The 57410-nt window shown below is 52.4% G+C and carries 51 protein-coding genes, 5 tRNA genes, 8 pseudogenes and 1 riboswitch (2 of these 65 running past the window's edge); of the genes and pseudogenes, 40 read left to right on the top strand and 24 right to left on the bottom strand.

Annotated elements, in window-relative coordinates:
• The 8 genes in view from cbiG to EH207_RS06450 are tightly spaced (at most 28 nt apart) and all read right to left on the bottom strand, a layout consistent with a single transcriptional unit that may run on beyond the window.
• On the bottom strand, nucleotides 1–1044 hold the 5' portion of the coding sequence (cbiG, locus tag EH207_RS06485) for a cobalt-precorrin 5A hydrolase (protein ID WP_137713234.1). It extends 18 nt beyond the left edge of the window; only the first 1044 of its 1062 coding nucleotides appear in the window; its start codon is at nucleotides 1042–1044; its stop codon lies beyond the left edge, outside the window.
• Nucleotides 1025–1834, bottom strand: a complete 810-nt coding sequence (locus tag EH207_RS06480) for a cobalt-precorrin-4 methyltransferase (RefSeq protein WP_137713233.1) — start codon at nucleotides 1832–1834, stop codon at nucleotides 1025–1027. The genes cbiG and EH207_RS06480 overlap by 20 nt, the downstream gene beginning before the upstream one ends.
• Nucleotides 1827–2396, bottom strand: coding sequence for a decarboxylating cobalt-precorrin-6B (C(15))-methyltransferase (locus EH207_RS06475; protein ID WP_137713232.1), 570 nt, complete (start codon nucleotides 2394–2396; stop codon nucleotides 1827–1829). Before EH207_RS06475 ends, EH207_RS06480 begins: the two co-directional genes overlap by 8 nt.
• Nucleotides 2386–2988, bottom strand: coding sequence for a cobalt-precorrin-7 (C(5))-methyltransferase (locus EH207_RS06470; protein WP_137713231.1), 603 nt, complete (start codon nucleotides 2986–2988; stop codon nucleotides 2386–2388). Before EH207_RS06470 ends, EH207_RS06475 begins: the two co-directional genes overlap by 11 nt.
• The gene (gene cbiD, locus EH207_RS06465; protein ID WP_137715284.1) at nucleotides 2985–4103 is read right to left on the bottom strand and encodes a cobalt-precorrin-5B (C(1))-methyltransferase CbiD; all 1119 of its coding nucleotides are present in this window, start codon (nucleotides 4101–4103) and stop codon (nucleotides 2985–2987) included. Before cbiD ends, EH207_RS06470 begins: the two co-directional genes overlap by 4 nt.
• A 14-nt stretch (nucleotides 4104–4117) precedes the next feature.
• Complete coding sequence (locus EH207_RS06460) at nucleotides 4118–4750, bottom strand: cobalt-precorrin-8 methylmutase (protein ID WP_137713230.1); 633 nt, start codon at nucleotides 4748–4750, stop codon at nucleotides 4118–4120.
• Nucleotides 4751–4778: 28 nt separating this feature from the next.
• On the bottom strand, nucleotides 4779–5744 hold the full coding sequence (gene cbiB / locus EH207_RS06455; protein WP_137713229.1) for an adenosylcobinamide-phosphate synthase CbiB: 966 nt from the start codon (nucleotides 5742–5744) through the stop codon (nucleotides 4779–4781).
• Nucleotides 5741–7180 carry a cobyrinic acid a,c-diamide synthase CobB gene (locus EH207_RS06450; RefSeq protein WP_137713228.1) on the bottom strand — a complete coding sequence of 480 codons (1440 nt, stop codon included), beginning with the start codon at nucleotides 7178–7180 and terminating at the stop codon, nucleotides 5741–5743. The genes cbiB and EH207_RS06450 overlap by 4 nt, the downstream gene beginning before the upstream one ends.
• Before the next feature lie 107 nt (nucleotides 7181–7287).
• A riboswitch (cobalamin riboswitch) is annotated at nucleotides 7288–7469 on the bottom strand.
• A gap of 173 nt (nucleotides 7470–7642) precedes the next feature.
• Here EH207_RS06450 and EH207_RS06445 point away from each other — a divergent pair.
• From EH207_RS06445 to EH207_RS06435, 3 genes are all read left to right on the top strand, one after another.
• The gene (locus EH207_RS06445) at nucleotides 7643–8707 is read left to right on the top strand and encodes an NAD(P)-dependent alcohol dehydrogenase (RefSeq protein ID WP_137713227.1); all 1065 of its coding nucleotides are present in this window, start codon (nucleotides 7643–7645) and stop codon (nucleotides 8705–8707) included.
• A gap of 90 nt (nucleotides 8708–8797) precedes the next feature.
• Complete coding sequence (cobD, locus tag EH207_RS06440; RefSeq protein ID WP_137713226.1) at nucleotides 8798–9871, top strand: threonine-phosphate decarboxylase CobD; 1074 nt, start codon at nucleotides 8798–8800, stop codon at nucleotides 9869–9871.
• Nucleotides 9864–10724 carry a GHMP family kinase ATP-binding protein gene (locus EH207_RS06435; RefSeq protein ID WP_137713225.1) on the top strand — a complete coding sequence of 287 codons (861 nt, stop codon included), beginning with the start codon at nucleotides 9864–9866 and terminating at the stop codon, nucleotides 10722–10724. Before cobD ends, EH207_RS06435 begins: the two co-directional genes overlap by 8 nt.
• A gap of 280 nt (nucleotides 10725–11004) precedes the next feature.
• Here EH207_RS06435 and EH207_RS06430 read toward each other — a convergent pair.
• The 7 genes and pseudogenes from EH207_RS06430 to uvrY all read right to left on the bottom strand — a co-directional run bounded on the left by EH207_RS06430 (nucleotide 11005) and on the right by uvrY (nucleotide 16029).
• Nucleotides 11005–12244 (bottom strand): annotated as a pseudogene (locus tag EH207_RS06430) (tyrosine-type recombinase/integrase).
• Nucleotides 12245–12447: 203 nt separating this feature from the next.
• A tRNA-Leu gene (locus tag EH207_RS06425) sits at nucleotides 12448–12534 on the bottom strand.
• Between the two features lie 8 nt (nucleotides 12535–12542).
• Nucleotides 12543–12616, bottom strand: a tRNA-Cys gene (locus EH207_RS06420).
• Nucleotides 12617–12650: 34 nt separating this feature from the next.
• Nucleotides 12651–12726 (bottom strand) — tRNA-Gly (locus tag EH207_RS06415).
• Nucleotides 12727–12940: 214 nt separating this feature from the next.
• Complete coding sequence (gene pgsA, locus EH207_RS06410) at nucleotides 12941–13489, bottom strand: CDP-diacylglycerol--glycerol-3-phosphate 3-phosphatidyltransferase (RefSeq protein WP_137713224.1); 549 nt, start codon at nucleotides 13487–13489, stop codon at nucleotides 12941–12943.
• 58 nt (nucleotides 13490–13547) lie between these two features.
• Nucleotides 13548–15380: an excinuclease ABC subunit UvrC gene (gene uvrC, locus EH207_RS06405; protein WP_137713223.1), complete on the bottom strand. Its 1833-nt coding sequence runs from the start codon at nucleotides 15378–15380 to the stop codon at nucleotides 13548–13550.
• Nucleotides 15373–16029 (bottom strand): annotated as a pseudogene (gene uvrY / locus EH207_RS06400) (UvrY/SirA/GacA family response regulator transcription factor). Before uvrY ends, uvrC begins: the two are co-directional and overlap by 8 nt.
• 665 nt (nucleotides 16030–16694) lie before the next feature.
• Between uvrY and EH207_RS06395 the strand changes: the two are divergent.
• Entirely contained in the window at nucleotides 16695–16919 is a 225-nt protein-coding gene (locus EH207_RS06395; RefSeq protein ID WP_137713222.1) for a DUF2594 family protein, read from the top strand.
• Nucleotides 16920–17103: 184 nt separating this feature from the next.
• Nucleotides 17104–17877 (top strand): annotated as a pseudogene (locus tag EH207_RS06390) (IS5 family transposase).
• A gap of 616 nt (nucleotides 17878–18493) precedes the next feature.
• Here the strand turns inward: EH207_RS06390 and EH207_RS06385 are convergent.
• A tRNA-Lys gene (locus EH207_RS06385) sits at nucleotides 18494–18569 on the bottom strand.
• A gap of 108 nt (nucleotides 18570–18677) precedes the next feature.
• Between EH207_RS06385 and EH207_RS06380 the strand changes: the two are divergent.
• From EH207_RS06380 to cycA, 3 genes and pseudogenes are all read left to right on the top strand, one after another.
• A pseudogene (locus tag EH207_RS06380) lies at nucleotides 18678–19394 on the top strand (IS1 family transposase).
• Nucleotides 19395–19514: 120 nt separating this feature from the next.
• A pseudogene (locus EH207_RS06375) lies at nucleotides 19515–20189 on the top strand (winged helix-turn-helix domain-containing protein); the annotation flags it as partial.
• Nucleotides 20190–20384: 195 nt separating this feature from the next.
• The gene (gene cycA, locus EH207_RS06370) at nucleotides 20385–21791 is read left to right on the top strand and encodes a D-serine/D-alanine/glycine transporter (protein ID WP_137713221.1); all 1407 of its coding nucleotides are present in this window, start codon (nucleotides 20385–20387) and stop codon (nucleotides 21789–21791) included.
• 186 nt (nucleotides 21792–21977) lie between these two features.
• On the opposite strand, the gene EH207_RS06365 is transcribed toward cycA, so the two are convergent.
• Together EH207_RS06365 and EH207_RS06360 are read right to left on the bottom strand one after the other, a co-directional pair.
• On the bottom strand, nucleotides 21978–22244 hold the full coding sequence (locus EH207_RS06365) for a sigma-S stabilization anti-adapter protein IraP (protein WP_137713220.1): 267 nt from the start codon (nucleotides 22242–22244) through the stop codon (nucleotides 21978–21980).
• Nucleotides 22245–22523: 279 nt separating this feature from the next.
• Nucleotides 22524–22790 (bottom strand): annotated as a pseudogene (locus EH207_RS06360) (LysR family transcriptional regulator); the annotation flags it as partial.
• A 384-nt stretch (nucleotides 22791–23174) separates the two neighbouring features.
• On the opposite strand from EH207_RS06360, the gene EH207_RS06355 reads away from it, so the two are divergent.
• Both EH207_RS06355 and EH207_RS06350 read left to right on the top strand, forming a co-directional pair.
• Nucleotides 23175–23250 (top strand) — tRNA-Asn (locus EH207_RS06355).
• A 162-nt stretch (nucleotides 23251–23412) separates the two neighbouring features.
• A complete protein-coding gene (locus tag EH207_RS06350; RefSeq protein WP_137713173.1) occupies nucleotides 23413–24681 on the top strand; it encodes a tyrosine-type recombinase/integrase in 1269 nt (422 codons plus the stop codon).
• 203 nt (nucleotides 24682–24884) lie between these two features.
• Here the strand turns inward: EH207_RS06350 and EH207_RS06345 are convergent, their stop codons facing one another.
• Nucleotides 24885–25487 carry a TetR/AcrR family transcriptional regulator gene (locus EH207_RS06345; protein WP_137713172.1) on the bottom strand — a complete coding sequence of 201 codons (603 nt, stop codon included), beginning with the start codon at nucleotides 25485–25487 and terminating at the stop codon, nucleotides 24885–24887.
• Nucleotides 25488–26464: 977 nt separating this feature from the next.
• Here EH207_RS06345 and EH207_RS06340 point away from each other — a divergent pair.
• The 25 genes and pseudogenes from EH207_RS06340 to EH207_RS06225 all read left to right on the top strand — a co-directional run bounded on the left by EH207_RS06340 (nucleotide 26465) and on the right by EH207_RS06225 (nucleotide 46425).
• Nucleotides 26465–26992, top strand: coding sequence for a GNAT family N-acetyltransferase (locus tag EH207_RS06340; protein WP_175413649.1), 528 nt, complete (start codon nucleotides 26465–26467; stop codon nucleotides 26990–26992).
• A complete protein-coding gene (locus tag EH207_RS06335; protein WP_137713170.1) occupies nucleotides 26989–28443 on the top strand; it encodes an FAD-binding oxidoreductase in 1455 nt (484 codons plus the stop codon). The genes EH207_RS06340 and EH207_RS06335 overlap by 4 nt, the downstream gene beginning before the upstream one ends.
• A gap of 58 nt (nucleotides 28444–28501) precedes the next feature.
• Nucleotides 28502–29698 (top strand): acyl-CoA dehydrogenase family protein, encoded by a 1197-nt coding sequence (locus tag EH207_RS06330; RefSeq protein ID WP_137713219.1) that lies wholly within the window; start codon nucleotides 28502–28504, stop codon nucleotides 29696–29698.
• A gap of 10 nt (nucleotides 29699–29708) precedes the next feature.
• Nucleotides 29709–30215: a cupin domain-containing protein gene (locus EH207_RS06325; RefSeq protein WP_137713218.1), complete on the top strand. Its 507-nt coding sequence runs from the start codon at nucleotides 29709–29711 to the stop codon at nucleotides 30213–30215.
• A gap of 70 nt (nucleotides 30216–30285) precedes the next feature.
• Nucleotides 30286–31065, top strand: coding sequence for an SDR family NAD(P)-dependent oxidoreductase (locus tag EH207_RS06320; protein ID WP_137713217.1), 780 nt, complete (start codon nucleotides 30286–30288; stop codon nucleotides 31063–31065).
• Between the two features lie 130 nt (nucleotides 31066–31195).
• Nucleotides 31196–31309: a BBE domain-containing protein gene (locus EH207_RS18590; protein ID WP_425456718.1), complete on the top strand. Its 114-nt coding sequence runs from the start codon at nucleotides 31196–31198 to the stop codon at nucleotides 31307–31309.
• 97 nt (nucleotides 31310–31406) lie between these two features.
• Nucleotides 31407–32615: an MFS transporter gene (locus EH207_RS06310; protein ID WP_137713216.1), complete on the top strand. Its 1209-nt coding sequence runs from the start codon at nucleotides 31407–31409 to the stop codon at nucleotides 32613–32615.
• A gap of 416 nt (nucleotides 32616–33031) precedes the next feature.
• Nucleotides 33032–33959: pseudogene (locus EH207_RS06305) on the top strand (hypothetical protein).
• Nucleotides 33960–34092: 133 nt separating this feature from the next.
• The gene (locus EH207_RS06300; RefSeq protein WP_009113423.1) at nucleotides 34093–34287 is read left to right on the top strand and encodes an AlpA family transcriptional regulator; all 195 of its coding nucleotides are present in this window, start codon (nucleotides 34093–34095) and stop codon (nucleotides 34285–34287) included.
• A 16-nt stretch (nucleotides 34288–34303) separates the two neighbouring features.
• Nucleotides 34304–34888, top strand: coding sequence for a DUF2857 domain-containing protein (locus EH207_RS06295; protein WP_175413652.1), 585 nt, complete (start codon nucleotides 34304–34306; stop codon nucleotides 34886–34888).
• Nucleotides 34878–35087 carry a TraR/DksA family transcriptional regulator gene (locus EH207_RS06290; protein ID WP_121554687.1) on the top strand — a complete coding sequence of 70 codons (210 nt, stop codon included), beginning with the start codon at nucleotides 34878–34880 and terminating at the stop codon, nucleotides 35085–35087. The genes EH207_RS06295 and EH207_RS06290 overlap by 11 nt, the downstream gene beginning before the upstream one ends.
• Nucleotides 35088–35527: 440 nt before the next feature.
• Nucleotides 35528–35749 (top strand): hypothetical protein, encoded by a 222-nt coding sequence (locus EH207_RS06285; protein ID WP_137713214.1) that lies wholly within the window; start codon nucleotides 35528–35530, stop codon nucleotides 35747–35749.
• Nucleotides 35750–35806: 57 nt separating this feature from the next.
• Entirely contained in the window at nucleotides 35807–36472 is a 666-nt protein-coding gene (locus EH207_RS06280; protein WP_137713213.1) for a lytic transglycosylase domain-containing protein, read from the top strand.
• A complete protein-coding gene (locus tag EH207_RS06275; RefSeq protein WP_137713212.1) occupies nucleotides 36469–36750 on the top strand; it encodes a TrbC/VirB2 family protein in 282 nt (93 codons plus the stop codon). The genes EH207_RS06280 and EH207_RS06275 overlap by 4 nt, the downstream gene beginning before the upstream one ends.
• A 9-nt stretch (nucleotides 36751–36759) precedes the next feature.
• The gene (locus tag EH207_RS06270; RefSeq protein ID WP_137713211.1) at nucleotides 36760–39507 is read left to right on the top strand and encodes a VirB4 family type IV secretion/conjugal transfer ATPase; all 2748 of its coding nucleotides are present in this window, start codon (nucleotides 36760–36762) and stop codon (nucleotides 39505–39507) included.
• Nucleotides 39508–39519: 12 nt separating this feature from the next.
• The gene (locus EH207_RS06265) at nucleotides 39520–40239 is read left to right on the top strand and encodes a TrbJ/VirB5 family protein (RefSeq protein ID WP_137713210.1); all 720 of its coding nucleotides are present in this window, start codon (nucleotides 39520–39522) and stop codon (nucleotides 40237–40239) included.
• Nucleotides 40240–40249: 10 nt separating this feature from the next.
• Nucleotides 40250–40525 (top strand): EexN family lipoprotein, encoded by a 276-nt coding sequence (locus EH207_RS06260; RefSeq protein ID WP_009113430.1) that lies wholly within the window; start codon nucleotides 40250–40252, stop codon nucleotides 40523–40525.
• 69 nt (nucleotides 40526–40594) lie between these two features.
• A complete protein-coding gene (locus EH207_RS06255; RefSeq protein WP_137713209.1) occupies nucleotides 40595–41623 on the top strand; it encodes a TrbL/VirB6 family protein in 1029 nt (342 codons plus the stop codon).
• Nucleotides 41624–41709: 86 nt separating this feature from the next.
• Nucleotides 41710–41856 (top strand): hypothetical protein, encoded by a 147-nt coding sequence (locus EH207_RS18115; RefSeq protein ID WP_009113432.1) that lies wholly within the window; start codon nucleotides 41710–41712, stop codon nucleotides 41854–41856.
• Nucleotides 41843–42526 (top strand): VirB8 family type IV secretion system protein, encoded by a 684-nt coding sequence (locus tag EH207_RS06250; protein WP_009113433.1) that lies wholly within the window; start codon nucleotides 41843–41845, stop codon nucleotides 42524–42526. The genes EH207_RS18115 and EH207_RS06250 overlap by 14 nt, the downstream gene beginning before the upstream one ends.
• Nucleotides 42523–43416, top strand: coding sequence for a P-type conjugative transfer protein VirB9 (virB9, locus tag EH207_RS06245; RefSeq protein WP_246048877.1), 894 nt, complete (start codon nucleotides 42523–42525; stop codon nucleotides 43414–43416). The genes EH207_RS06250 and virB9 overlap by 4 nt, the downstream gene beginning before the upstream one ends.
• Nucleotides 43413–44648 carry a VirB10/TraB/TrbI family type IV secretion system protein gene (virB10, locus tag EH207_RS06240; RefSeq protein WP_137713208.1) on the top strand — a complete coding sequence of 412 codons (1236 nt, stop codon included), beginning with the start codon at nucleotides 43413–43415 and terminating at the stop codon, nucleotides 44646–44648. Before virB9 ends, virB10 begins: the two co-directional genes overlap by 4 nt.
• Entirely contained in the window at nucleotides 44638–45666 is a 1029-nt protein-coding gene (gene virB11, locus EH207_RS06235) for a P-type DNA transfer ATPase VirB11 (protein WP_137713207.1), read from the top strand. The genes virB10 and virB11 overlap by 11 nt, the downstream gene beginning before the upstream one ends.
• Nucleotides 45650–46054, top strand: a complete 405-nt coding sequence (locus EH207_RS06230) for a cag pathogenicity island Cag12 family protein (RefSeq protein WP_137713206.1) — start codon at nucleotides 45650–45652, stop codon at nucleotides 46052–46054. Before virB11 ends, EH207_RS06230 begins: the two co-directional genes overlap by 17 nt.
• A 65-nt stretch (nucleotides 46055–46119) precedes the next feature.
• Complete coding sequence (locus EH207_RS06225) at nucleotides 46120–46425, top strand: TrbM/KikA/MpfK family conjugal transfer protein (RefSeq protein ID WP_137713205.1); 306 nt, start codon at nucleotides 46120–46122, stop codon at nucleotides 46423–46425.
• Nucleotides 46426–46489: 64 nt separating this feature from the next.
• Here EH207_RS06225 and EH207_RS06220 read toward each other — a convergent pair whose 3' ends face one another.
• Nucleotides 46490–46861, bottom strand: coding sequence for an EthD domain-containing protein (locus EH207_RS06220; protein ID WP_137713204.1), 372 nt, complete (start codon nucleotides 46859–46861; stop codon nucleotides 46490–46492).
• Between the two features lie 76 nt (nucleotides 46862–46937).
• Between EH207_RS06220 and EH207_RS06215 the strand changes: the two genes are divergently transcribed.
• Nucleotides 46938–47276: a MerR family transcriptional regulator gene (locus EH207_RS06215; RefSeq protein ID WP_137713203.1), complete on the top strand. Its 339-nt coding sequence runs from the start codon at nucleotides 46938–46940 to the stop codon at nucleotides 47274–47276.
• 130 nt (nucleotides 47277–47406) lie between these two features.
• Here EH207_RS06215 and EH207_RS06210 read toward each other — a convergent pair whose 3' ends face one another.
• Together EH207_RS06210 and EH207_RS06205 are read right to left on the bottom strand one after the other, a co-directional pair.
• Nucleotides 47407–48033 (bottom strand): LysE family translocator, encoded by a 627-nt coding sequence (locus EH207_RS06210; protein WP_137713202.1) that lies wholly within the window; start codon nucleotides 48031–48033, stop codon nucleotides 47407–47409.
• Nucleotides 48034–48035: 2 nt separating this feature from the next.
• Nucleotides 48036–48641 (bottom strand): LysE family translocator, encoded by a 606-nt coding sequence (locus tag EH207_RS06205; RefSeq protein WP_137713201.1) that lies wholly within the window; start codon nucleotides 48639–48641, stop codon nucleotides 48036–48038.
• Between the two features lie 977 nt (nucleotides 48642–49618).
• Here EH207_RS06205 and EH207_RS06195 point away from each other — a divergent pair.
• Both EH207_RS06195 and mobC read left to right on the top strand, forming a co-directional pair.
• Nucleotides 49619–51481 carry a type IV secretory system conjugative DNA transfer family protein gene (locus EH207_RS06195; protein ID WP_137713200.1) on the top strand — a complete coding sequence of 621 codons (1863 nt, stop codon included), beginning with the start codon at nucleotides 49619–49621 and terminating at the stop codon, nucleotides 51479–51481.
• A gap of 8 nt (nucleotides 51482–51489) precedes the next feature.
• A complete protein-coding gene (gene mobC, locus EH207_RS06190) occupies nucleotides 51490–52236 on the top strand; it encodes a MobC family replication-relaxation protein (RefSeq protein ID WP_137713199.1) in 747 nt (248 codons plus the stop codon).
• 194 nt (nucleotides 52237–52430) lie between these two features.
• On the opposite strand, the gene EH207_RS06185 is transcribed toward mobC, so the two are convergent.
• Nucleotides 52431–53378 (bottom strand): ArdC family protein, encoded by a 948-nt coding sequence (locus EH207_RS06185; protein ID WP_137713198.1) that lies wholly within the window; start codon nucleotides 53376–53378, stop codon nucleotides 52431–52433.
• Between the two features lie 748 nt (nucleotides 53379–54126).
• Here EH207_RS06185 and EH207_RS06180 point away from each other — a divergent pair.
• Both EH207_RS06180 and EH207_RS06175 read left to right on the top strand, forming a co-directional pair.
• Complete coding sequence (locus EH207_RS06180; protein WP_137713197.1) at nucleotides 54127–56364, top strand: ATP-binding protein; 2238 nt, start codon at nucleotides 54127–54129, stop codon at nucleotides 56362–56364.
• 4 nt (nucleotides 56365–56368) lie between these two features.
• Nucleotides 56369–57211: a hypothetical protein gene (locus EH207_RS06175; protein WP_137713196.1), complete on the top strand. Its 843-nt coding sequence runs from the start codon at nucleotides 56369–56371 to the stop codon at nucleotides 57209–57211.
• Nucleotides 57212–57349: 138 nt separating this feature from the next.
• On the opposite strand, the pseudogene EH207_RS06170 reads toward EH207_RS06175, so the two are convergent.
• Nucleotides 57350–57410: pseudogene (locus tag EH207_RS06170) on the bottom strand (integrase core domain-containing protein); its annotated part runs 311 nt beyond the window's last position; the annotation flags it as partial.

Below are 57410 nucleotides of genomic sequence, written 5' to 3'. Positions count from 1 at the left end.
TCCCAGAGTCAGGGTGACCCCCTGCTGACGCAAGGTATCGCCAACCAGTTGGCCTTCACTCATCAGCCAGGCGACAGGCTGCGACACGCTGCCGACGCCGAGGGTTTGACGGACAAAATCAGAAACGGGAAACCGCGCCTCATGGCGGCGAAGCGCCTCGACGCTGAACAATTCAAAGGGGACGCGCCAGCGTTGCGCCAGTTGATGCAACGCGGGTTCATCTTTCTTGATGGCGACGCTGCCAATCGCCCGCAGCGCCAGCAGATCGAAATGATTTTCCGCCAGTTGCCGCGACAACAGCGCGTCCAGCGTTTGCAGTGGCGTCGCCCGACGGCAGCCGATCCCGGCCACCACACGGCGTGGCACCAGTTTGTACACCGGCAACGGTAAATCAGGCAGGCTATCGCGCAGGCTGACGCACACCAGCGCATCCAGTTCAGGCAACGTTTCCAGACGCGCTACCGGAATGAAACCGCGCACATCGCAGCGCTCGCGCTCGCGGTGTAATGACGCATCCCACCACAGGCCGACGTTGCGATCGCTGACCAGCATCTGATTGACGGTCTTTACCGCATGGCGAAAATCCCGCATCCCGGCATCCAGTTGTGTCGCCAGCGTATCCAGCGCCGTCAGTTGATTGACGTCTGTGGCGGTGGTAATGACCGGAACGGCGCCCAGCAACCCGGCCAGGTGGCGCGCCAGCGCATTGGCGCCGCCAACGTGCCCGGACAGCAGGCTGATAACGTGTTGCCCCCGCTCATCAATCACCACGACCGCCGGGTCGGTCAGTTTGTCATTCAACAACGGCGCGATCGTCCGTACCGTGATGCCTGCCGCGCCGATCACCACCAGCGCGGCATAATGGTTGAACGCATCCCGCATGGTGTCGCCAAAGCTGCCGTTGAACGCGACGAATCCCGGCGCCAGCAATTTTTCACTGGTAAAACAGATGAGCGATAAATGAGGCTGCAAACGCCGGGCAAGGCGAACGCCGCCGGGCGTCAGACAAAACAGCGCTATCGGCTCAGGCCTGACGATATTCATGGCTAAACTCCGCGTCATAAAGCCGGGAATAGTGGTATTCCTCGCCAAGAAAGGCGCCGACCAGAATCAGCGCCGTTTTGCGGATTGCCGCCGCCTGGACCTGTCCGGCAATGTCCGCCAGCGTACCGCGCACCGTGCGGCTTTCCGGCCAGGTCGCCTTGTACACCACCGCGACAGGCGTCGAGAGCGGATAGCCTCCCGCGGCCAGCCGTTCGACCACGCCTTGAATGTCCTGCGCCGACAGGAAGATCGCCATCGAGGTTTGATGCGCGGCGAAGGCTTCCAGTTGTTCCCGCGGCGGCATCGGCGTGCGGCCTGCAATACGGGTAATGATCAAACTCTGCGCCACTTCAGGCACGGTGTACTCCACGCCAAGCTGCGCCGCGGCCCCCAGAAACGCGCTCACCCCCGGCACCGACACAAAGCCGATCCCCTGCTCCGCCAGCACTTCTCCCTGCTCGCGTATCGATCCGTACAGCGAGAGATCGCCGGTTTGCAGCCGCACCACCAGCTTGCCCGCCCTCACGCCGTTGACCATCAGCGCGGTGATTTGCGCCAGCGTCAGACCGGCGCTGTCGTGGCAGACCGCGTCCGGGCGACAGTAGCCGAGCAGTTCGGTATTGATCAGCGAACCGGCGTAAATCACCACGTCCGCCTGTTGCAGTAAGCGGTAGCCCCTCAGGGTAATCAACTCGCGATCCCCCGGCCCCGCCCCGACAAACCAGACCTTTCGGGTATTGAAATCCGTTCGGGCGGCAGGCGCGCGCCGTACCCCGCGCTGTTCAGGCATGTTCTTCCTCCTTGCAACAGGAAATGAGATAGGTGGGATTGCCGGGTTTAAAATAATGGCCGTTGCCAAGCTTCGTCAGCGCGGCGGCCTGGAGTTGCGTGCATTCCAACGAAGCCAAGTTCAGCGAGCGTAAATGCGTCAACGCCGTTTGCAGGTTATCCAGCAGAATAAATGTCAGCACCAGGCGGCCGCCGGGATGCAAATGGGCCAGCGCCCAGTCGATCAGGGCCGTCAGTCGCCCGCCGCTGCCGCCGATAAATACCGCGTCGGCAAGGATCTCCAGCGGAACCGGCGCGTCGGCGGCGATGATCTCCATGTTCTGACATCCCAGACGCTGTCGATTCTCAGCAATCAGCGCCAGCGCCGCCGGATTGCGTTCAATGGCCGTCACCTGCAACCGGGGAAATCGCAGCGCCGCTTCCAGCGCCACGCTGCCCGTACCGGCGCCCACATCAATCAGACGCCGCGCCCCGGCCAGCCCCAGCCGCTCCAGCGCCAGCAGGCGAACCGGCTCTTTGGTCATCGGCACCCGTTGGCCCCGTAAAAATTCGTCATCTCTCATTGAGGATCACCACCACGTTCATGTCATAGCGTTGCGCCACGTCAGCCGGTTGCAAGCGATGGATACGCTCATCCGGCAGGGAAAGATTTTCGCCGATAATCAGCGTGCGGGTGAGCCGGCGTTGCAGGATGACATCGGCGATCGCCCGTGGGCCGAGACGTCCATCCGTCACCATCGCCACTTTGTCATGTTGCAGGAGCCAGTCGAAATCCGGCTCCCGCCCGTGGCTGCTGGCAAGGTAGAGATCGTTCATATCCAGCAGGATGCGGGCGCACAAATACTGTACGGCGCTGATGCCGGGAATAATCCGCAGCGACTGAGCAGCGAAATGGGCCGACAGCAATTTGCCGATGCCATACAGCAGCGGATCGCCCGATGCCAGCACTACGATATTGCGCCGTTGCCGCTCGGCCAGCCAGGTTATCAACGCCGGCAGATCGGCATCCAACTGGCGGGTTGGTCCGCGAAAATCAGCAAACATCGCCAGATGGCGCTCGCTCCCGACCAAAACGTCGGCGGCATTAATCGCGTGTCGCGCTTCCGGCGTCAGATGCGCCAACGCGCCGGGGCCAATACCTGCCACGGTGATCATCGCAGCGCCTCCACAATCTCTTCAACCGCCCGGTTGCTGCCCAGCACCTGGTTGTCAAACGAGAACAAAATGGCATCGACGGTCGGCGGCGCGACGGAGAAGCGCAGCATCTGGTTTATCCGCTCGCAAATACGCCGGGCAATATGCGTATACACCGCCTGAAAACCGTGCTGCTCAATCAGTTCCATTGCGGCTTCCGTGGTTTCGCATTGATTGACCGCCAGCAGTAAAGGGTGCGGCGCGCCCAATAACGCCAAATGCGCAATCAGGGTTTCCATACGCCCATCGGCGATATGGCTGTGGGTATGGAAGATCCCGGCGGCGACTTTCACCAGCTTGCCGGGGTGACCGATCAGCACCACGCGGCGAAATTCAAGCCGCACCGTCTCCTGCAACATATAGCCGACAAAGTTGCTCATGATGACCACCCGTTGACCATCCAGCCCGAACTGTTCACGGACAAAGCGCTCGCCGTGATTACCGGGCACCAGAATCACCTTGTCCTGCCCCGCCGCACGCGTCATTTCCAGTTCAAGCGCCAGCGATCGTTTCCAGCTTTCTTCCGACATCGGCGTCACAATGCCGGTGGTGCCGATGATGGAAATCCCGCCGAGAATACCCAGCCGTCCGTTATAGGTTTTTTTGGCCCGCGCCTCGCCCTCCGGGGCGAAAATGGTGATGTCGGCCCCGCGCAACGGGCCAATCACCTCACGTACCGCCGCTTCAATGGTTTGCCGCGGGGTACGGTTAATCGCCGCACTGCCGACCGCCAAGCCGATGCCGTTACGCGTGACCGTGCCGACGCCTTCGCCGCCCGAAATATGAATGTCAGTGCGATCGCGCAAGGCGACACGGGCAAAAATCAGCATACCGTGTGTGGCATCGACGTCATCCCCGCCGTCCTTGCGGATCGCGGCCGTCGCCTGCTCTCCTTCAATCAGCGGCTGTTCCACATTGAGATACAGCGTAACGCCTGACGGAGTAACGATCGAAACCTGTTCGATCACCTGCTGGCGCAGTACCATCAGCGCCGCCACTTTAGCCGCCGCAGTCGCACACGAACCGGTGGTGTAGCCTTTCCGGTATTGCCTGCCGTGATGCCAGACGGTATCCATCTGCGAATTGAGGCTCACAGTTCCTCCCGAATTCGATACAGAATCGCGTTCACGATGGCGGCGGCGACATTACTGCCCCCTTTGCGCCCCGCTGACGCAATACAGGGAATATCGCTGTGAAACAGCGCGTCCTTTGATTCCGCCGCCCCGACAAAGCCAACCGGCACGCCGATCGCCGCCAGCGGCGCTGCCCGCCGCTCCAGCAACCGGAACAAAGCGGTTGGCGCATTGCCAAAAACAAACAGTTTTTCGCCCTGCTGTTCCAGCGCGATATCCACCGCGGCCATCGCGCGTGTGATGTTTTCGGCTTTCGCCCGCGCCACCGCCCGGGGATCGCTGATAAAGCAGCGGCATTCGCATCCTAACTGAGCCAGCAACGTTTTATTGATCCCGGACAGCGCCATGGTGGTATCGGTATAGAGGATGCACCCGGCGCGCAGCCCCGCCTGAATCCGCGCCAGCGCGTCTGACGAGAACCACAAGATATCCAGCCAGTCGAAATCCGCCGTGGTGTGGATCACCCGCTTGATGATCGCTTCCTGCGTCCGGTCGGCAAAGCGGTAACCGGGACGCTCGCGGGCAATGATGTCGCTGATAATCTCAAAGCTTTGCTGCTCGATTTGCCGGGGTTGCCGGAGATAATTCATCGGTTCTCCTTGTGCGCTTTTTTTCGTTCTAGACGGCGTAGACGGCTGACAGCAAGAAATGCGCCAGTGCGAACAGCAGCAGCGCCAGAAGCGACGCCGTCTTCATCAGATTGATGCTGCGCGGAATGTCGCTCAGGGCGATTTCCCGGCGCGCGTCGCCGATCCACGGTTTCTCAACCCGCTCGCCGAAATAGTGATTCGGGCCGCCAAGCCGCACACCGAGCGCCCCGGCAACCGTCGCCTCCGGCCAGGCGCAGTTGGGGCTGGCGTGCTGATGGCGATCGCGCCAGCCAATGCGCAGCGCCTGTCGGTAGTCCGCCTGCCGCAGCCAGGCGGCGGCGCTCAGCAGCAGCCAGCTCAGACGCGCCGGGATCAGGTTCGCCACATCGTCCATCCGGGCGGAGACAGCGCCAATCGCCCGGTATTTGGGGTTCTTGTAACCCACCATCGAATCCAGCGTGTTCACGGCTTTGTAGGCCATCGCCAGCGGCGCGCCGCCGATCAACAGGAAAAACAGCGGCGCGATCACGCCATCCACGCTGTTTTCCGCGACGGTTTCCACCACGGCGCGGGTTATCTGCGGCTTTTCAAGCTGCGCGGTATCACGCCCCACAATCCACGCCAACTGGCGGCGGCTCTCTTCCAGCGAACCATGCTGTAATGCCTGATACACCGTCAGCGCGGCATCACTCAGGCAACGACCCGCCAGCAGGGTGTAAATCATCCAGACTTCGGCCAGCCAGCCCAGCCACGGATGAAGGGTATTTATCAGCGCCAGCGCTCCCCAGCTCAGCAGCCAGGTCAGGCCGACCACCGTCAGCCACAGCAGCGCGCCGCCCACCCGCAGCGAACGCTCGTTGCGACAGCAGGCGCGAATGCGGGTTTGCAACCATGAGATCAGATGGCCCATCCAGCGCACCGGATGCGGCCAGTGCGGGGGATCGCCCAGCCAGTAATCGAGCAGGAACGCGGTAAACCAGGCGGACAGGATCATCGCGCCGCCTTGGTACAACAACGCCTGGCGCTGGCGAACCAGCGATCCAGCAGCCCCGGCCGCTGGGCAAAATGGAGATGAAGGTAGCCGGCGCAGGTCTGTCGATGCTGATATCCCCCCTGCCACCGTTTGATGACCGCGCCATCGCGCGCTTTGGTGCAATCAAACGCGGGGACGAGCGAGGTGGAAAAAACGGAGTAATGAAACTCATGACCGCGCAACACCTCGCCCCGCAGCGCCAGCAGCGTGTCAGTCAGCGCCTGAGCCTGACAGTAACCAAAGCGGGTCAGCCGTTTCCCCATCCGGCTTTCCCCGGGCAGAATACCGCTCATGCGGTGACGCTGACCGTCTGCATCCGTCAGCCCCTCACCCAGATACATCAGCCCGCCGCATTCGGCATACAGCGGGATATTACGACGGTGAGCGTCCAGCAAGGCATGGTGCATGGCGGTGTTGGCGGCGAGCCGGGCGGCGTGAATTTCAGGATAGCCGCCGCCGATGTAGATCATCTGACAGTCGGGAAGCCGGCGATCATACAACGGGCTGAAACGTTGTATCCGCACGCCGGCCTGCTCCAGCAGATCGAGATTATCCTGATAGTAGAAATTAAAGGCTTCATCGTCCGCCAGCGCCAGCGTGAGTCCCTCGGCCCGTTCGGGCGAGGAAAGCGCGGGTAATTCGCCCGCCGGCGGCCGGACGCCCCGGCACAAATACAGCAGACGATCCAGATCGACGGTTTCCTCAATCTGCTGAGCCAGCGTCTGCCAGCGGCGATCGTCATCCGCCTGTTCCTGCGCGGGGATCAGGCCCAGGTGACGGGAAGGCAGCGCGATATCCGCCATAACGGGCAGGCGTCCCAGTACCGGTATGCCGCAGTAGCGCTCAATGGCATGCCGGAGCAATGCGTAGTGTTCCGCCGAATTCACCCGATTGACAATCACGCCGGCGATCGTCAAATCAGGATCAAACTGGTGAAATCCCATCACGATTGCCGCCGCCGATGTGGATACCGCCTTGCCATCCACCAGCAACACCACCGGGCAGCCAAGCTGTTTGGCCATCGCTGCGGTGCTGCAATCGTTCGGGTCCGTGCCGTAGCCGTCGTAAAGCCCCATCACCCCTTCAATCACCGCCACGTCAGCGTGGCGCATGCGCTGGTTGTACAAGCCGTTAAGCGTTGCCGCCGGGAGCATGAACGCATCCAGATTATGCGACGCAACCCCGCATACCGCGCGGTGCCAGCCGCTGTCGAGATAATCCGGCCCCACTTTAAATGGCTGTACGGACAGCCCACGTCGCATCAGCGCCCGCAAGATCCCAAGCGAAACGGTGGTTTTGCCGCAGCCGCTGCCCGTACCGGCGATCACAAACGCGGTTTTATTTCGTCCCTGGCGCGTCGCTGACGCGGCGTTCTGTTGCTCTGTTGCTTGCGGCATAACCTCTCCCGACATCAGCCGGCCGGGAGAGGTTATGTCACGCGGCGCGCAAAAACGGCGTTGCCGCCGCAGGCATCGGATGACAACCCGCTTCCCACCGAAGGAGTTGAATCTGTTATCATCAGGTCGGTCTTCTGGCTTAGCGTCACTCTTCCCCGCGCCTTCCCGATCGCAGCGATCAGTGGTTTTTACGGGGTCGTCGGCATCACAGCAGCGGGGGCTGCGGGGGATTTACACCCCCTTCCCAGTTGTCATGCATCATGACAACACGCAGAGTCGGCATCCTTTTTCGATGCCCGGCGCTAACCTGACAATAAAATGTTTATCAATATTCTGTGCGTTTTGTCTCAATCCGTCCCAAACGTTAGCCATAAATCGTTAATGCAACACGGCTAATCTGAATCATACTGAATTCTGGCTTTGATCTTTTGATGTCGTGCAAAAATGAAGAGGAAAATCGTAATGCAAAATATACGTGGCTTTGCTGCACTCGACTCAAGCAGCCCGCTGGTTCCGCATCAGTTTGTCCGCCGGGACCCGCGTGAAAACGATGTGGTTATCGATATTATCTATTGCGGTGTCTGCCATTCGGACATTCATATGGCACGCAACGAATGGCAGAACAGCCTGTATCCGATGGTGCCGGGACATGAAATCATCGGTAAAGTCGTCAGCGTTGGCAAAGCCGTTGAGCGTTTTAACGCGGGCGATTGGGTCGGCGTAGGCTGTCTGGTGGACTCCTGTCAACGCTGTGACGCCTGCGACGAAGGGCTGGAGCAGTACTGTGAAGAAGGCGCCACGCCCACCTACGGCAGCGTCGATCGTCATGACGGCTTGCCAACCTTCGGCGGCTACTCCGAGCGTATCGTCGTTTCAGAAAACTTTGTGCTCAACATACCGCAGACACTGGACATAAAATCCGCCGCCCCGCTGCTGTGCGCCGGCATCACCACTTATTCGCCGCTGAAATACTGGAATGTTGGTCCCGGTGACAGCGTCGCCATTGTGGGATTGGGCGGGCTGGGGCATATGGGCCTGAAGTTCGCCAAAGCGATGGGGGCAAATGTCACCCTGTTCACCCGTTCTCCGGGCAAAGAGCAGGAAGCGCATCGGCTGGGCGCCGATCGCGTGGTCATCTCGACCGATTCGGCACAGATGAACGCCGTGACCAATCACTTCGATATTATTCTTGATACCGTGCCGACGCAGCACGATCTTAACCCCTATCTGACCACGTTGAAACGCGACGGCACGCTGGTTCTGGTGGGTCTGATTGAGCCGATTGAGCCCACTGTGCATAGCGCGCCGCTGGTGATGGGGCGTAAAGCTATCGCTGGCTCGCTGATTGGCGGCATTGAAGAAACCCAGGAAATGCTGGATTTCTGCGCCGAGCATGGCATTGGCTGTGACGTCGAAATGATCGACATGCAGGATATCAACACCGCGTACGAGCGGATGTTAAAAAGCGACGTGCGCTACCGGTTTGTCATTGACATGGCCTCATTAAAGGCCAGCTTCGCAGAGTAAAGACCTGCCTGCGGTCACATGCCGTTGACGGCCATTTCCTCGCTTATGTTATGCTGCCCTTATCAAAATCAGGGAGATCATCAGGATATCATGGGCGAACATGGCGGTAATGTGCTGGAAATGGCGCTCAACATCGGCGTGAATGCCGATGAGATTATCGATTTCAGCGCCAATATCAATCCACTGGGTATGCCCGCGTCGCTGAAAACGGCGATCGCCAGCCGGCTTGAGCTTGCCGAGCGTTACCCCGACGTGGAATACCGTGAGCTTCATGCCGCCCTCGCCCGTGCTCATGGCTGTCCGCCGGCGCAAATTATGGCCGGCAACGGGGCGACAGGATTGATTTATGCCGTGGTGCAGTATCTTCAACCACGGCGGGCACTGCTGCTGACGCCGGGGTTCGCGGAATACCGCCGGGCCTTGCAGCGTGCGGGCTGCGCCATTGATGAATACATCATGTCGGCGGAAGATGGGTTTCAGCCTGATACCCGACTGCTGGCCGCGCTGGATAAAACGCACTATGACTGTCTGTTTATCGCCACCCCCAATAATCCCACGGGGCTAATGCCTGACAGTTCGCTGCTGCAAGCCATTGTTGAACGCTGCCACCAGCGCAATACCGCGCCGATCGTCGATGAGGCGTTTATCGATTTCCTGCCTGGCGCACCGGGCCTGATCCCGCAGTTGGCCGCGTTTCCCCGCCTGTTTATTCTGCGCTCACTGACCAAGTTTTTCGCGATCCCCGGTTTGCGGCTGGGTTATCTGCTCAGCGCCGATCAGACGGCGATCCAGGCCATGAAACAATCACAGGAGCCGTGGACGATCAACGCCTTTGCTGCGTTGGCCGGGGAAATCATGCTGAACGATACGTCTTATATCGCGGCAACCTACCGCTGGCTGGCAGAGGCGCAACGCTGGCTCTACCGGGAACTGAGCGCGATGCCCGAACTGCACGTGTGGCAACCGTCCGCCAATTATATCTTCCTGCGCTGCCTGCACCCGGAAATTCCCCTTCAGCAAGCGCTGCTGGAACATCGTTTGCTGATCCGCGCCTGTGCCAACTATCCCGGCCTGACGGCCAGCGATTATCGGGTCGCCATCAAAAGTGACGTCGATAATCAGCGGCTGGTCGCCGCGCTGCATCAGGTATTCGGTCATGGCTGACGCTCGCTGCCCTGCGTCCTGCGGTGAATTGATTCAGGGATGGATTCTCGGCGGAGAGAAGCTGATCTCCTGCCCGGTGGACTGGTTCAGCCATGTCTCCGTCACTGACGGTCAGCCAGCCAGTACCGAGCGCCCACGCATGCGGCAAATGCTGAATGTCGTGATTGCCCGCCTCGGTCTCCCTGCGGATACCGGACGCGGTTTGCGCATTGAATTCTCCTCCACCATTCCGGTCGCCAAAGGCATGGCCAGCAGCACTGCCGATATCGCTGCCACCGCACAGGCAACGGCCCGTCATCTTGGCGTCACGCTGGATGATGCAACGCTCGCCATGCTGTGTGTTCAACTGGAGCCCACCGACAGCACGCTGTTTAGCCGGTTAACGCTGTTCGACCATCAAACTGCCCATACGCAAATTGCCTGCGACTGGCAGCCGTCGGTGGATATTCTGTTGCTGGAAAGCCCGCACACGCTGAATACCGCGGACTATCACCGATTCGATCGCCAGTCGTCGTTACTGAGCAATGCCGATGCGCTGGAAAAGGCCTGGCGGCTGTTTTGCGCAGCGGCAAAGACGCAGGATAACGCCCGACTCGGCGAAGCCTGCACGTTGAGCGCGATCGCCAGCCAGCAGATACTGGCCAAGCCCGCTTTCAGCGATTTAATGACGCTGGTTGAAGATGGCGGTCTGTATGGTTTGAACGTCGCCCACAGCGGCAGCGTGGTGGGATTGCTGCTCGACAGGCATAAACACGATGTGGAGAAACTTGGCTGGCAGTTGCATCAGCGCGGCATGACACGCTATTACCCCTGCCACTATCTGTTGCCGATGATTACCGGCGGCGTGCGATAACGGCTCCCGCCGTCACTCCGCGTTGGCGCGAAGTGACGGCGCCGGTAATTAGGTAAGCGTCCTTATCCCCCCCCTCTGATAACAATGTCCGTCACTTTATAAATTCAATATATGCATAATGTTTTAAACAAGCGTTTTGCAGAATGAAAGCTTTTCTTTCAATCTAACTACAGCGAAGAACCATCTATGGAGTTATATGTTCCACGAGTAGTGTTCGTGTCCACATGAGCAAGCTGTAACCCGAGCCAGCCAGAGCAACAACCTGCCCATCAATGGCACATTAACCCACCGTCAACTTACCAAAATTAAACGGACTCACCGACCTCTCCCGATTCGCATCAAGAAAATCAGCCCACCATTGCAGCATCGGCCGCCGTTCGTCCAGGTGTTCAGCCTTGTTGATATGCGCGGCCTGGACACCGTTACGTTCCTAATGGCTCATCTTCCGCATCCCGCGACCATAATCCCAATTCGATCAACGAGCTACGGGCCATGGTGCGAAGGCCGTGGCCGCAAACTTCCGTTTTAGTGTCGTAGCCATGGTTTGCAGTGCATTGTTTGCCGTCCCCTCGCTGACCGGTTTTCGTGACGCGTGATCGCCAATGAAGATCAGTTCACAATGCCCGCTCACCTCTTTAATATTTTTAAGGATCTTCACTGCCTGACGACTAAGCTGAAAAAGTTGCGATGTGCACATTTTCGAACCGCGTTCGGAAAACTTCACGCCGGGAATGGGTTCACGCTCCGAAGGTATCGTCCATAAAGCGCGCTCGAAATCGATTTCCGGCCAGCGGGCAAAAAGGAATTCACTTGAGCGGATAAAAATCAGAGGGAAATGCTTATTAACCATTTGGTAAACTCACGGCCTTTGTAGCCATCGATACGGCCCAGAAGTTCAGGCAAACGTTTGAGCTCCAACGCCGGGCGATGCTCTACCTTGCCGGGCTAATCGCCCCTGCCATATCCTGCGCAGGGTTAGAGTCAATCAGATCGTTTTGTACCGCATGGGTCATGATGGCCGTCACGCGTTGCTTTAGGCGCTTGGCAACTTCTAAACGTCCTGAACGTTCAACGTTTTTGATCGGCGCCAACAGGCCACGCGTTTTCAGAGCCGCGATATGTATGCCGCCGATAGCAGGAAAGATATTGTGGCTTAGGCTTTTTAAGGATGGGATTCCGACCACTTCTTGTTGTCGGCGTGCCAGGCGCGAGCCACAACTTCGAAGGTTTGCTCATCATCCTGCTGTTGGATTTTGACTGCCTTATATGTGCTTGTCAGGATCAACGCCAGCGGCTATCAGTTTTCGCGCATCGTCGCGTTTCTGACGCGCTTCAGAAAGGGAAACGTCGGGGTAGACACCTAATGCCAGCGTCTTTTCTTTGCCATCCTAACGATAGCGTAAGCGCCAATATTTAGACCTATTGGGATCAACCAGAAAAAACATTCCGTTGCCATCAGTTAGTTTACAGGCCTTCTCCTCCGGTTTTACTGAACCTAACTGGATATCCGCGAGTGCCATAATACTTTTCCTTCAATAAAAGCGTTATTGAGGGTACAAGGATGACCATTATCGAAGTATACCCGCATTTGTACCCGCATAAACTAGTTGATGTCGGTTGAACTGTGTTGACGTAGGGAGAGTATGGAATGAAGGGAAAGCCAGTAAAATCGTGGGCTTCAGACAAAAAAATAGACTTCGGTTGACGTCTATTGATTTCAGGATGGTGCCCGGGGCGGGACTTGAACCCGCACAGCGCGTACGCCGAGGGATTTTAAATCCCTTGTGTCTACCGATTCCACCACCCGGGCTTAGATATTGGAGGCGCGTCCCGGAGTCGAACCGAGGTAGGCGGATTTGCAATCCGCTGCATGGCCACTCTGCCAACGCGCCTTGCCTTTAACCTGTTCAGCTATCGCTGCGATATTGGAGCGGGAAACGAGACTCGAACTCGCGACCCCGACCTTGGCAAGGTCGTGCTCTACCAACTGAGCTATTCCCGCTTTAAACAGAACACACTGATTTTTTTGTTAACTTTCAACAAACCAGCGCCACTGTTGATGCGGTGCATTCTACTGACATGAAGCAACGAGTCAATAAAATTATCAATAAAACTCGTTCGTTTGCTGGTTTTTACAGCGCACTATCCTGCCCGTATCCTTCGGGTCGTCGCAAGTGATATTCAAAAAAGTTCTCGCATTTCTCAAGACACATCAATTAAGGTGCAAACAAGTCATGCCGGGCAGCGTTTAGATATTGAAACATTGACCAGAAAGTTAGTATTGCAGCGATATACAAAGCAATAACGCCAGCCCCTTCAACTAAGCGTTCTGGTCGCCACAACAGAGCTACCAGCGCCATCATTTGGGCAGTGGTTTTTACTTTTCCTATCCATGAAACCGCGACGCTACTGCGTTTACCTATTTCAGCCATCCATTCACGTAATGCAGAAATGATGATTTCGCGTGCAATCATCGTTGCCGCTGGCAACGTGATCCACCAGGAATGGTAGTGCTCGGCAACCAAAACCAACGCAACCGCTACCATCACTTTATCCGCTACCGGATCGAGAAAGGCGCCAAATCGTGTGGTTTGTTTCCAACGGCGAGCCAGGAATCCATCAAACCAGTCTGTGACGGCGGCAAAAACAAAAATCAGTGCGCACACTATCGGTGCCCAGACGAATGGAAGGTAAAACGCCAGCACAAAAAACGGGATTAAAGCAACACGAAACAAGGTAAGCAACGTCGGTATATTAAATTGCATAGCGCTTAGGTAACTATTTGGCCGGAGTGGATATTACGAGTATGTTGCTACATTGTCCCTAGTGTTTCAATGCATGGAAGATCTTTTCTGCCAATACGTGTGAAATACCCGGCACATTTGCAATTTCCTCAACGCTGGCGTTCATCAATGGTTGTAGTCCACCCATATATTTCAGCAGAGCCTGCCGCCGTTTGGGCCCAACCCCCTCAACGAACTCTAATGTACTGGTGTTCTTAACTTTAGCTCTTTTCTTGCGGTGCCCGCCAATCGCGTGATCGTGAGAATCATCGCGAATATGCTGGATAACGTGCAAAGCTGGCGAGTCAGACGGTAACACGACACCGTCTCCTGTCGACTCAAAAAAAAGTGTTTCAAGTCCAGCTTTACGATCGCTGCCTTTCGCTACACCGAGCATTAAAGGCTTACGCTTATCCCAAGGCACCTGTAGTGAGTCGAATACAGCCTGCGCCTGTCCCAATTGCCCTTTACCCCCATCGATAACAATCACATCAGGAATTTTTTTGTCATCCAATGCCTTACCGTATCGACGTTTGAGAACCTGAGCCATCGCGGCATAATCATCACCGGGTGTAATGCCACTGATATTATAGCGGCGATACTCTGAGCGTAACGGACCATTTTTATCGAACACGACACAGGATGCCACAGTCTGTTCACCCATAGTATGACTAATATCAAAACACTCCATACGCTTAATTTCAGGCAGTTGTAAAACCTTGGCCAACTCCGTTAGGCGCTGGTGAATTGTAGATTGCTGTGATAACTTCGTCACCAATGCCGTCGCAGCATTGGTACGGGCAAGTTTCAGGTATCGAGCGCGATCGCCACGCGGCCTGGTCTGGATTTGGACTTTTCGGCCAGCGACATCGGTTAACGAATCAGTCAGCAGTTCTTTATCCGGCAGCATAAAATCAAGCAGAATTTCCGAAGGTAAAGTTCGGGCCATACTCCCTTGTAAATAAAACTGCCCGACAAACGTTTGCACTACTTCGCCTAATTCTGTGCCGGCGGGGACTTTCGGAAAATAGCTTCGACTGCCCAACACTTTCCCCTGACGAATAAACAGTACGTGCACGCTCGCAATCCCGGCTTCGAAGGCCACACCGATAACATCAAGGTCTTCACTATTACCGGAGACGAACTGTTTTTCCGTCACGCGTCGGACGGCCTGAATTTGATCGCGAGTACGCGCCGCTTCTTCAAACTTCAGGGCACGACTGGCCGCTTCCATTTTTGTTATCAGTTGGTTAAGAACCTGCTGATCTTTTCCAGACAAAAATAGACGGACATAATCAACTTGTTGCTGATAGTCATCTTCACTCACCAGTCCCGAAACACACGGTCCAAGACAGCGACCAATTTGATATTGCAGGCAAGGACGAGAGCGATTGCGGTACACGCTATTTTCGCATTGCCGCACGGGAAACAGTTTTTGCAGCAGCATCAACGTTTCACGCACAGCATTTCCATTTGGAAATGGCCCAAAATACTCACCTTTGGCGTGTTTGGCTCCACGGTGCACGGCCAGCCGAGGGTGTTGGTCAGCACTGAGAAAAATCATGGGATAAGACTTATCATCACGCAGCAAAACGTTGTAGCGCGGTTGATAACGCTTGATATAGTTATGTTCGAGCAGCAAGGCTTCCGTCTCAGTATGCGTGATCGTCACATCGATCTGCCTGATACTTCTTACCAGTGCCTCCGTTTTACGGCTGGCAACATTGCTGCGAAAATAGCTGGAAAGTCGTTTTTTTAAATCTTTTGCCTTACCGACGTAGATCACCGTTTTCGCGGCATCATACATGCGGTAGACCCCAGGCTGGCTGGTTACCGTTTTTAGAAATGCCGAAGCATCGAAACTGTCACTCACTACTTAACAATGTCTCCGCATTAAAAAGTCCGTGGCGAATCGCAAGGTGCGTCAACTCAACATCGCCACTGATGTTCAGCTTGCTGAACATTCGATATCGATAGCTGTTCACCGTTTTAGGACTCAGGTTCAACTGGTCTGAAATCTCAGTGACCTTTTGCCCTTTGGTGATCATTAGCATAATCTGCAATTCACGCTCAGACAGACACGCCAATGGGGTCTCAGTCTGTGGCTCCAACTGACTTAATGCCATCTGCTGAGCAATATCCGAGGCGATATAGCGTTTACCCGCATGCACAGCGCGAATGGCACAGATAACTTCCTGCGGGGCGGCGGCTTTACTCACGTATCCAGCGGCCCCTGCCTGCATTACTTTAGCAGGTAAAGGATTCTCTGTATAAATAGTTAGCATAATTACTTTTATATCAGGAGAAAATCGCAAAATTTTGCGCGTCGCCTCAAGACCACCGATTCCGGGCATATTCATGTCCATCAAGACAACATCAACAGCGTTGCTACGACACCATTTAACGGCATCTTCACCTCATGACACTTCACCCACAACCTTAAGACCTTTGATATCGTCAAGAATGCACCGTATCCCTGCCCGCACCAGTTCATGGTCATCAACAAGAAAAACGCTAATCAAAGAATAATTCTCCAAAAAAGGAAGTAACACTTACATAAAGATTCGTTTGCAGGTGATACTACGTTGGTTTCTAAAAATAATGAATACTGTTTATAAGAATATGTATTTTTAAATACGTTAAGAAGTAATAAGCATTCAATATCAAAGTCTAACGATAACAATATACTATTATGCTTAACACGTATATTGATCACACTCTTAACATCCAGATTATCACTTGAAGCGCACTGAACTCATGGCTTGCATAGTAATTGATATTAATAAAAAATCAATACCAATCAATGGCATGCAATTGGCATTGATTTCAACATGTCAATAAAAAAACACTATTGTAAGTATCCATTACATCAATACCTTATCATGAAAATCCTCATCCAATATAAATAACACACTCTAAAAAAACATACATGTTGAAGCTTTTATGTATACAGCCAAAAACATTTGAATGCCGATTTAACCTATTAAAGCAGAGAATTAAATATGGCTAAAAATAAGTTAAATGCATAAAAAACAACCATTACATAATGATTATTGATTAATAATCACCGCCATTAATATGCATTATGTTATACTTGCCGCTATCTGATCAGGCTGGCAACAAGGTCATTCAACCTGTAACTGGCTGACTAAAAACACCTTATGCTGTTTATTGTTGAGGAGAAAATATGGGCAATCTAGATTTTTCTACTACGCCTTCCGTAGAAACGTTATCGCACGAAGTAACCTGCCTGAAAGCAACAGTCACACTCTTGCTTAAAGCTATCGGCCAGGCAGATGCCGGCAAAGTGATTATTAATATGGAAAGATATATTGCTCAGTTGGCAGACCCTGAGCAGGCCGCCGTGTTTGAAAACACGATCAAACAAATCAAGCACGCTTACCGTCAATAAGCCCTCGTCCTGAATCCGCTGACGCTTTTTCTTGGTGTCAGCAGCATCTTCTTCTCTCCATGCCATGACGATGTCATAAATGCGCCAAATCTAACTGAGGGCGGCCTTACATCTGCTTATCTAGGTAGTGTCCCGCAATAGATCTTGATTGAATAACGCTTTAATTTTTCATGTAGAGACCGCCATGGCTCGTTACGAACTTCCTGACGTCGCATGGGAACTAATTTCACCTCAGCTTCTCTCTGAACATTCTCAAAAAGCCGGTCATCCTTACGTCGAACACCGCAAGATTATCAACGGCATGTTTGGAGTACTCTGCTTCGGCGCACCGTAGCGCGGTTTGCCTGAGCGCTATGGAGGGTGTGAAACGATTTACATCCGTTTCAATCGCTGGTCGAAATCAGGAATTATCAAACTTATTTTCAACAGGTTGCTTTCAATTGTTGATGAAAATGACTGCCTCGACTGGTCGGCGGTATCACTCGATGGCAGTAACATCCGCGCCAGTCATTGCGCCACAGGCGCTCAAAAAAACATCCCGATATCGCTGACGCTCATGCGCTGGATCGCTCACGAGGCGGTTATCGCACCAAAATCCATCTGGCGACAGACGGACAAGCCCATGAAAGTCAGTACGCACTTCAGCTTCTGGACGGTATCGGCCTAAACCGTAAAGGCGGCTACCCTAAACGTCGGGGAAAAGCCGTTCTTGCTGATAAAGAGTATTCCTCTCAAGTGCTGCGTAACGCCTTGAAAAGACAAGGGATAAAAGTTTTTTTCTTAAAAAACAATGAGAAATCAGCAAATGACAGATGATGTCAAATTGACATGGAGTCATACAAATCCCGCCATGTGGTTGAAAGAAGTTTCGGTTTTTAGAAGAGTGCCGCCGGGTTGCCACCCGTTATGAAAAAACGGTCAGAAACTATCTTTCGATAGTAAATTAGGCTGCATCTGACTTTTCTCAGAGGATTATATAGTTGAGTGATACAGCCTAGACTTCTCAGTTTGAATAAGGGCGCGGCTTCCATCTTTTTATATTGCGTCAACTCTGTCGCCGGCGCCTTATCTATAAACGGTTTTCTGCAATGGCCTTTATTTAACCCACCACAGCCAGCAACTTTTCAAATCCCATGTGACCTCCGGACTGATAGCAGCAATTCACATGGAATCAGCCAGGTAATATCAGCAACCATAATGTTTTGTTAACACCCAATCCTCGGCAAGTACCGTTCATGGAAAGCGCTCTGAGTATAGCACTTCGCTATCAATGTAAAGCGCTGGTGGGGGAAAGTTACCCTTTTCCAGATACCGCCCGCCACCGTAAGCGTTCTCTTCTTTTATTCTGCATCATGAACAGGAGTGCATAGAAATGACTTTTTTATTGCATAATGGCGATGCATAGATAAAGCAAATACGATGGTTAGGAATTTTGCCTAAGATTAAACTGAACTGTTCGAAATAGAAAAAAAAGTCAAAGACGCTGTAAATTTAATACTGAGGATAAAGAAGGAGGAAAAACAGAAATAATATTGAAAAGATTTGGGAAAAATACAGTAATGCATTGAGATTGTTGGTGGGTCGTCGGGGGCTCGAACCCCGGACCAATTGATTAAGAGTCAACTGCTCTACCGACTGAGCTAACGACCCAACGACGTGGATTATTCCCGTCTAGCTGGCAACTGTCAATATGCCGTTCATTCGGTAATGACTTAAAAGCGTTCCTTTGATAAAGTATCCACTTTAAGGATACGTTTTATGACAGTCACTATTGAAGTTGCCTGCCGATATTGTCAGCAAACAGAAACCGTTAGTAAGCATGGCACGGGAAAGGCTGGATTTTCCCGATATTACTGTCAACATTGTCGCCGTACTTTCCAGATTCACTACCGTTACAACGCACATAAGCCCGGAACAAAAGAAAAAATTGTCGATATGGCGATTAATGGCTCCGGGGTCAGGGATACAGGACGAGTTCTGAAAATCAGTATGAACACCGTGATGAGCACATTAAAAAACTCGCGCCGCCACAAGTAACAAGCAAACCCATCGTCTATGACGATCTCACCCGGATTTGTGAACTGGATAAGCAATGGTCATTCGTGGAGAATAAAAAACAGCAGCATTGGCTTTGGTATGCATGTGATACGAGAAGAAAACAGATTGTTGCCCATATAATTAGTCCGCGCACGGATGAGACCTGCCGAAAACGTCTCGATTTGTTAAAACCTTTTCATATGGTTTTTTTCACCACCGATGAATGGGGCAGCCACACACGAGAACACGAGAAAAAGCGTCAGCCCCCCTAACAGGTAAGATATTCATGCAGCGAATTAGCGGCACAACCTTAATTTACGCATTCAAGTTAAACGTCTGGCAAGGAAAACAATCTGCTTTTCCTGTTCATTTGAAATAGATGAAAGAGTCATCGGTGCTTGCATTGAAAAACACCATTACAACGCATTTGAGTCATAACCCGTTCATTCAAGGTAAAAAATACACAAAATTATGCATACACTGTTCACTCCATTTATCTATGCCCGTGATCATTGAAGATGCTTGATTTTATGTATTAAGGAGATCATGCTTTCCAGCATGAAAATATTTTTCACTGATGAGCAAAAAACCAAACTTGAACGTCTGCACGGCACCACCCGTGATGGCCGTATCCGTGATCGCATCAAAGCGGTTCTTCTCACTTCTGAAGGCTGGAGTTCGGCCATGAAGGCGCAAGCCTTGCGCCTTCATGAAACCACGATAATTCATCACATCAATGAGTTCGTCAACAAGCGTAAACCTAAACCTGAAAACGGTGGCTCTGACAGCATGCTCAGTGTCAGTCAAACAGAGAGCCTAATCAGCCAGTTATCTCAACATTTGTTCCATCATACCCGCGATATCGTGGCTTATATTGAACAGCGCTGGGCAACCCGCGTCAGTATTCCCGGCATGAACAAGCGGCTGCATCGCCACGCTTTCACCTATAAGAAACCGTCAGGTATTCATCATAAATTCAGTGAGGGAAAACAGAAGCGGTCCATTAAATATTATGCGAATTTAAAAGAAACCGTCGGTGATGAACCGATTCTGTTTCTTGATGCTGTCCATCCGACACAGGCGACCAAACTCAGTTATGGATGGATAGCAAAAGGTCATAAAAAGACAGTAGAAACAACAGGAAGCCGTACCCGCCTGAATATTCCGGGCGCGCTGAATCTGAACGATATCGGCGGTACGGTCATTCATGACTATAAAACCATTAATGACTACAAAACATCGGGTTCCCTGACGTCCTGAATTCACGATCGTTTTCAGGTACTTAAACCTGCATCTTGAGGTTTATTGGGTATAGTTCGCTCACCATAAAGAGTCCAGTATTACGCTATTTTAATCCACATCAACATTCGTGAATGAGAGACACTCAAGAGTCCAAAACGTCACTGATAAAAAAGGAAATTTTATTAAATGGTAGACCAATCAAAAGAGCTTACAAACCTTGCTCCCCTACCCGAAGCTGAAGAGCTAAAACGCAATCTGACCAACCGGCACATCCAATTGATTGCCATCGGTGGCGCTATTGGTACAGGACTGTTCATGGGGTCGGGCAAAACCATCAGTCTCGCGGGACCTTCGATCATCTTTGTCTATATGATCATCGGCTTCATGTTGTTTTTTGTCATGCGCGCTATGGGAGAACTGCTACTATCCGACCTGAACTATAAATCCTTCAGTGACTTTGCCGCCGATTTACTTGGCCCCTGGGCTGGTTTCTTCACCGGCTGGACATATTGGTTCTGCTGGGTTGTCACCGGCATCGCGGATGTCGTCGCAATCAGCGCTTATGCACAATTCTGGTTCCCGGACCTCTCGCAGTGGGTATCCTCGCTACTTTGCGTGCTTTTATTACTCACCTTGAATCTGGCGACCGTGAAACTGTTTGGCGAAATGGAATTTTGGTTCTCCATGATAAAAATCGTGGCCATTGTCGCCCTTATTATTATTGGTGTCGCGTTGGTGAAGATGCATTTTCTTTCGCCGTCAGGCTCAGTCGCGTCGCTGAGCAACCTATGGAATGATGGCGGGATGTTCCCCAAAGGCCTAAGTGGATTCTTCGCCGGCTTTCAGATTGCGGTGTTTGCCTTTGTCGGCATTGAGTTGGTAGGGACTACTGCGGCGGAAACAAAAAACCCGCAGATCGTTCTGCCAAGGGCCATTAATGCGATTCCAATCCGTATCATCATGTTTTATGTGTTCGCGTTGGTGATGATCATGTCGGTCACGCCATGGAGCGCGATTGCCCCCGATCGCAGCCCATTCGTCGAAATGTTTATCCTGGTGGGTTTTCCTGCTGCTGCCAGCGTGATCAATTTTGTGGTACTGACCTCTGCGGCCTCGTCGGCAAACAGCGGTGTGTTTTCCACTAGCCGGATGCTCTTTGGTCTGGCAAAACAAGGAGATGCACCTAAGCGCTTCTCCACGCTGTCTAAACGCGCTGTGCCTTCCGTGGGCTTGACATTTTCATGTATTTGTCTGCTGTCCGGGGTGGTGTTGATTTACCTGATTCCGAATGTCATGACCGTCTTTACTTTGGTAACGACCGTCTCTGCCATATTATTCATGTTTATCTGGAGCATCATACTCTGCGCTTATCTGGTGTACCGTAAAAAACGGCCTCAGTTGCACGTCAGTTCTAACTACAAAATGCCATTGGGTATTTTCATGTGCTGGGTTTGTTTGGCGTTCTTCGCCTTCGTTATCATCCTACTTACCTTACAACCCGATACCCGACAGGCTCTACTTGTCACGCCACTCTGGTTTATTTTCCTGACAGGTACCTATCAGGTTATTCGTAAGAAAAAACAAACTCAATGAAATAAACGGGAATGATTATAGTTTAATAGAGGCGCTGATTAACAATCAGCGTCTTTGCTTCTGAAATGAATTTTTTTCCGAATACTTCTTTTCCAAACCTATGAGAAAATTGCCATTATAAATAAATATCAGACAAATAATATAACTATGAAATATGTCGCCATCCATTCTGGCAACATAATCAAATCAGTCTCTCAATGAGAAATTTGTAATAAGGTTAATATTTCGAGCTAATAATTCGTCAGCTAAGCACCCATATTCCGCAGCACGCTGCGTCTCTTCCGCCAACTCACTTTCCACCCTCCTCGATAAATCATTCAGCTTATCGTCATCCAATGTTGAAATGATTGCAGACACCAATATTTCCAACGACTTAATTTTGGCATGAAGTTCTTTTTCTCCAATCTCTTTCTCTGCCAATTTTATTAAAAGATGAGAGAGAATGTTATTCATTTGAACTCCTTGATCAAAGAAACCGCTGTCATACACACCATAATACACCAACGTAAAGTTGGCATATAAGAGGTAGAGAAAACATAACAAGGATTAATGTAACACCGGAACTAGTCGCACCGCTAGTACCTATCGCAATTTTGAGTTCAGCGTGTTCATTCTATTATGGTAACGATGAAATGGCAGAGAAATGAATAATCTTATTAAAAAAATCAAAAAGCTTTTTTATTTTTTAGCCGACCATTACATAAATGGCCGGCTATCTAAAATTTATACGTTTACAGACTGCCTTACCCCATTAACTGCACTCTTCGCTTGCTCGCATTGAGACAAAATAGTTTGTGCATGCGAATAAAGAATTTTCCCCGCTTCTGTGGGTGTAACTCCACGTCGGCTACGTACCAGCAACTGCTTTTCAAGCTCACTCTCCAGCGTAGCGACCTGCTGGCTTAGCGCTGGTTGCGCAATGTGCAACAACTCAGCAGCCTGTGTCAGGCTACCGATATCAACGATCTTCACAAAGTATTTGAGCCTTCTAAGATTCATTATCTGCCTCCTGAGTAGTTACCCTGAAGAGATAGCAAGAACCGCGCCATATTTTGTACTTATTACAATGGAAAGGCAGTACACACTTGATAAGCCACGAGTAAAATAAGGAAAACAAATGGTTCACATGTCAACGCAGGCTATCAAGCCGTAAATAACCGGGCTTTTTCCTCACCCACTTATGCACCATGCTAATGCAGTCACTGCTATTTCAAGGTGCAAAGACAATCCCCCCTTGAAGATGACCTTATTAGGTTATAGGACGCATAACTTGCGCTGTAATTTCAACATGTTGATTATTACTTCAACAATTAGCCCCCCTAACGTATAACTCTCTTTGACAAGGTGAAATGCGCCCGCTATTATCCCCCGCAGTCAACCGATTCCTCTGTAGTTCAGTCGGTAGAACGGCGGACTGTTAATCCGTATGTCACTGGTTCGAGTCCAGTCAGAGGAGCCATTTTCCTGTTTTCATGCATCCTTGCGAATCCCTATTTGTACATTGATTCAACAGGTTAGCGTGAAAATCCTTCCCGATGCGTTTCTAGTTTTCCCTCCGCATCGGGAAAAAATGGTGGTCAGATTTGGGGTCAAGTTGGTTCGATGACGGAGTGACCCCCAAATGTCTCTTAACGACTCAAAAATCCGCAACTTAAAATCATCCGCTAAACCCTTCAAAGTTTCCGATTCTCACGGCCTGTACCTTTTAATCAATCCAGGCGGTTCACGTCTCTGGTATCTCAAATATCGTATCGACGGCAAAGAGTCCCGCCTCAGTTTAGGCGCTTATCCTAATGTATCGCTGACCGACGCCCGGCAACAACGCGATGGCATCCGCAAGATGCTGGCGCAGAATATCAACCCGGCGCAACAGCGTGCCGCTGAGCAGGCGGCGCGTTCACCGGTTAAGCATTTCAAGACCGTGGCGCTGGGCTGGCATAAAAGCAATAAAACATGGTCGGAGAACCATGCCGCCCGCCTGCTTGCCAGCCTGAACAATCACGTTTTCCCGGCGATGGGTCATCAGCCGATAACGGAACTCAAAACCCGGCACTTCACCGTCCTGCTGAAAGGTATCGAAGAAAAAGGCCTGCTGGAGGTGGCGTCCCGTACCCGACAGCACCTGTGCAATATTATGCGTTACGCAGTTCAACAAGGATGGGTGGAAAATAATCCGGCGCTGAATCTGGTCGGCGTAACGGCTCCGCCGGTCAGGCGCCATTATCCGGCCCTGCCGCTGGAGTGTCTGCCGGAATTGCTGGAACGCATTGAAGGCTATCGGCAAGGCCGGGAGTTAACCCGGCTGGCGGTACTGCTCACCCTGCACCTGTTTATCCGTTCCAGCGAACTGCGTTTCGCAAGGTGGAGTGAAATTGATTTCAAAAACAGAATCTGGACCATTCCCGCTACCCGCGACGCTATTGCCGGCGTCCGCTACTCCGGGCGTGGCGCGAAAATGCGTACGCCGCATATCGTGCCGCTGTCCAGGCAAGCCATCGATATACTGAAGCAGATTCAAGCGATTTCAGGCCATCTGGAACTGGTGTTTCCCGGCGACCATAACCCGTATAAACCCATGTGCGAAAACACAGTCAACAAAGCATTGCGACTAATGGGCTATGACACCAAAAAGGATGTCTGCGGTCACGGATTCCGCGCAATGGCGTGTAGCGCATTAATGGAGTCAGAGCGTTGGTCGCAAGATGCCGTTGAGCGCCAGATGAGTCATCAGGAACGCAATAGCGTGCGGGCGGCCTATATCCACAAAGCCGCCCATCTTGAAGCCCGCAAAGCGATGATGCAGTGGTGGTCGGATTATCTGGGTGCATGTAAGGAAAATTATGTACCGCCGTATATCTGGAGCCAAGAAAATAACCATCAGGCGGCCTGAATCAATAATGGCGTGACAGATAAATAATATATAAGCAGTATCTGTCAAATCAGATACTGCTTTTTATATGTGCCTGAGTAATGACCCGGTTAGGCCCAAAATAACTATTACGGACAGCTGGCTTAAATCACGCAGCGCAAAAAAATGTGGTTTTTCTCGGGCGGGCTATGCAGGAGGTTCATTCGTGACAAGGTGTAAAGTAATCAGGCCAGCGTCGACCCCAGATTCATTCGTGCGATCCTGAGCAACTGAGCCGGTTCTGCGCCGGTCTGGGCGAGCACCCGCAGGCCCGAGACCACGGTGACAATCAGTGTAGCCACATCCTCTGGCAAGGATTCGGGGCGCACGCTGCCGTCGGCTTGCCCAACTTTCGCGGCCTGAGCCAAGAGAGAAAGACGGCGATTCAGGTCATGGTCCAGGATCGTTTGCACCCGGCGATCACTCAGCCGTATATCCGGCGACATTAACGTGTGCACAGTCATACACCCAGCCGCACGCCCCTCCTTGCGAGCCTCCCGCTCCTCGTCAATAACCATCTCGACGATCCGCCACAACCGCGTACCGCCATTAAGTTCAGCATTAGTGAGTACCGCTTCCTGCCGTAGCGTTACGACTTCGACGTATCGACGCAGGGCTTGCACGAACAGCTCTTCCTTCGAGGTGAAGGCATTGTACAAACTGCTACGGCGCACGCCAGCGACTTCGCACAGCCGCTCTGTAGAAGTGTCAGCGAAACCATGAACACGGAACTCTGCCGCCGCAAAGTCCAGTACCGTCTCTGTATCGAATGAACGTGGTCTACCCATGACGTGATATTAGCATATTCTGTATAGTAATATACAGAACTCGTACTCAGCGATCGTATCCAACAGGGGCCGCGCGAGAACGCAGACGGTCTATTAGGCTCGATGCTGGGCTGACGCCACCAGACTCGCCCGATACTGCCCTCATCGACATCAAATTTACCTCACTCAATCGTGGAACGTTTAGAGTTCATGGCGCTTAGGCGGGGGTGTTGGCCGGATGCCTACAGGACGGTCACACTCGTAAGCACTGACAGGCTCGATTCTTACAGTCGAAACTCGCATGGCGACTTAAAGATACTCCAGTGCCTGGGCCCTGGGCATAGAACCAGGTGATCTCCGACCAGAACTTCGCCGTCGAGCCATCCGAGTTCGAGAGTGCAGCTACCGCTGCATTGCACGTTGCCGGACTTAGGCACCTCATGCAGTCGAGGCAGCGGCTTTGCCCCCATGTGCGCAGACTACAGTCACGAGAATCACTGGAGGCGTAGGACATCTCGCCGTCCAGTTCCCCCTCAAAGCTATGAGTGCCCAATCCTACAGCCTTCGTTACATATCATCTGGCACAACGTCCGGCCCCGACTTAACACTCGCCAAAAAGTCAGGATGATTCAGACACGTTGCTTTTTCTGGATTACAAAGTACAATAAAATTGTTTTTGTATTTTAAAGTACAATACTAAGCAAATATGAGGGCTCTGGTTTTACCAAAGGTGGGACCGGTACTGCGAAACAACATCAAGTTGATCGGAGAAGCCAATGACATTGCAGGACTATCGCGTCCAAACAGACGCTGAGCTAAGCACACGAGTAGTCGACTATCGTAATCACCGTGAGATCGAGCAGTTGATTACTCACGGGTGGAGGTACGTTGGGGGCCAATGCTGGGTGACCTCTTCTCCTGAAAGCGAAGAATCCGACTCCACTGGACGTAAGACTTTTCTGCCACGTCTGTCGGAGTCCTGTATATGCGGTGATGGTTTGGTCCTGACCTATCCGGTTCTAGAAGATATTACCGGCCTGTATGCGAACGAGTTTGACGACGAGGTCCAGCGCCACTCTATCTTTCCACCAGCTTCCTCGGCAGCGCTGGAATCAAGGATCGTCGGGGCATATGCGGGCTGGCGACTCGGAGATTCGACGTTCTTGGTCGGGCGTCGCGATTTCAACGGTGTGGCTTTGACGACATTGTCGGTCCGTCGTCTGGGTCCGCCTGGCGTTCTGGATGTCGGATACTCGACGATGAGCGCCTATCGCGGAAACGGTTACGCTGCACACACCCTGAGGCTATTTACTCAGTGGGTCTTCAACGCTTTCAGCGTCCAGAGAATCGAACTGGGCATCAAGCCGGGCAACGCTGCCTCCGTGTCTACCGCACTCAAGGCAGGGTACCACTTAGAGTCCGTTCGCCGTTCCCGATTGCGCAACGCTGATGGGTCTTTCGACGACGAGCACTCGTATGTAGCGCTCAAGGATGATCATATCCGTGCCTGGAGGTACCAGCCATGAGTCACCTAACGGGCAACAATGTCAGCGAATTCGCCTACTCCGCACCGGGAGAAATTCTTGAGCCCAATGACGTGCTTGAGGTTCAACAAATAATTAAGTCTCGTTCCAGTGGTCTGAAGCGACCGCTGCGAGTGGTATCCAGTGGTTACAACTGGGGACTGGGCTCAGCCTCAACCCCCGGCCCCGTGACCGATATCATCAGTCTGTACCGTCTTAAATCGATCCGGGAGATTGCGGAAGATCGAGGGTATGCCGTCATCGAGGCTGGGGTCACTCAGGAGCAACTGAGCACAGCCTTACTGGGAAGCTGCTGCTACTTGAACTGTACGGCATCCAGCGCCAAGACCTCAGTCATCGGCAACATCATGGATCGAGGCGTTGGATTGCACGGACAGCGAACCCAAGACTTGCTCGGAATCGAGGTTGTCCTACCCGACGGTCGAATAGGTACAGTCGGATGGTGGCCCGGCGTTGGGTCTCTAGCCGCCAATCCTTTGGGACTCGGCCCATCGGCCCTCCACTTGTTCACCCAGTCAAATTTTGGCGTCGTGACTGCTGCCTCCGTGCGCCTGCGGCCTCGGCCATCACGGCGGAAAGTTATCACCTTTACGGTTGAGCCAGGGACCATTCGTACGGTCGTCGACCACGTGAGAGAACTCGTGCGCGATGGCGTACTCAGCGGGGTCACAAAAATCTACGACCACGAATCGAGTGCACTCTATGGCGCGCGGGAGGCACGGATCGCTATCCACACTTGCATTGATGGCCCCGTCCCCATTACTGAAGCAAAGCTTGATGTGATGTGGCGCACCCTGGCGGATGTCGACCCACAACGAGTGTCGGATGACTTCGTTACCAATGATCCGTTGATGTCGGCTGTCGCGCGTCTCTATGACGGAGACACGCGCAGCAGCGAGATTATCGTCCGCAACGCGTTGAACGCCTCCACTGAGGAGGCCGACGAACATGGCAGCGGCTGGATTTTTGCTTTGCCTTTCGTCCCGATGCGAGGAGACGACGTCGAGAAAGCGATCCAGATCGTCCGCGACGGAGTCACCGGGACCACTATCCGCGCGGGTACAACCGTCAACGTACTCGACCATGACACTGTCGATCTCGTAGTCGCCATATCTTTCCACCGCGACACGCAAGGCACCGCAGCGGCTCATGCGGCTTTCGATCACATCGTTGCTGCACTAGTCACCGCTGGCTATGTGCCCTACCGGGTGGATACCCGACATGAACGCGCCGATTACGCCGACGCGGGCAGAGGACTTGACGCCGTCATCGTCGAACAAGTCAAACGCCTGCTTGATCCCCAAGGTGTGCTCGCTCCCAGCCGCTACATGGCAGATTCGCGCATTGTTGATACAGAAACTTCTTGCAAGCCCGAACGCGGGGTCGACGGGAGAACGAATGCAACGTGGAAATCGGGAGATGACTCACGATGAAAGACGTTAATCAACTAATGACGACTGCAAGTACCCAACCGGGCCAAGGAGGAAACGCATGTTAGACACGATCCTACGGCAACAAGACGACTACTTCTTCGCTGGTGACGAACGTCTGGCTTCAATCCTGGCATGGATTCGGAACTATGCCGACATGCTACGTATCTATGGACGCGAAGCGCGACTCCATGCACGCCTCTCATCGGCTTGTGTGGAACTGTTGCGCGCCGGCGGGTTGTTCGACCTCGCTCTCCACGTCGACAGGGGAGGCAAGGGTTTGACATCAGCGGCACAGGCACGCGCACTTGAAGAACTCGCCACGATCGACGGTAGTATCGCCTGGTGCGTGATGATCGGTATGGACTCTGGAATCTACCAAGGTTTCCTGTCGCCTGAGGTCCGTGCTGAGGTGTTTCCACATCCCGGAATCATCAGCGCCGGGTGGATACACCCGCAAGGGTCGGCCATCGACCTGGGTGACGGCACCTGCCGAGTTAGTGGTCGCTGGCAGTTTGGGTCCGGCATCGACAACGCCGACGTCATCTTCGGCGGCGTCCGTTTCGCAGCCAAGGAAAGCCCCAACGACTGGACCTGGCGAATCGCCATCTTTGACAAGGCTGACGTCCAGATCGAGGACTCCTGGAACACTTGGGGTCTACAAGGATCGGGCAGTCAACATTACCACGCCGACAACATTATCGTCCCACTCAAACGCACCATCGCGTTACTCGACCCGAAAGTCGCAGGTCCGCTGAACCGGCCGCACGATGGCATCGTACGGAAGATGGCCGGCATTCCACTTGGCGTCGCCGTGGGCGCGCTCTCGACAGTGGTAACGGAAGTCGGCAAGAGAGTCACTGCGCTCCGAACTGCCAGAGAACACCCCAATGAACGCGTGCTGCACACCATTGGACGACTCACTGCGGAACTGGTGGCGCTCCGCTCCGCCGTCTATAGCACACTGCAATCCGCCTGGAATATCTATAAGGAAGAGAGCACGACCCTAGATGAACAGAGCGCTGCTCTTGTCGCCACTGCGGCGATCCGTCAGCGGTCATTCCAGACGTCTCGAACCCTCGTGATCGCTGCTGGCGATCTACTAGGAGCCCAAGCAGTCTACACAGCCACTGGGGACCTTGGCGCTCGACTGAGCGACCTCAACGTCATGACCCAACACGCCGTTGGGCAAGAATCACTTCTCGACCTTGCTGGCAACCGTATCCTTGGAGGTGAAGCCTCCGGTCCGATCATTTAGGAGGCTGACAATGCCCATAATCAACAATGAGGAAGTAGGAGCTCCAGTCCCACAGATCTTTCGTTTAAACGACGCTGAACAAGTATGGCTCAGCAGCGACGTCTATACCATCACTGTACCAGGCGAGGCAACCTGCGGAGTGCTCTCTGTTACCGACGCCTGGGTGCCACCTAGCGGCGGACCACCACCGCACATTCATATCGACGCGCTGGAAATCATCGTAGTCCTGGACGGAGCCATCACCGTCGAATTGGATGGTCGCCACGAAACAGCGACAACCGGTGATGCTGCCGTTATTCCTCCTGGAACCGTTCACCATTTCCTGAACCACACTACAACACCGGCTCATCTGCAATTCCTCTTCACTCCGTCCGGAACAGAGGCGTTTTTCAGGGAAGCGGGAACCCCAGCGGAAGCAGCCTACCCCATACCTATCGCAACAGATGAGGACAACGCCAGGGCAGCAGAAATAGGACTGCGGTTCAGCCTTCACCCAGCGCCGGATAACATCAGATAAAGCCGAAAATTCGGCACCTCTGAGAGTGCCACATCACGGCAACAACCCCAAACTATGAATGGAGTAAAAAATGACTCAGACCATACGCCCCGAGGTTACCCCAGCCCACCGAGCTAAGACGGCCCTCATAACTGGCGGCAATCGCGGAATCGGAGCTGCCATCGCAGCGCAGTTTGCGCGCGCAGGTTACACCGTAGCGATAACCTACCGGAGTGGGAAGAAGGAGGCAGAGGACACTGTTCACCATATTACCCACGAGTCCAAGAGTTCGGTCCACTCTGTTCACTTAGACTTGGAACGTGAGCACACCATCTCTCCGGCAGTCGACGAAGCCATCAAGGTATTGGGCGGTACTGTCGATGTGCTTGTAAACAATGCCGGATATGCTGACATGAGCGCCCCCGAGTTCATGTTTATCTCGCATGAAATTCTCACGCGCACAATCCAGACTAACATCGTCGGACCGTTCCTCGTCACACAAGCCGTCGTTCCGCACATCCCCCGGGGAGGTGCAATCATTAATATAGGCAGTTGCTTAGGTTCACGCGTGCCCACGTCAGGACTCAGTTCATATGCAACCAGCAAAGCAGCCATCACCGGTTTCACCCGCGGCCTAGCCCGTGATTTGGGTGCGCGGGGGATTCGAGTCAATGAGATAGCTCCCGGTTCAATTAACACTGATATGAATCCCCAAGATGGACCGTCTTCGGACTTTCAGCGGGCCAGTACGATTCTGGGCCGATACGGTGAGCCGTCCGAAATTGCGAGCGTCGCAGTCTTCCTAGCAAGCGATGAGGCGTTATACATCACTGGCGCCACTCTCGCTGTAGATGGGGGGACTAACGTATGAGCAAGGATTCCGGGGGGGCCAGCCGCATATATGAGAATCTAATCATGCGCCGGGCGATTCTTGTTGGCACCGCCGGGGTCGCATCAACTATCGCGATAGCGATCTCGCTGACGTCAGGTACAACAAATCTATGCATCAATGGCATGAACTGTACTACAAGCGTAACTATCCACGGCTCCAGCAGGTCAAGCGAGCATCGGATCCTAAAAACATTTTCCGTCATTCCCTCTCGATTCGAAGTTAAACACGACTGCATGGAGACAGTAATCCCCTTGCCGAAACAGTGTAATTTTTAATCCCAATAGCAATCCGGATAAAACGCCGGAGAGAGGACTCAACGTATGCAACAGTCACAAGAAATTAAGAAAGTTCCCGGTGCCGTATATATATTGGCAATCGGGATCTTTGCCATGGTTATGAGCGAGTTCGCTGTCGCAGGACTCATGCCGCAACTGGCAGCGGGTTTTAACGTAACCATCGCCCAGATTGGTTATCTCGTCACCGTGTTCGCCGTTGCTATGGCCGTCGGTGGGCCTGTGTTTGTCTTCCTCCTCCACCGAGTACCACCGAAGACGAGTCTACTCACCATCCTCGCAGTTTTTCTGATCGGCAATATCATTGCGACCTTCGCATCAAGCTACGGCGTTATGGTCGTGGCACGCATTGTCACAGGCGTTGCTTCACAAGCGTTCTTCGGTGTCGCTATTTCCCTGTGCGCGCGTCTCGTTGATGAAAACATCCGAGGACGGGCTATTGGCGTCGCAATGAATGGACTCATGCTCGGGACACTTCTCGGTCTTCCTGCGGCCACGCTGGTCGGTGAACGTTTCGGCTGGCAATCGGCCTTCTGGGCAATCGCAATTGCCACCGCTTTGGCAGGCATCTTGACCATGTTCTTCGTCCACAACCCACGTTCTGAAGGTAAAACACCGGAATACCCCCAATCAATCAAGGAACAGGCATTGGTGTTCATGCAACCTCAACTGATCCTGGCGCTTCTTTCAAGTACACTCATCATCGGTGCCACTTTTGCTGCATTTAGCTTCTTCACCCCAATTTTGACGGAACTCTCTGGATTCGACCTTGGTACTGTCCCATGGCTTCTATTAGCCTACGGCACCGCTACGGTCATCGGAAACAGCATCGTGGCCCGCCTCGCAGATCGCCACACTGTCGTGACGCTTCTTGGCGGGACAATCCTAAACGCGCTGTTCCTCACCGGACTCGCATTGTGGACTCAGATCGCCCCCGTCGCACTTATCTTCATGATCGCTATCGGTCTGGTCGGCGTCACAATGAATCCAGCCATGACGATCCGAGTGCAGCGCGCAGGAAACGCTTCACCACTGATGAATACCGTGCATTCATCCTTTATCACCCTCGGGATCATAATTAGCAGTGCGGTAGGCTCATCGTTGATTGATCACTACGGCCTCCGCTCGACTCTTATTCTCGGCGTTGTGATGGCGATTCTGGCAATTCTGGCGATTCTGCCGGCCATGGCCAACTCGTATATCCGTACAGGAAAGAATGACCGGAGCTTGGCATAGTTGTGGGGCTATTTTGAACGGCACCGGTTTTCTTGGATACCAGGCTGTATCCTGAAATTTATGTTCGCTGACTGGCGGAGAGAGAACGCTCTAATGTGTGCACAGCGCATATTAGTGCCCCTATTGCAGCAGTCCGCAACCATCCTGAAGCAGATTGAAAAGATTTCCGACCATCAGGAACTGGTATTCACCCGGCGTCCACAATCCCTATAAACCAATGAGTAAAACACGCTCAACAAATTCCGCAAAGCTGCACATCACATATGTTGAATCCCACAATATGATGCAATGGCGGTCGGATTACTTAGATACGTGCCAATAAGCGTATGGAACTCATATATATGGGGAATAAATGACATTAGTAAATGACCGAGCTCTTAAATAACACTTTCATTAATTTGAAGGAGACTTGTCTTATGAAAAATAACAAACACACATTGAGTTATTTTAATAAAACCCCTGAGTGGCTAACTATTCGAGAAGCTGTAAAAACAGCTAAAATACTAACGAATAAAAAAATAACAAAGAGCGACATTTACCGTAATGCCCTATCAGGAAATATCTGTATCTCCATCTATTTTCAATCTCCTGTTGTTTTGCGAAAGGTTAAGGAATCAGACCACAAAATAAAAATAAAATCAATAGATGACTCACTAATCAATCGTCTCTGCCTACTCGAAAGAAAATGTTTTCTTAATGGAAAAAAAACTAATAATCAGTACAGAGGGTGAGTATATCTTATCTAATTTCCCGATTCTCGACACAACATTGGCAGGATACGAGTATGTTTTAATACAACGTTTGCTATCTCGCCACCTTGGCATTCCACTACCTGAGGAAGGGGTAAAAAATATCAACTATGGTATTTCCGTCAACCTGTCAGGTGAAACATTCCAGTTATTCGAGAAGCTCACATGGGAGGAGAGAATAAATAGGCAAATAAACAAGCTGCCTGAGAAAATCGCCCCGAATATTTATGAGAATATATCATCTCAACAAATGAGGGGGTTTTATCAAAGCGAATATTTCCCGATTCATAATTTACCGCCAGATGCCTGTTTCGTCGTTAGGTTTACCGAGCTTGAGAAGTTAATCCACATGCCCATCAAAGGCCAACCCATCACGGCTTCAACACGCATATCCACGCCACTGTCCCGCCTGTTCTGGCTCGCCTGCAAACATAACGAGGCTATCAGTCCGTTAATCAGGCAACCCTATAAGCTCTTATCCATTTTCGAGCAATGGGCCTCTGACGAAGGCATCACAGACAGATTCAGCGGCGACACGCTGAAAACAGCGCTTGAGCGCGGCTCGCCTACATCTGTTTCGGCATCAAAAAGATGATAGTTCTCCGATATAAAAACCCGTATTAAGGACTCTGCTACCCGTAATACGGGCTTATCAACTTTATCCCCGCCGCGGCTTTGTGTTGTCGTGTCATCTCCGGGCAAACCCCTCTTTGCTACAGGAGAACACCGTGACATCCCATCAATTATTACGTCTGAAGCAGGTTGAAGAAAAAACCGGCCTGAAACGTTCGCAAATCTACCTCTATATGAAAAGCGGTCGCTTTCCCCGCTCCATCAAGATCGGCCCGGCCAGCGTGGCCTGGCTGGAATCTGAAGTGGACGAATGGATCAGCCTTAAATTAGCCAACCGCTTAACGCGCTGAAGGGAGAAGCCGAATCATGATCCCGTCACTGAATTACGCCATATTAACCGATGCCCTGCACGCGCTGAAGGAGGGCGATATTCGTCACTGCGAAGCGCTGGGGTTTACGTTCGATGAAATGAACGCCCTTAATCAGTTGTCCCTTGACGAACTGTTTATCCTCAGCCGGGCGTCGGCGCAGTTTATGGCCGTCAGCGTTCGCCATGATGCGCTACGCCAACTGTTGGCGCTGTCGCGACAGGAAGTTCAGCGCCAGCAGCAGATTAACCGGGCCATCCGGCTGGGCGGCTCGATTACGCTGCTGAACCGCTATTTCGGCCTCACCTCCAATGAAATCTGCGTGCGCCGCCGTTTGCTGGGCATCGCGATCCCGCAAGGCCGGACGCCCATCCCGGATGAACAAACCGACGCCGAGATCTGGCGGCAATGGCAAAAACGCCGCGTGGCGAACCTTGAATCGCCCGAAGCATTGACGGCGATGATGCAGGTCACCGAGGCGCTGTCCGCGCCGACGGCAGGACCTTCGCTGACCAGCGTCTGGAATCGCATCACGCTTTGCGAACGGGAAGCGTCGGACAGGAGGGGGTCGCATGCCGGATGAGATCGATCGCGACCAGGAATTTAACGAGCAGCGGCTGGAAGAGATGATCGAACAGAGCCGCTTCAAACCGGCACCCACGCCGTCACTGTTGCATTGTCGTTTCTGCGGCAAGCCTATTCCCGAGAAACGGCGGCAGACGTTGCCGGGCGTGACGACCTGCACACAATGCCAGGCAAAAATTGAACGCCGCAGGCGATAAAAACGCGCGGAGAACAAGGATGTTCCGCACGCTTTTTATTTTTCTTCAGCAAGAACATCCTGATTTTTACTATTGGCAAGAGTGTCGAAAAAAATAAAAAACCAAACTAATTCTCAAAAAAATATTCCCCGCAAGATAAAAATCAAAATCACATCAAGATAATTTCCCGTCTTTTTTCTTTTATTTTCCAGTTTGAGTTTCTTGTTACCCGCCTGAATCAGAAAGCGCACCCTGACCACGTCGATATTTGCCGACGATGTTCAGGACGTTTATTTCACCGGGCCAGGATTGCCTGAATACGCTCTTTAACAATCGGGATCGGGCTGTCACGCAACCACAATTCAGGGTGCCGCTGAATGTTCTCGCTGACCCGTTAAAACCGGAATGCAGGATCGGGATGTGACCGATGTTTCACGCGCTTTTTTATCAGAGGAAAAATCATGCGAAAACCCCTATATCACGTCTTCGTCACGCAGGAAAGTCAGCCCGATGCGCAGGGCGAAAAAAGCACTTACTGGACCAAAGTCGGCGTCGCCTTCGCCCATCACGGCAAACCCGGTCTGAATGTGGTACTCACCCCCGGCATCGCCGTCTCCGGCAAGCTGGTGCTGCTCGAGCCCAGAGAGGACAGCCCCGCGCCGCAAAATATTGCCGCCGATTAATACGCTTCCCGTTCCTTTCTGTCGCAGCCCTCCTGTATTTACCCTTCTGAGGTCGCCATGCTTTCCACCTCCGCCTTTCTGGCGGCGGCCATGCAGTGCGCCGCCAGCGTTCACCCGGCCACCGCGCTCGACGTCGCGCGGGTGGAATCCGGTTTTCACCCTTACGCCATCGCGGAAATCGTGCCGAAGCCTCGGCGCGCGCCCGGCGGCCATGGGGTGATTTCTCATTATCCCGCCGACAAGGCGGACGCCGTCGACATCGCCAGCCGGTTGACCGCGCAAGGCCGCCGCTATTCGGTCGGGCTGATGCAAATCACCAGCAGCAATTTCCGTCGCTACGGCGTCACCGCCCGCGAGCTGTTCGATCCCTGCGTCAATCTGTCGGTCTTCGAGCGCATCCTCACCGACTGCTACCGGCGCGGCGGCTCCCTGCAACGCGCGCTCAGTTGCTACTACTCTGGCGACTTTAATCGCGGCCAACGGCCGGAAGCCGCCTTTAACCGCACCAGCTATGTCCAGCGTATCGGCTATGCCGTCCCGTCGACGCGGGAAGAGAAACGGCGCGGCCCAACCGACAACGCCATCCCGGCAATCCGTTACCCCGCCGTCGTCCTGCGCGGCGACGCGGCCGGTCTCGCCACGCCAGCGCCACCGTCCTTGCGCTACCCGAACGCCGTTATCCGCGGCGCGTTACCCATCCCTGAAACTGATAAGGAGAAATGACGATGAAAAAAGGTAAATTCTGGTCCGCTGTTACCGTCGTATTACTTTCCTCGCGCGTACTGGCGGCTGGCGGCGGCTTTAACAAAGCCAACGAGACGCTGAGCAATACCTCCACCGGCCTGCTGGGGCTGGCCGCCGTCACCATCACGCTGGCGACCATGTGGATCGGCTACAAGGTGCTGTTCGACGGCAAGAGCCTTTCAGACATGCGCAACGTCATTATCGGCGCCATCCTGATTGTCGGCGCGTCCGGCTTCGGCGCCTACTGGGCCGCGTAGGGGGAGCCGATGACCACGCTGAACAAGGCGCTGACGCGGCCCGCCGCCGTCATGGGCATTCCCCTCGTACCGTTCGTGATCGTCAGCGGGGCTATCGTCCTGCTGGCGGTTTACCTCAGCTATTACCTGGCCTTGCTGCTGATCCCCGCCTGGATGGAGATGAAGGCCAGGGCCCGTAAGGACATCCACTATTTCGGGCTGCTCTGGCTGGCGTTTAAAACGCGCGGCCAGTGGGCCGCCAACCGCCATTTTGGCGCCAACGCCATCCTGGCGAACCGCTATGACGCCGTCGATATTGCGGAGTTTACCGACAAGATGAAATTAAACGCGCGCATCACGCTGGATAAATACATTCCGTATTCCTCCCATATTCACCCTCACGTCATCAGCAACCGTCACCGGGATTTGGTGGCGACCTGGGAACTCGGCGGCGCCGTTTTCGAATGCGAAGATGAACATCATCTTACTTTTCTGGCGACTCACCTGAATAACCTGATCCGGTCGTATGAAGGGCAGCCGATCACTTTTTATCTTCACCGCATTCGCGAACCCTACCAGGACGCCTTTGCGGCACAATCGGGCCTTCCCTTTGCCGATGAGGTGGCGGAACTGTACTATCGGCCCCTCAAAAATAAACCGCGCTGGCGGCACCGGTTATTTTTCACCGTCTGCTTTGCGCCGCTCTCGCCGCTGGAGAAAAAGGCGCTGAGCAGGCAGCCGGTCGGCAAACGGCAGGCGGCGCTGGATAATGCCCTGAAGGCGATGCTGGAGCACTGGGCGTCATTGAACGCCGCCTTATCCCGCTATACGGCGACGCCGCTGGGCGTTTATGAGGCAAATGGGCGGGTGTACTCCTCGCAGCTTGCGTTCTACCATCGCCTGCTTACCGGCCAGTGGCAGAAGGTGGCGGTCACGCGCGCGCCGTTTTACCACCAACTTGGCACGGCGGACATATTTTTCACCACCGATACCGCCGAATGCCAGACGGTGGGCGGCTCCCGCTTCTTCCGCAGTCTGGAAATCAAGGACTATTCGCCCGACACCGCCACGGGCTTGCTGGATGCGCTGTTATACGCCGAAAGCGAGTATGTGCTGACGCAGTCCTTTAGCTGCATGGCGCGCGATGAAGCGCAGAACCATATCCGGCTGGCGGAAAAACGCCTGAACTCGGCGGACGACGACGCCCTGTCGCAGCGCGAAGAGCTGATTGTGCTGCGCGACCTGCTTCAGTCCGGACATGTGTCGTGCGGCAAATACCACTTCTCCCTGCTGGTTTCATCCGCCGACGCCGACCAGGTGGTGAAGGACGCCACAACGCTGGCGCAGCCCTTCGCCGACCTCGGCATCATGACGACGCTCTCCACGCTGTCGTTGCCCGCCGCCTATCTGGCGCAACTGCCGGGCGTTTATACCTTGCGCCCCCGGCTGGTGGCCGTCAGCAGCCAGAACTTTGCCGATATGGCGAGCCTGCACAACTTTCATCCCCACAAGCGCGACGGCAATCCCTGGGGCGAAGCCATCGCCATCCTCCGCTCGCCGGGCGGCGGCGGTTATTACCTCAACCTGCACGACAGCCAGGCCGGACGGGATGACTTTAACGAGAAAACACCGGGCAATACGGCGATTATCGGGAAAACCGGTTCGGGGAAAACGATGCTGATGACCGTGATGCAACAGCTGATGCAGAAATACCGCAACCCGGCGACCTTTGCCGCGTCGGCCGCCATCAAGCGGCTGACCACCGTCTATTTCGACAAGGATCGGGCGGCGGAGATGGCGATCCGCCAGATGGGCGGGCGTTACTTCCGCATCCGTACCGGCGAGCCGACCGGGTTCAATCCGTTTTCGCTGGCGCCGACCCGGCGGAACATCCACTTTATCAAACGGCTGGTGCGGATGCTGTGCCGGCGCAACGGCAAGCCGCTCGATCCGCGCGACGAAGCGCGCATCAGCGCCGCCGTGGACACCATCATGCTGGACTATCCGGCGGCATACCGCCGTTACGGCATCACCCGGCTGCTGGAGGTGTTGCCGGAGCCGCCGACCAGAGAGGCCCGCGCCAACGGGCTGCGCATCCGGCTGAAACAGTGGGCACAAGGCGGCGAGTTCGGCTGGGTATTCGATAACGAGGCGGATACGTTCGATATCAGCGATATCGACAACTTCGGCATCGACGGCACGGAGTTTCTGGATGACGACGATATCCGGGGGCCCATTACCTTTTATCTGCTGTACCGCGTCACCAGCCTGCTGGACGGCCGCCGGCTGGTGATGTTTATGGACGAATTCTGGAAGTGGCTGGCCGACGTCGAGTTCTCCCGGTTCTCGCTCAATATGCTCAAGGTCATTCGCAAGCTGAACGGCATCTTCGTGCCCGCCACCCAGTCGCCCGATGAGATCGTCAGGCATCCCATCGCCCCGGCGATCATCGAACAGTGCGGCACGCAGATCTTCCTCGCCAACCCGAAGGCCGGCCATGCGGACTACGTGGAGAAAATGAAGGTGCCGGAAAACGTCTATGACATCATCAAAAATCTGGATCCGGGCGAACGCTATATGGTGATCCTGAAAACGCCGCTGCGGGCCGGCGAAACCCGGCCGTTCGTGGCGCTGGCGAGAATGGATCTGTCGGGGCTGGGGAAAGTCGGCAAACTGCTGAGCGGCAGCGAGGACAACCTGAAGATCTTCGACGCCTTTTATCAGGAGGGCATGAAACCTGAAGAGTGGAAAGAACGGTTTCTTGAAAGGGCTATCTGAGAGGAGATAACAATGCGTACCCGAAATACCGTGCTGGCGTTAACCATCTTTCTCTCCGCTCCGGCGTTCAGCGCCGGGATCGCGGTTTTCGACGCCGTGCAGAATGCGGAATCCATTAGCCAGTGGACGGAAAAACTCAAGCAGTGGCAGGACACCGTCGTCCACTATAAAAGCGAGCTGGAGGCCTACAAGCGGCAATTAGCCACGGCGACGGGGATCCGGGATATTCAGGGCTTCCTTAACGAGGCGAAAAGCCTCAAAAGCGAGATTGACGCGCTGCGCAAAAACGGCGTCTCGCTGGATGATCTGCTGACCCATCAGGACGGTGCCTATTCCGCCGAGCTTCAGCGCTTGTACAGCAAATATCAATCTTTCGATACCTGTAATCAATCCAGCGCCTCGCCACGTTATCTGGACAGTTGCAAACAAATCATCCTGAATCAGGCGGTGGCGATAGAAAACACCGCCGACGTTGAAAGCAAGATCGCCGACACGCTCAAGGATATCGCCGCGTTATCCGACCGCATTTCGAATGCGCAGGACTCGAAAGAGTCGCAGGACCTGGCTAACGCCGTGGCGGCCAGAAGCGTACAATTGAACGCGCTGACCAGTCAGTGGGAAATGTCCGTCAGGCAGGCGGAACAGCGAACGCAACTGCTGGAGCGGCAAAAACAACAAGCCTTTGAGCAACAGCAATTAACCGCTCCGGTCGCCGATCTCAATAATATATAAGGAGTCTGATATGGTTAAACCCTTAATCATATTATGCGCCGTATCATGCGCTATCGCATTATCCGGTTGTAAAGAGACAAAATCTGAAGCCTGGTATAAACAACATCCTGACGAAACCTATAAGGTCTATACACAATGCCTCAAAGATGGCGAAGCGAGCGATAACTGCGAGTTCGCCCATCGAGCGGCCCTGATGTTCGCGCAAATAGGGAAACCCGGCATCAAGGAAAAGTTTGTAACTTTGTTTCAGCAGGAAGCCGAAAAAACAAAATCCGTCGCCGAATGATATTCCCTCCGATAAAACAGGGGATCCCCCTGTTTTATCCCCCACTTCTTCATTGGTAAGCGAGGCGCTATGTCCAGTGGGATTTTTGTCGGTATGAACAAAAACATCATGGATGGACTTAATGCCGTGTTGGAAGGTCAAACGTCGACCTACGGCACCATGATCAGCGTGATTATCGTCAGTTCCTTCACGCTGTTTATTCTGTATCGCGGTTATCAGACGCTGGGCGGCAAACTTCAGACCCCGGTTGAGGATGTCGTCTGGGATGTGGGCCGGATGCTGCTGATTACCACCTTTGTTTTAAACCGCGACGGCTGGCTGGATGCCGCCATTGCCGCCATAGAAGGACTTAAGGACGGGATCAGCGGCGACGATAACGTCTGGGCGTTGCTCGATACCGTCTGGGAAAAAGCGCAGATGCTCGGGCAAACGCTGTTTAATCTGGATACTGCAACTTACGTCAAACTGAACGGCGGCTTTGCCGAGGTACTGGTCTGGAGCGGCGCAATCGTGCTTTTACTGGCGGCGACATTCGTCAACCTGCTCGCCGAAATCACCATTCTGTTAATGACGACGACCGCGCCGCTCTTTATTTTCTGCCTGCTGTACGGTTTCCTTAAGCCGATGTTCGATAACTGGCTGAAAACCATTTTCACCGCCGTATTGACGATCATGTTTTCCGCCTTATCCATTCGAATCGCCATCAACTATTTGAATGAAATACTGGATGCCGCCGTCAACGCCTCCAGCGAAAGCAACATGGTGACCCTGGCGGCACAATGCCTACTGACCGGGATCGCCGCGGGCGTCGTGGTCTGGTTCTCCGCAAAAATCGCCGGCGCACTGAGCGGCGCAGCCGTTCAGGCAGTATTACAGGGCGCGGCCATGAGCGGTTTAAGCGGGCTGGTGAAAAAATCCGCAGGCACGGCCAAACCGACGCTGAAGGCCGGAGCTACCGGCGCTCGGCTGGCCGCCAAAGGCGGCGTTATGACGGGACAGTTGATTGGCGCCGGCGTGAACAACACCGTCAACGCCTGGCAAAAGCGCACCGCCGCAATAGCGAATATGAAACGCTTCAACCAGCAGCGTAACCGCTGATTTTTCCCTAATCCCCACCTTTGCATAGCGCCGTAGCGATCGCTGCCGGTGCGGCATCCCTGTCTCCGTTAAACAGAGGAATCCACATGAAATTCAGCCTGTTATTGCTGATGCTGTGCGCGCTCACGGGCTGCGTACGGCACAACGGCGGCCTGCCGCCGGTATCCGGCGAACCACAGCCGGTGAATTCCCCGACCACTATCCAGGAACTGACAAACCATGCCCGAGATTAACGACGTTATTGGCGCATCCAGGGCCTTTGAATCGGTCATCCTGGAGAGAGACGCCCGCGAGAAAAAGCGTGCCTGGCTGATGGCGGCGGTCGGATTTTTTCTGGCCGCGATGGCGATTGCGGCCATTATCATCCTGCTGCCGCTGAAAACCACCGAAATCGAACTCTGGTCGGTGGATAAACAGACCGGGCGTTATGACTTTATGACCCGCATCAAAGAGCGGGATATCTCTACGGAAGAGGCTCTCGCGCATTCCCTCGCGGCGCAGTACGTCAGCCTCCGCGAAGGCTATAACTATTTTTCCCTTCAGCGCGATTATGACGATGTGCAGTTATTCAACAGCGACGGCGTGAACAAGGATTATCTGGACGGCTTTAACGGCGACCAGGCGCCGGACGTTGTTTTCAACAAAGCGGACTATGTCGTCGCCATCGACATTATTTCCAACGTTCACGCGCCCGCCACGGCCCCCGACCGTCTGGCGACGTTACGCATCAAGCGGACTCTCCGCCGCATTGCGGATAATTCGGTGAAAACCGATATCTGGAATATTCGCCTGACCTACCGCTACCTCCCGCGCAAACAACTGACGGACAGCCAGCGTGAAGTCAATCCGCTGGGGTTCATCGTCACCAGCTACCAGCGCGATAAAGAGCTAAGGAGCGAATGATGCTGAAAAGAATGCTGACCTGCGTTTTTCTCCTGACGTCATTGACGGTCTGGGGCGCGGCGACGCCGCGCGGCAGCGCGTATGACAGCCGGATGCAGAGCGTCTCGTATAACAACCGGAACGCCACGGTTGTAAATACCCGCCCCGGCTACGTCACCACGCTGCTGTTTGATGACGATGAAACCGTTATCGACGCGCAGGCGGGCTTTCCCAAAGGCTGGACGGTAACCCGGCGCGATAACCGGGTGGCCGTCAGCCCCAATCCCATCGCCCAGCCGGTAACCGATGCCAACGGCAACAACGTCAGTCAGGTGTTTCTGCCGACCGCGAAGGACTGGAAAACCAATCTGTTTGTGGTGACGTCAAAACGCGATTACAGCCTGGAGCTGAACGTGCTGGAGCATGACTCGCCCGCGCAGGCCTTCGTTATCCTCTATCGCTATCCCGACGAAGTCCGCGAGCAATCCGCATCAGCCAGCGCCGCCCGCCAGAAACAGCTACGGGAAACGCAGGAAAAGCAACGGATAACGGCGGCGTTTCGGCAGGCGGGCACTCCGCGCAACTGGCGCTACACCAAACGGGTGGCGGCGGGATCGGCGGCCATCGCGCCGGACTTCGCCTATGACGACGGCCGATTTACCTACCTCGGCTTTTCACCCGTGAAAATCCTGCCTTCCGCCTTTACGGTCGTTAACGGCCGGGAGCAAGCGGTGACGCCCCGGATTGTCAGCCAGGGCAACTACAACGTGATGGTGGTGCGTTCTCTGTCGCCGCGCCTGGTGCTGCGCTACGGCAATGCGGTCGTCGGGATTGAGAACTCGGCATTCGGCAACGCGACCGCGGCTAACGGCGATACCGTCTCCCCCGACGTCACGCTGGAGGCCAAATGACCGATAAATTTCCCCCGGAAGACGCGCCGAAAACCACGGCGGAGCTGGAAGCCGAGGCGCGCGAACGCGCCCGCGCGGCAATGGCCGGCCAGGCGTCGGAGCAGAAAACGCCCCCCGGCCAGCCCGAAGTGACGCGTTTTCGCAAACCTGCCGGTCGCCGAACGCTGCTGGTCAGCCTGCTGAGTCTGGCCTTACTGATGGCGCTGGCGCTCGGCGGCGATTACTTTCTTACGGCGATGAAAAACGGCGATGAAAAGACGGCCGACGCCGCAGGTCCGCCGTCGGCCGGCGCGGCGCGCCCGCCACGAACCGACCTCGGCATGGATGAGAACCCGTTCAGCCTGTTCGCTCCCCAAAAGCCGGAAACGATGGCGGACAACGCTCGGCCGCAAAGCATCGCGCCGCCGTCACCAACGCCATCTGTCCTGAACAAGGCGGCGGCGCTGGCTGACGGACCGGGCAACGTCGCCGAAACGGCGCAACCCGGCGCTACGCGCAGCGCACCAAGCGAACCGCGCAACAGCGCAGCCACCGCCCGCGAGCCGCATGCCGCCGCCACCCGCGCCGACGGTGATCAGGACAATCCGGGCGTGGCGAAAGTCACCGGCGTTCGGCGGCTGAACCTCGATCCGGATCTCTATATCCCGGTCGACCGCTATATTCCGTGCTCGATGATGCGCCGCTTCGTTTCCGACGTGGGCGGCGCGCTTTCCTGCCTTATCAGCGAGGACGTCTACAGCGCCAGCCACCATGTGAAGCTGATCCCGGCGGGCACCGTCGCCAGAGGCGTCTATCGCACCGGCGCGCTGCAACACGGCCGCGGCCGGCTGTTCGTCCTCTGGACGGAACTGCGCACGCCGGAGCCCGGCAGCCTGCAAATCCCGCTGGTCGATACGCAGGCCAGCGGCCAACTGGGCGAAGCCGGCATCGCCGGCTGGGTCGACAGCCATTTCTGGACGCGGTTCGGCAATGCCCTGATGCTGAGTACCGTGCAGGATGTGGCCGCCGCGGCGTCGGATTCCGCGCCGGGCAAAGATCGCAATACCGACTACACCGAAAACACCCGCGCGGCCACGGCGGAAATGGCGAAAACGACGCTGGAAAACAGCATCAATATCCCGCCCACGATGTACCTGAATCAGGGCGATATTATCGGCATCATGACCGGCACGGATATCGATTTCTCTTCTGTTTATCAACTGCGACTGAAAACGAGGTGGTATGCGCGCTGAGAATCTGTCCCTTGAGTTTATGAAAAACCGGCTGTTCGGCGATTTACTGCCGCTGGCGGGTCTGACCGAGATCGCCATTAACCGCCCCGGCGAAATCCACGTCAAGATCCACGGAAAATGGCAAAAGCGCGACGCCCCGGTAACGCTGCGTCAGTGCCTTGCGTTCGCCAAGGCGCTCGCTTCCTGGAATGAGGACAACGTGGATGAAACCTCGCCGATCCTGTCCGCCACGCTGGGATCCGGCGAGCGCATCCAGACCATTATGCCCCCGGCCTGCGAGCGCGACACCGTTTCCATCACGCTGCGCAAACCCTCATTCGCGCAGAGAACGCATCGGTCCTGGATAGACGCCGGGTTTTATCAGCGGGTGACCGGTAAGGAGCAAATTGAAAGCAAGGACGATGAGCTGGCCGGTTACTATCATCGGGGAGAAATCCCGCGCTTTATGGAAAAAGCCGTCGAATACGGCAAAACCCTCTTTATCGTTGGTGAAACCGGGTCGGGTAAAACCACCTATATGAAAACGCTGCTGCACTATATTCCGCCGCATCTCAGGCTGACCACCATCGAAGACAATCCGGAAATCCGCTTTTACCGCCACGCCAATTATGTCCACCTGTTCTATCCGGCGGACGCCGGAGCGGATGCCATCGTCACCCCCGGCAGGCTGATCCGCGCCAACTACCGCATGAATCCGGATCGGATCCTGCTGGCGGAAATTCGCGGTCGGGAGGCCTGGGACGCGCTGAAAATCATCGGTTCCGGGCATGAGGGGCTGATCACCTCGATGCACGCGGGCAACCCCGAAGCCTGCATCGAAGGGATTATCGACCGCTGTTATGAACATCCCGACTGCCGGAATATTCCGTTCGCGGTGCTGCTGCGCAAGGTGCTTAACAGCGTGGACGTGATCGTCAGCGTCGATATTCACGGCGATATTCGCCGCATGGGCGCGATTTATTTTAAACCGCTTCACTTGAGCAGAATGAAGGAGGTCTTCAATGAGGCGAGCCGTTGAGATACTGTACGCCGGCGCGGCGCTGGCGGCGCTTTCCGGCTGCGCATCGCCGCCGGAGCCGGTTCAGCCCGCCTGGGATACCCCCGGCGTTGCCGTTAACGCCACGCTGCCGCAGTGGTCGGAAAACCGCATCGTCATACCGTCCGCCCATGTCGACGGCAGCTGGTCGATGTCCATGGTGTTCAGCCCCGAGGCCATATATCCGCCCGGCGTCTGGTATGCCGTCGCGCACTCAAAACAGGCCGTCGTCAGTGCGTCCGATGGGGCAAGTTATTTCACAGCGAAAACCTGGCTGAGAAAACACGGTTATCGCGCCGTCGTAATTTATCAGCCTAAAGCCGCCGACCGCTTCATCGGTCATGCCGTCGAGATATATTTTTACCGCTGACCGCGACGGTCATCCACGTTCGCAATTCCCCCGACCTTTATCTGCTGCAATAAAAGGATACCACCATGAAAAATACCCTTATCGCGGCGGCGCTCCTGTGCCTGGCCGCCGGCTTTTCCGCGCCGTCATTGGCGGCCGATCCCTGCGAAGCGGTGTTGTGCATGTATGGAAAGGCAACCGGCAACGGCGGCGGCAGCGAATGCCGCCAGGCGGAGCGCGCCTTTTTCAGCATCAACGCCTTTAAAAAACACCATCGCTTCAATCCGGGCAAGACGTTTGAGATGCGCCGGGATTTTCTCGCGCAGTGCGCCGGCGCCGATCCGGCCGCCGTCAGTCAAATATTATCGCGCTATGGTCGGGTGCGCGGCTGACCACGTTCCACGACAGGATAAAGGAACGATGGCATTGAAAGCCGCTCAATTCCTGCCGGCTTGGTTAAAGAATTGCGCGCTCCTCACCATACCAAAGTTGGGACCGTGACAGATCCACAAACCGGCGTTCGTCGTCAATAAGCGCTTGCAGCGTTTTAAGACCGTCTACCGTTTTTCTCGCCGTCAGATGGGCGTCCAGATCATCCCACCACAATTCCGCGCAGCCATCAAAATCGGCGCGATCACTCCCTCTCCCTTGTTCTAATGCGCGTTGGGCCGCTAAATTACACAAGGGATAGGTCTGAATGTATCTACGAATACCCAGTATCGCCGCATACTTGCGTACCAACGATGCATGGCTGTTGCGCCAATAGGCGTCGAACTCTTCTCTGGTGAGTTCAGGCAAGCGCTTCACGCACATGATAAGTTTAAGCATGGTTGTCGCTCCTTTCATTGTTGTTGAATTGAGCCAATGTTAGACTCTGACAGTACTGTCAGAGTCAAGAGCGAAAATGAAAATCGGCGAACTTTCATCACGAACCGGCGTCAGCATACGGATGTTGCGCTACTACGAGCAGAAAGGTTTACTTAATCCCTCGCGATCTGAATCAGGCTATCGTCGTTATGGGGTCGAAGACGTACAAAGAATCAAAGACATTGCCCTGCTCAACGGGGCAGGTCTCCCGCTGGCGGCTATTCGAGATTTGTTAGCCTGCGTACCATCAGGCGCGAACCCCGCGCCTTTGTGCTATGCGCTGAAATCGCGGATCAGAGAACAACTTGAACAGATCGATCGGCAGATCGCATCCTTGAACAAGAGCCGCCAGCGTCTTACTGGCTTGCTTCGCTAGCTCAATTGGCACTTCTTGTATAAATGGATTGAAGGAAGAAAGATGATTTTTTTTCAATCAGATAATGAATTTTAGAATCATCATTCATACCACCGATGGTGGAATCGACAAGGCAATGCCGCTCATTAACTTAACGCTGCTGAAGCGCGAGTCGGATCCCGAGACCACAGTAAATACAGCCGACAACTTTACCTTGCCACTTTAGCACGCTCGGATAACGACGCAGGAAATTCCCCATTTTACCCGCCCCCAGCGCAAAGATAAGCGTACTCCCGAACCCTATCATCGCAAACAGTACGCCCAGCAATAGAAGTTGCAGGAAAACGACACCGTTTTCCGGGCGTACAAATTGCGGCAAAAAAGCCAGGAAAAAGAGTGTCGTTTTGGGATTAAACAACTCGGTTAATACCGCTTGTCGAAAGGCCCGCCCCACCGACAAGCGTACCCGTTCCTGCTCAGGTATGACTGTTTCCCTTTGTCTGATGGTCCTGACGCCAAGATAGAGCAAATAGATTGCCCCCAGATATTTTATGATGCCGAACAGAGTGGACGATGCAGCAATAATAGCGGAAATACCCACGACAGCGAACAAGGTGTGGATGATATCAGCAACTGAAATGCCCGCACCGGTCACGATACCGATTTTCGTTCCTGATGTTGTCGCACGCGCGATAGTTAGCAGCGTCGCCGGACCGGGAATGAAAACGAAGCCCAGTACGATAGCGCAGTATGTCAAAAGTGTTGTGTAGTCGATCATGGCTATCGTCCCCCTTCGATGGCGAGCTTTAATCCCAGAGCGGTAAAAGAAGCGGCAAATGCCCGCCGCATCCACCCCATCGCCCGGGCGCTTTGCAGCAGGCGTTGGCGGCCGGTGGATGCCAATAGAACATAGCCCATGAACACAGCAAATGTCATCAGTGTGAAAACTAGGCCAAGCTCGATCAGCAGGCTTGGCGTGCTGCCAACCGGCACAAACTGGGGGATAAACGCCACGAAGAATAACGGGAGCTTAGGGTTGAGAATGTTCAGCAAAATGCCGCGCCAGATCAGCCGTATGGACGTAGCCGACGTCCCGGGTTTCACGGATAGGCCTCCCCGGTCATTCAGCACCGCCCATGCCATCCAGAGCAGATAAGCCACGCCAGCAAACTTAATGCTCTGAAACAATAACGCGCTGGTATGCAGAATAGCGGCCAAACCGGCCATAGCGACCATAAGGTGAATGATGGTAGCAATGGTGCATCCGATTGCGGCCCAAAACCCCGCCCGCAAACCACCCCCTAATGTTGCCGAAAGCGTATAAACCACGCCTATCCCTGGCGACAGGCATATAATGAAGACAGTGACGAGATACTCAATAGTCATGCATCCCCCTCTGGTATATCGAATATTATTTGTCGTCATCGATGGGCCCAGAGTGGAAAGAACATATTCCCACCCGACAGCAGGCTCGTCTGACTGGTAAACTGTGTAAGTGATGTGGATTACCTTGAGAAATACTATCAAGAAAACGGATAAGGCTTAACGCTATTCTGCACAGGCCTAATCCAGAGAATGCCGGCTTTGTTTTTTCATTCGTATTCCTTAGTAAAAAAAGCTTACGAATACAGTGGCATACACGAGACAACAGACGAATTCTCAGCCTATCAAATACTGCCGCAGGAATACGTGCCTTTAACCAGATATACATTACGAGCAGACGGCGATTTTTGGGCTTTAAAATTTATGCGTCAGCAAAAATTTTAAAGTGGCGTAAGGCGAGTAAATTCAATTTCAAAGAAATTGTTAATTTGCGTCGCCGAACCCACCAGCGAGCGCTCACCCCCAGGTGAACCGAGCTGGCGGGGGGAGCCGAATAAATTTCGCCGCCCCAGCGAGCGAAAAGCTATCGCCCACGATAGCGGTTTATTTGGGGGGCGCAGCCCCGCACACCGTCGCGGCTAAGTCTCCGGCCCAAAGCCGGTAACGTGGCGCGACCACCCGCTTTGAAGGCGTTTTCCCATTTTTTCGCTTGGCCGGCACGGACAAAAGAAAAAATAGGCGAAAAACGGCATCTCAAAGGGGGTGGTCGCGCGTAGCGGGCGACGGTGTGCCGCCGTTGACTTTGGGGGTTTTGGCGCAGCGTCCAGCGGCGACATTACCCCCATGCGATGGTCCATAAGGGCGTCCAGCCCGCATGAACTGGCGCACGCTGTTTCGTGCCGGGAAGCATGCTTTCCGACACATGGCTGCAGAGCGGTCACCTTCTTCGCCCCTGACGTTCGCCCCGCCTTTTCGCCCAACACCGTGGGGCGAATTGATGGGGCGATACGTTGGGGCGAGTCGCGGACAAAGGAGGCACCATGATGTTAAATAAGCTTGCCATTTCACTGTCGCCGATAGTAAATGGTGTGCTGTCCTTTATTGATGTTATGCAACAGCATCAATTGATGCTGGCGCTATTATCGGGACTGACCCTGCCGTTTTTTTCCTCAATGAAGAGCGATGAACGGCAAAGAGCCTCGCTATGGAAAAAGCTGATTATCAGTTTTTCCCTGCAGTGTTTTCTGTTTGGCATAATGAGCCCCTTACTTATTAGCATTTTTCAGTGGCTTTATAACGATCGGATACTTACCCGCACTCCCATTCTGGACTGGTCAATATTAATTATATTTACCGTGGCAGGGTTTATTTTCCATATTGCTCTGCGCCGAACATTAACGCCTGAACTGGATAAAATAAAAAAACGACTCATCAAAAAGACCAGTCTTGAACGAGAATTACGCACCGATGTACGCACGGTGAAATCGCTGCTGCCGGAAGCGCTGCATTATAACCCGCTGGATTATATCGACCTGAAAAAAGGTATTTTCATCGGGATGAACCAAGATAAACAACCGATGTATCTCCCGTTAAAAGACTGGCAAAAACAACATGCGGATATTATCGGCACCACCGGAGCCGGTAAAGGTGTAGCAACCGGTATATTGCTTTACCAAAGTATCCTGGCGGGTGAAGGTGTATTTATTATGGACCCTAAGGATGATGAATGGGCACCGCATCTTTATCGCAAGGCCTGTGAGGATGCAGGCAAACCCTTTGCCTTAATTGACCTGCGAAAACCGCAATACCAATTAAATCTGATTGAAAATATTACGCCTGACGAACTGGAGGAATTGTTTGTTGCGGGATTCAGCTTGGCGGAAAAAGGTCAGGAATCCGATTTTTATCGTATCGACGACCGAAAAGCGGCACGTATGGCGGCACAATTTGTCAGCAATCATCCCTCTTCGACTATCCGCGATATTTATAACGGCGAATATGTTCAAGGTATCGCGGAGGATATCAAAGCCTTTTTCGGCAAGATTGAAGAGCTGGCGTTGCTCAATGCCATCAACGCGCCGACAGGATTTTCACTCCAATCGGTTTTTGATGAAGGTGGCTGCTGCTATGTCATCGGCTCAATGCGCAATAGCAAGATTATCACCGCCCAGCGAATGCTGCTGGTACGACTTTACCAATTAGCAGAAAGGCGCGACCGGGTAAAAGAAACGCCCCGCCCCATAGCCATCTTTCTTGACGAACTGAAATACCACTTATCAAAACCAGCGCTGGAGGGGTTAGGCGCAGCGCGGGATAAAGGCGTACATATCATCATGGCCCATCAGTCCATTGCCGATTTAAAAGACTGCCCGGCGGATTTAAAAGGCGATGCAGTTGTCGGTGCAGTCGTTGAAAACGCCAAATTCAAGCTGGTATACCGCGTTATGGACCCGGATACAGCGGAATGGGTAGCGAGAATGTCTGGCACCATCTTAGTGGATGATGAAATCCGCAAAGCCAAAACTGATGCCGTACTGACGGAAACCATCGACGGTGAACGTACTATCAGACAGGCAGAGCGTTTCTTTATCGACAGCAATATGATCCTGAACCTGCCCGATTTTGTCAGCTTTATCTTTACGACGAGAACGCTTCCCTCTGCCTCACTGATTTCCCCCATCAAGGTACAAAAACACGAGCTGGAGATCTGTTCCGTTTCTCCGGATATTGCCGCATCGGCAGCACCGGCAAAAATCGCGCTGGACTTCGACGAGGAAGGAGCGACATCCGCTTCAACGACCAATGTCGCGGCAACCCAGCCTGATCTTTTCTTTGAAGGGGAAAGTAAATCAGCAAAACCGAGATCTGATGATGACGAAACACCGTCCTCGCTCAATTTTTAGGAGGCATAATGCTTATCGCCACGCATAGCGAGCGCACCGCCCGCAACAGCGAAAAGATAAAAAGGCTGCTGAATTTCCTGAAGGAAGAAACCTACAGCGACTTTAAAACGCTGATGCTGCTGTTTGGCTTCAGGGATCACAAATCGCTGTATACGCTGCTGACAAAAACTGAACGAATGGGGTTAATACAAAAGCATGTGTTTGAATCACGGACGATGAAAATGTCGTTGTGGGGCATAACCAGCGACGGACTGGCTATCGTTTTAACGCCGGACGATGACATTTTCCCGGCACGCTTTGAACCGTCAAAAATCACTGGCTGGACGCTGGAGCACCACCTTGATAATCAGGTTGCTAGGCTCATCCTGGAGAAAAAAGGCGCATCCGGATGGGTAAACGGCGATCGCTCAACGTTCCTCAGCCAGTATCAGGTCAAACACCGTCCAGATGGACTCATCACACTCCCTGACGGACAGGTCATCGCAGTAGAAACCGAGCGCCGCCTGAAAACCAAAGCTCGATACCAGGCGATTATCGCCAGCCATTTGCTGGCCCGGACACAAAAGCACTGGATTTACGTCTTTTATATCGTCCCGGACCTACAGAAAAAACACGCCCTTGAACTGCTATTCGGCAGCATCAGGCACGTTATCGTTAACCATCAACCTATCCCTCTGGAAGCACGTCACCGCAATGTTTTTCGTATTTATACGCTTGATGAACTGACACACCTATCATTAGATAACTACATGTAAGTCTTACCCTGGTCATCATGATGACCTTACCCGGCTTGGCGGCAATACCGCCAAGCCGGGTAATTTTTTATTCCACTGCGAGGTGCAGACTGTTCGGTACTCGCTGCACTGCGTTCCGCCTCAGTCTGCGCCTCGCCGCGTTGCTGATTAAAAACCATGGAACCGCACTCCTTTGCGGTTGTCCGGGCCCGGAATCAGAGTTTATCCATCAGATAACGATGTGCTTTTGAGGCGGCGCTGGCCGCTTTGAAAACATAGCGCTTGTCGTTTTTCAACGCCTGAAGCCATGAGGCAATATAGCTTTCGTGCTGCACCTCTCCAACAATACCCAAATCCGCCATCAGAAAAGCACTTCCCAGCTCCGCCACTAATTCCTCCTCCGCATAATCTGCACTGCCAAATCTTCCTTTCATTTCACGGTTAAGTCGTTTTTTACCACCACTCCAGTGAACCAGCTCATGCAGGCCGGTAGCGTAGAAGTTGGCCGCATCAGCGAAAAGATGACGCTCGGGTAACCAGACCTCATCGGTTGAGGGGCTGAAAAAGGCGTTTTGTCCTTTCTCAATGATGCTTGCGCCGCTCTTCTGGAACAGACTTTCAGCCTCCGGCAACGGGTTAAAGGTTGCTTCCGGGCTGACTGTTTCAGTTGTCAGAGGCAAGCCGTCAATTTGCTGAACGTTAAACACGTTGAAAGTTTTCAGCATCGGGATCTGGTCGATTTCACCGTCTTCGTTTTCTTTCTCTAAGGTTGTATAGAAAATGGCTGTAGTGCCGTGCTCGCCTTTGCGAACCTGCCCACCTACTGCCTGTGCTTGTTTGTAGGTCATCCAGCGTGAATCACCGAAACCCTGTTTTGACGCACTGCACCACAAAAGCATGATATTCATTCCGCTATACGCGATACCGGTTGCGAAGTTGGAAGGCAACCCAGACATGCCCGGCACTCGTGGCCATGGGCAAGACCATGGTTTTACACCGGCTTCAAGCGCTGCAATGATGTTGTTGGTGACAGTCTGATAAATATCGGTTTTGGCTTTAGAAAATTTCGTTTTTGAGGAGCCTGACTGCTCCAGCGGGGATACGCTGGTCGCCGCTGCGGCGTTAGGGGCGCTAGTCTGGGTGGTATACAGGGAAATGGTCATGTTTTTTCTCCGTCAGTGGTGTGATTTTCGTCTTCGTATCGCCTGACGGTTCGCTTTCCCGGCATCGTTCCGTCCCGCAAGGGCGCAGAATGCGTGCCATTTACCCTTGCGGGACGGGTTGTGTTAGGAAACGATTAACCGGAAGCAGATACGAGAGCGGAGTCACGCGGGAGAAAAAACTGGCCCTGCATAGGCAGGCGTAGCGCCCCTTGTTCCGCAGAGGTGAAATGAGGTTGGGTTGGATTTAGCCGTACCAGTTCAGACCTGAGTTAGCAGTTTTCTGTGGTAGAACACACTCAAATCTGACATTCTGCTTTGAGTATGCAGAGGAAGTTCGCAGTTGTTCTCTCAGTTAATTGAGGAATTACTGACATTATCGTGTTTTAAATAGCTTCGTATAATACTGCTCCACTTTGGCAACAGTTTGTATCACAAGGAATCAGGGATAACTCATCTACAAGCGACCGCCTGATGGGCTTAGCCGTTAATCCTGGTAACCTGAAAATAAAACCTGTATGTACAAACAGCGTTCTACTATTATGTGAAGCTATTTAGTGCACCATTTTTACGCTAAAAGCCTTGTGTGGCTGCTTCTAAGGCAGCTTACGGGGTGCATGAAAATCATTTTGCTAAATGAAGCAGGCAAGTGGATGTGCTTCGTGCGCTTAGTTTCAAAACATGAAGTTGTTGATTTCAAACGTATCAAGTAAAGTTGGATTGTGTAGTTCCCACATCATTGAGGCGACGTATGAATATCGAGCAAATTCGCCCGCGAATTAGCAAAAATTTAAAAAATTTATTTTTAGACCCTAATAATTATCGTTTTGTTGATAATGATCAGCACAAGAATGTTTCAGGAAAAGACATTCTAGACCCAACAATTCAGCGTAGAACTCGATTCTTTATAGAGGGAAATAGACAAGAAAACATACGAGATTTGATAGCCAGTTTCAAAGCCAATGGGTACCTCGACGTTGATATTATTCAAGTTAAGGACTTAGGAGATAACAACTACTTAGTACTCGAAGGTAATCGTCGTGTAACTGCATTGAAAGTACTGCAGGAGGCTCATGAAAAGGGTTTCGACATTGGTAAACTAGACCCATCCATTTTTAGGAGTGTACCTTTTGAAATTCATAATAATCAGGATGTTGAAAAACATCTGATTGTCATGGGCTTAAAACATATAAGTGGCAATAAAAAATGGTCAACATTCAATCAATCCAAGCTTCTTTATGATTTTTTAAAGCCATATGAAAAAGAAGCACGAGATGAATATGTTGAAAAAGAAGATGAACTAATTAATTCATTAGGTATATCGAAGACTCGTCTACGCTCTATGCTTAGGGTTTACAACCTCATTTCTTTATATAAAGAAAGTGAATACGGTGAGCAATTCGAACCAAATATGTTTGGTGTTTTTGAAGAGATAATCAAAAAGCCTGTCATTAAATCTTGGCTAGACTGGAATGATAATGGATATTATGCTCGTAACTCAGTCAATCTTGATAGGCTATTTTCATGGATATCTAAAACCGATGAGTATCTTGAAAGAAATGAATTAGAAGAAGATCTTGAAGAAGATAGTAATGGTGAATACGTTGAATTAGATCCTATAATTACTAAATCTCTTGAGATACGCGATCTTGCTCTTTTTATCAACAATGAAAAAGCTTTGAAGGTTATGGAAGATGAACGTAGCCTTGCAAGAGGGTTAGCAGCAAGTGGTTCAGTAAATCAGCAAAACTATAAAAATGCCCTAAGTAAGCTTGAAGATTCTTTAAAAGATCTAAACCTATATAGTAGTCTTATAAGTCAAGAAGATTTACGTTTTTTGGATAACGCAAAAGAGCAGTTAACGCAAATTATGCCCAAGCAGACGGCCATAAATATTGAAGGTGGAAACTATACAACTAATTTTGAGTATGGTGTAAAAAAACACTTTAAGTCCATTCATATAAAAAAATATAAATTCTTTAAAGATTTCGCACTTGACAACTTCAATAAAATTAACATTATCGCTGGTTTCAATAATGCAGGAAAGACATCTTTGCTTGAAGCCATTTATTTATTGACGCAGCGAAATGACATATCATCATATTTTAATCTTATCAGACAAAAAAATAAAATTAGCACTCTAAGCCCTACGTTATTGAACGCTCTTTTCCAAGATAAAATTATTTTATCGGGAGTATTTGATGATACTAATGTTACGGTTGAAATGGTTAAATATGACGACTCCTCGATAGATAAACAAGATGATTATATTGCGTCTTATAGTTTAAAATCTAGTATTGATGGGGAGTTTAGAAATAATACCGTTCATACTTTCATTCATGAACGTATGCGTAGAAATGCAGATCAAGTATCACATTTGTGTTCTTCATCATTTAAAAGCCCTTATTTTTATGATATCGACGATTTACTTGGCGATTATAATAAAAGCATAGGTGCGAGTTTAACTTCGGTATCTAGCTCTGAATCGGATGATTTGAATATTCAATCAGCTATCGGTCTAGTAATCGATTTTATGAATAAAATCGAGCCTACGATAAAAGATGTCAGATTCACTGAGGATATGGAACTCAAAAGATTCATCGTAGAATCAGCATATGACTTTAACAGAAGTTTCGATCTTACATCTTATGGTGAAGGTATTCAGCGGATATTTTATATAGCTCTATCTTTTGCAGCTTGTCGCAACGGCGTACTTTTTATTGATGAATTTGAAACTGCAATACATTATAGTTTATTACTGGAATTTACTAGATTTATACAACAACTTGCAGAGCGGTTCAATGTACAAGTATTTCTGACCTCCCATTCAGGTGAATGCATTAAAGCTTTTTTAGAAAATGAATATAATAATGATTATATTACTGGTTTTCAATTAAGCAAAATTGATGATAAGGTCGTGGTCAAAAGGGCTGATGGTGAAAGATTTGGCTATTTGATCCAAAATATTGATCTTGATATTAGAGGATGATATTGTGACTGAATATTATAATAAAGTTATAGTTGCCTTTTGTGAGGGGCAGCATGACGTCGCTTTTCTTAGTAGAGTTCTTTTAGTCAATGGATTTCTTCTTCAAGATTTAAAGATTGGTCAACTACCACCTCCGTTTGATAAACGCTTTGCCAAGGAGTTGAGTCAAGTAAGAATTCCTGATAAAAAACTTGGTTTTCAGCCTAACGGACCAAAGCTTCCATCAGTATGTTTTTTTAAAAATGGGAATTTAATTTTCATTCATAACCTAAACGGTGATGGTAGAAACAGTGAAAGAAATCAATTAATCACCATGTATAAAGAGCTTTCTGGTACAGATGATTTTAGTTTAGAGATTTTATATAGATTTTTATATTTTTTTGATGCAGATAACCATGGCATTGATGCAAGGATAACCGAGATTAGAACCGAAATTGGATTAGAAGACGCTGTTGCACTTAACAATGGCAACATTGTTGAGTTCGGTGGATGTGAATGGGGTGGGTATATCTTTCATGATATTCAAACCCAATTAGGAACTCTTGAAGACCAATTATTAGGTTATTTCCATAATAAAAATCAATCATTACGACAAGACATAGTCACCTTTCTGCAAGCTAATCAGCTACGAGAGGAAAGCACGAAGAAATTTTTAAGTTCTAGCACTGGTGAACACTACAATGGAAGAGCTCAATACTATGAAAAAAAATCAATCTTAGGAATATATGCACAGCTCCAGTTTTCAGGTGTTAGTAATGCAGTTTTGATTAATCATACAGATTTCTTGAGGGCCGCAGACATTAATGGTTGCCATCAGTGTAGTATGATCAATAGTCTTTTTATTTAAAAGGTATCCTCCAGCATAGCCGAGGTTTTGAGACTGGAATTTAAATTGTTTAATTGCCTATTTTTGATATGTTCAATCCAACAGCGGAGACAGGCAAAATATGGACGAGAAGAAACCAAAAGTGTAAACACACCCGTTTTAGTTCCACACACTTTTTGAGATTTCTGGGTTTTCAGCCATCAGCCGATATTCTTCCGGC

The sequence above is a fragment of the Brenneria rubrifaciens genome (genome assembly GCF_005484945.1).
GTDB classification, from domain to species: Bacteria; Pseudomonadota; Gammaproteobacteria; order Enterobacterales; family Enterobacteriaceae; genus Brenneria; species Brenneria rubrifaciens.
This window is presented reverse-complemented; position numbering and strand designations above follow the sequence as displayed.

Excerpts from the sequence above, each read along its gene's own strand:
- EH207_RS06270 (WP_137713211.1), top strand. The coding sequence starts at position 36,760 with ATGACCACGCTGAACAAGGCGCTGACGCGGCCCGCCGCCGTCATGGGC.
- EH207_RS06475 (WP_137713232.1), bottom strand. The coding sequence starts at position 2,396 with ATGAGAGATGACGAATTTTTACGGGGCCAACGGGTGCCGATGACCAAA.
- EH207_RS06195 (WP_137713200.1), top strand. The coding sequence starts at position 49,619 with ATGATGTTAAATAAGCTTGCCATTTCACTGTCGCCGATAGTAAATGGT.
- EH207_RS06310 (WP_137713216.1), top strand. The coding sequence starts at position 31,407 with ATGCAACAGTCACAAGAAATTAAGAAAGTTCCCGGTGCCGTATATATA.
- EH207_RS06480 (WP_137713233.1), bottom strand. The coding sequence starts at position 1,834 with ATGCCTGAACAGCGCGGGGTACGGCGCGCGCCTGCCGCCCGAACGGAT.
- cbiD (WP_137715284.1), bottom strand. The coding sequence starts at position 4,103 with ATGGATACCGTCTGGCATCACGGCAGGCAATACCGGAAAGGCTACACC.
- EH207_RS06255 (WP_137713209.1), top strand. The coding sequence starts at position 40,595 with ATGTCCAGTGGGATTTTTGTCGGTATGAACAAAAACATCATGGATGGA.
- EH207_RS06230 (WP_137713206.1), top strand. The coding sequence starts at position 45,650 with ATGAGGCGAGCCGTTGAGATACTGTACGCCGGCGCGGCGCTGGCGGCG.
- mobC (WP_137713199.1), top strand. The coding sequence starts at position 51,490 with ATGCTTATCGCCACGCATAGCGAGCGCACCGCCCGCAACAGCGAAAAG.
- EH207_RS06325 (WP_137713218.1), top strand. The coding sequence starts at position 29,709 with ATGCCCATAATCAACAATGAGGAAGTAGGAGCTCCAGTCCCACAGATC.
- EH207_RS06350 (WP_137713173.1), top strand. The coding sequence starts at position 23,413 with ATGTCTCTTAACGACTCAAAAATCCGCAACTTAAAATCATCCGCTAAA.
- EH207_RS06280 (WP_137713213.1), top strand. The coding sequence starts at position 35,807 with ATGCTTTCCACCTCCGCCTTTCTGGCGGCGGCCATGCAGTGCGCCGCC.
- EH207_RS06265 (WP_137713210.1), top strand. The coding sequence starts at position 39,520 with ATGCGTACCCGAAATACCGTGCTGGCGTTAACCATCTTTCTCTCCGCT.
- EH207_RS06180 (WP_137713197.1), top strand. The coding sequence starts at position 54,127 with ATGAATATCGAGCAAATTCGCCCGCGAATTAGCAAAAATTTAAAAAAT.
- EH207_RS06210 (WP_137713202.1), bottom strand. The coding sequence starts at position 48,033 with ATGATCGACTACACAACACTTTTGACATACTGCGCTATCGTACTGGGC.
- EH207_RS18590 (WP_425456718.1), top strand. The coding sequence starts at position 31,196 with ATGCATCAATGGCATGAACTGTACTACAAGCGTAACTATCCACGGCTC.
- EH207_RS06330 (WP_137713219.1), top strand. The coding sequence starts at position 28,502 with ATGTTAGACACGATCCTACGGCAACAAGACGACTACTTCTTCGCTGGT.
- EH207_RS06275 (WP_137713212.1), top strand. The coding sequence starts at position 36,469 with ATGACGATGAAAAAAGGTAAATTCTGGTCCGCTGTTACCGTCGTATTA.
- EH207_RS06215 (WP_137713203.1), top strand. The coding sequence starts at position 46,938 with ATGAAAATCGGCGAACTTTCATCACGAACCGGCGTCAGCATACGGATG.
- virB9 (WP_246048877.1), top strand. The coding sequence starts at position 42,523 with ATGATGCTGAAAAGAATGCTGACCTGCGTTTTTCTCCTGACGTCATTG.
- EH207_RS06260 (WP_009113430.1), top strand. The coding sequence starts at position 40,250 with ATGGTTAAACCCTTAATCATATTATGCGCCGTATCATGCGCTATCGCA.
- EH207_RS18115 (WP_009113432.1), top strand. The coding sequence starts at position 41,710 with ATGAAATTCAGCCTGTTATTGCTGATGCTGTGCGCGCTCACGGGCTGC.
- EH207_RS06185 (WP_137713198.1), bottom strand. The coding sequence starts at position 53,378 with ATGACCATTTCCCTGTATACCACCCAGACTAGCGCCCCTAACGCCGCA.
- EH207_RS06445 (WP_137713227.1), top strand. The coding sequence starts at position 7,643 with ATGCAAAATATACGTGGCTTTGCTGCACTCGACTCAAGCAGCCCGCTG.
- EH207_RS06435 (WP_137713225.1), top strand. The coding sequence starts at position 9,864 with ATGGCTGACGCTCGCTGCCCTGCGTCCTGCGGTGAATTGATTCAGGGA.
- EH207_RS06250 (WP_009113433.1), top strand. The coding sequence starts at position 41,843 with ATGCCCGAGATTAACGACGTTATTGGCGCATCCAGGGCCTTTGAATCG.
- cycA (WP_137713221.1), top strand. The coding sequence starts at position 20,385 with ATGGTAGACCAATCAAAAGAGCTTACAAACCTTGCTCCCCTACCCGAA.
- EH207_RS06345 (WP_137713172.1), bottom strand. The coding sequence starts at position 25,487 with ATGGGTAGACCACGTTCATTCGATACAGAGACGGTACTGGACTTTGCG.
- EH207_RS06460 (WP_137713230.1), bottom strand. The coding sequence starts at position 4,750 with ATGAATTATCTCCGGCAACCCCGGCAAATCGAGCAGCAAAGCTTTGAG.
- EH207_RS06365 (WP_137713220.1), bottom strand. The coding sequence starts at position 22,244 with ATGAATAACATTCTCTCTCATCTTTTAATAAAATTGGCAGAGAAAGAG.
- EH207_RS06395 (WP_137713222.1), top strand. The coding sequence starts at position 16,695 with ATGGGCAATCTAGATTTTTCTACTACGCCTTCCGTAGAAACGTTATCG.
- EH207_RS06205 (WP_137713201.1), bottom strand. The coding sequence starts at position 48,641 with ATGACTATTGAGTATCTCGTCACTGTCTTCATTATATGCCTGTCGCCA.
- pgsA (WP_137713224.1), bottom strand. The coding sequence starts at position 13,489 with ATGCAATTTAATATACCGACGTTGCTTACCTTGTTTCGTGTTGCTTTA.
- EH207_RS06225 (WP_137713205.1), top strand. The coding sequence starts at position 46,120 with ATGAAAAATACCCTTATCGCGGCGGCGCTCCTGTGCCTGGCCGCCGGC.
- EH207_RS06320 (WP_137713217.1), top strand. The coding sequence starts at position 30,286 with ATGACTCAGACCATACGCCCCGAGGTTACCCCAGCCCACCGAGCTAAG.
- EH207_RS06285 (WP_137713214.1), top strand. The coding sequence starts at position 35,528 with ATGCGAAAACCCCTATATCACGTCTTCGTCACGCAGGAAAGTCAGCCC.
- virB10 (WP_137713208.1), top strand. The coding sequence starts at position 43,413 with ATGACCGATAAATTTCCCCCGGAAGACGCGCCGAAAACCACGGCGGAG.
- EH207_RS06335 (WP_137713170.1), top strand. The coding sequence starts at position 26,989 with ATGAGTCACCTAACGGGCAACAATGTCAGCGAATTCGCCTACTCCGCA.
- cobD (WP_137713226.1), top strand. The coding sequence starts at position 8,798 with ATGGGCGAACATGGCGGTAATGTGCTGGAAATGGCGCTCAACATCGGC.
- EH207_RS06290 (WP_121554687.1), top strand. The coding sequence starts at position 34,878 with ATGCCGGATGAGATCGATCGCGACCAGGAATTTAACGAGCAGCGGCTG.
- EH207_RS06470 (WP_137713231.1), bottom strand. The coding sequence starts at position 2,988 with ATGATCACCGTGGCAGGTATTGGCCCCGGCGCGTTGGCGCATCTGACG.
- cbiB (WP_137713229.1), bottom strand. The coding sequence starts at position 5,744 with ATGATCCTGTCCGCCTGGTTTACCGCGTTCCTGCTCGATTACTGGCTG.
- EH207_RS06295 (WP_175413652.1), top strand. The coding sequence starts at position 34,304 with ATGATCCCGTCACTGAATTACGCCATATTAACCGATGCCCTGCACGCG.
- virB11 (WP_137713207.1), top strand. The coding sequence starts at position 44,638 with ATGCGCGCTGAGAATCTGTCCCTTGAGTTTATGAAAAACCGGCTGTTC.
- EH207_RS06450 (WP_137713228.1), bottom strand. The coding sequence starts at position 7,180 with ATGCCGCAAGCAACAGAGCAACAGAACGCCGCGTCAGCGACGCGCCAG.
- EH207_RS06220 (WP_137713204.1), bottom strand. The coding sequence starts at position 46,861 with ATGCTTAAACTTATCATGTGCGTGAAGCGCTTGCCTGAACTCACCAGA.